Genomic DNA, 57,671 nt, shown 5'->3' with positions numbered 1-57,671 from the left:
GGCACAACCAATATACCAGCAACTTGAAGCCCGCAAAAACTTCACCCATTTGCTTGCTACCATCGACAAAGCAGGCTACAAAGACATTCTTGGCAAAGCCGGTTACTGGACCTTTTTTGCACCTACTGATTCCGCTTTTGAAAACTACTTCAAAGCCAACGGCCTCAGTGGTGACGACGCTATCGACTCTGCCCACGCCAGAAGGATCGTAGCCTACGAGCTGGTATATAATGCGTATAGAAAAGAACAGCTGGTGGATCAACAGACAAGCGCAGGGCCGGATACCAACCAGGCCTTTAAGCGCAAAACCGCTTATTACGACTGGGTATATGCTGAAAATGGCCGGCTACTCATCGCTGCCAATAGAAATGGTACCTACGCTACCAATGATAATAATAACAAGAACATTCCTTACTTCATAGATGGATTCCTGTCGCAAAATGGACTTAGTGCTGCTGACTATAATTACTTCTATCCCGGTGCCTTTTATAGTGGCTTCAATGTAGCAGATGCAAAAGTACTGGAAGCCGATATCCCCGCTGAAAACGGCATTATCCACACCATTGATAAAGTCATCACCCCGCTGGACAACCTGGAAAGGTACCTCGCTTCAAATCCCAACTACAGTGAGTTTCGTAGTCTGTTGGAAAAGCTTGTTACCTATCAGTCCAATGCCGATATCACACATCGTAATATGGTGCTGACCGGCGATGCAGATTCTGTATTTGTAAAAGTATATAGTGCGGCCCTGGCATTCTCACCAAACAATGAGAACTACCTGGCCTCCGGCACCGATGCGCAGAAGTCAGGCTGGACGCTGGTCGTACCTACCAATGATGTGCTCATACCTTACAAAAAAAGGATCCTTGAATTCTACCAGACTTTTGAAGCAGCACCCCCTTCCGTACTCACGAACCTGCTGAATGCACACATGTGGCAGACAGCCGTATGGCCAAATAAAATGAGTCATACCACGAATAGTCAGCAGGAGGTACCCACCTTCACCCAATCGAATATTGTGGACAAAAAGGTATTAAGTAATGGGTTCTTTTATGGTATTAATGCTGTGCAGGATGCCAATGTATTCAGAACGATTTATGCCAAGGCTTTTCTCGATCCGAACTATTCACTCATGACCCGTGCACTGGATGCTGACCTGAAATATTCCATCATCAACCCCAGCATCAGTTATACCATGTTCATGATGCCGGACAATCTGTTGCGTGCCGCCGGATACGATTGGAGCTCTGAAAGAAATGACTGGTCTTACCTCGCACCCGGTAGTAGTATCCAATATGGTTCCGGTGCCATGGACAGGGTATATCGCATATTACAAACCTCCATCCTCACCACCAATAATGGTGAAATGGACGACCTCTCCGGTGAAGGTATCATGGAAGCATGGAATGGTGAATACATCAAATATAAAAACAACACCGTATGGGCCAGCGGTAATGCAGATGCCGGCACCGTATTGCATATCAACAGCATCGGCAAAGCCGCCAATGGACAAGTCTTTTACACAGATGGGCTGCTTACTTTCACTGAGAACACCATCGGTTACCACCTGGAAAAACTCGCTACCAACGATCCTGCTGGCTTCAACAGTTTCTTCCAGTACCTGAAGAATTCTACGCTGTGGACCGCCGCCACCAAGGATATCGTTGGCACAGTACCGGGTACCAGCTACACCATTTTTGTACCTGTGAACAGTGCTATTACACAGGCGGTGCAGGACGGGGTATTACCAGGTGATAAAACCACCGGCACACCTAATTATACCCCCACTACTGATGCGGATAAAGACAAGGTGGTCCAGTTTATCAACTTCCACATCCTGAACCGCAACACTGTAGTACCTGATGGTAAAAAGGAAGGCGCTTTTGAAACATTGATGAAGACCAGCGATGGCGACCTCTCTTTCATATTTATCAACAGTCAGCATCCCAATAGTATGGAGCTCAGAGATTCATACAATGATATTGCCTACCTGGATTACACACGTAGCAACAACCTCTCTGCCCGTACTGTCATCCACGCCATTACCCACTACCTCAGAGGAAAATAAAAAACTGTTATGAACAAACTGCTGTTTATCATCTGTCTTTTATACAGCGCTGCACTGTTCGCCCGCCAGGAACAGTTACCACAAAAGAAAACCATCCGTGGAAAGGTAACAGATGCCACTACCCACCTGCCGGTGATTGGCGCCTCAGTGGTAGAGCTGGACAAGGATAAGCGTACGGTAACAGGTGTAGCCACCGATATAGATGGCAATTTCGCCATTCGTGTCGCTGATTTGCAACACCAGCTCTCCGTATCTTTTATCAGCTATAAAACCATCATACAGGGCATCAATGGGCGTAATACTATCAACGTACAGCTCCAACCCAATACCCGTGATCTGAACGAATTCAATGTCGTTGCACGGCAAACGGTGAACAATGGTACTGGTATGAATATCGAAGCGCGCAACTCTACGCTGGCCACTGCCACCATTCAGGCAAAGGAACTGGAAGAACTCTCCGCTGCCTCTATCGATCAGGCTTTGCAGGGAAGGCTGCCCGGTGTGGATATCGGTACCACCTCCGGTGACCCCGGTGCAGGCATGTCTATCCGTATTCGAGGTACAGCTTCCATCAATGGATCTGCGAATCCACTGATCGTATTGGATGGAATGCCTTATGATACAGAAGTACCTTCTGATTTTAACTTTGGCAGTGCAGATGAACAAGGTTATGCACAATTGCTCAACATTGCTCCCTCTGATATCAAAGAGATCACTGTGTTGAAAGATGCTGCTGCAACGGCTGTATGGGGCTCCCGCGCGGCGAATGGTGTACTGATCATCACGACTAAAAGAGGGATGGTAGGCAGGCCTGCCATCACGTATAATTTCAAAGGTACCTTTGGTAAGCAACCCCGCAATATTCCGCTCCTGAATGGCGATCAGTATTCTACCCTCATACCTGAAGAAATTGCAAACACCAATGGGCTGCCGCTGAACATCAATGTGAATAAAGAATTTCTCTACGATCCATCCGATCCATACTGGTATTACAATTATAGTAACAATACGGATTGGGTAAAGGCCATCACCCGTATCGGCTATTCACAGGATCATAATATTTCTATGACCGGCGGTGGTGAAAAAGCCCGCTACTACGCATCCATCGGCTACTTCGACCAGAAAGGAACGACAAAAGGTACTGCATTGACAAGGATCACATCCAAAATTAACCTGGACTACAACGTATCCAACCGTATTCGTTTCCGTTCAGACATTACCTACACACATGTGGATAACCACCTGAATTATGTTCCTGACAAAGACTACCAGGTACGCGGTATCGCTTATACCAAAATGCCGAATATGGCCATCTATGAATATGATGAATATGGTAATGTGACACCGAATTACCTGTCGCCTGCTTCCAACATACAAGGTTACTATTATACTACCTACAACCCGGTGGCGATGGTAATGGAAAGCCTTTACAGACAACAAGGGGAACGCATCACACCGAAGTTCAACATCCAGTATGATATCGTCCCATCTGTGCTCACATCTACCTTCGATGTACAGTTCGATATTAACAATACAAAAGCGCAGACCTTTCTGCCACAGGTGGCTACCGGCCGCCCGGTTACTGAAACTGTGGTAAACAGGGCAGGGGATAGTGATGGGGATATCTTCGATGTCTATACAAAAACGAACCTCATTTATACTCCAAAAACGAATACGCAGAAACACCAGCTGCAGGCACTGTTATCGCTGCAAACAGAAGACAGAAGTTATGTTACGCACAATGTGCTTACCTCCAACACCGCTTCTTCCAATTTTCAGGATCCATCCAATCCCAGCCGTACGGCAAATTCTGATCTGGATCTTGAATCTACTTCAGGCAGAACAAGAAGCGTAGGATTGCTCTTACAGGGGCAGTACGGATTATTGGACAGGTACATCATCAATGCAGGTGTAAGAGGCGACGGTAACTCCCGTTTCGGTCCTGATTACCGGTATGGTTTATTCCCTTCCGTATCTGTGCGCTGGCGTACCTCTGGTGAGAAATTTATGCGGAAGTATAAGTTCATAGACGACCTCAGTTTCAGGGCATCCTACGGACAGAGTGGCGCCGCCCCTCCTGACAAAGCAGTCTGGAACTACTTTAATACCTATCAGCCTTATTCATACACTTATTTAGGCATGTCGGGAGTATACCCCTCCAATATGGAACTCACCAGCCTGAAATGGCAGACAGTCGTTGGTACAAACCTGGGCTTTAACCTGTGGGTACTGAAAAACAGGATCCGTATTGATGTGGAAGCTTACCGTAACCGTACCAGAGATATGTTCTACGAAAATCTGCAGATCCCTACCTATTCTGGTTTTTCAACGGTTGCGATGAATGTGGGTACCATGGATAACCAGGGTTGGGAAGTACTGTTAAATACCATTCCTTACCGCAGTAAGAACCTGACGATCGGCTTCGATCTGAACATTGCCCGCAATGTGAATGTTGTGCGAAAAATATCTGAGTTCTTCCCAAGAGAAAACAGCGTAGCCATCAACCAGAATGGTGTGTATAAAACGTATCTGCAAATCGGGAATCCATTTGGTTCCTACTATGGGTTCCGCTACAAAGGTGTGTACAAAGACAAAGATGCGACCATCGTAAGAGACGCCAATGGAAAAAAGATCGACGGCGCCAATGGGCAAACACTCTACATGCGTTTTAACTACCCCGGTACTGACTACGTATTCCAACCCGGCGATGCAATGTATGAAGACATCAACCATGATGGTAATATCGACAACAAAGATATCGTATACCTCGGTAATGGTATCCCCAAAATAACCGGAGGTTTTGGTCCGAATATCACCTTCAAAGGTAACCTGAAACTCACCACCTACTTCGTTTACAGGGTAGGCTACCAACTGGTGAACAGGGCGGATATGATCACCAGCAACATGTATGGTTATGACAACCAAAGTACCGTTGTCCTCAAGCGCTGGCGCAATCCGGGCGATGAAACCAACGTACCCAGGGCACTCTACAGATCAGGTTACAACTGGTTAGGTTCTGACAGGTATGTACAGGATGCATCTTTCATCAGGTTGCAATCACTGACCCTCCGGTACAACTTTACCAAAAAAGTGCTGGACAAACTGAATATACGCAACGCGAGTTTCTACTTCACTGTGGAAAACCTCGCTACCTGGACAAAGTACAAAGGCCAGAACCCTGATGTATCCATGAAGGGAGATAACGATCCATTCGCTTACCCGGTGGACAATGCACTCACGCCACCTGCCAGGAATTTCCTGATGGGTATTAGTGCCAGTTTTTAAAAATATAACTATGAAAAAATATATTCTGATAGTCGCCCTGTTGCTCACCTCATCCTGCGGTAAATGGCTGGATGTAAAACCACAGGACGGCATCATCCGCGACAACTACTGGCAAAATAAGGAGCAGCTAAAAGCCGCTGTCATAGGTTGTTATTCCTCTTTGCTCAACAATGGACTGGTGTCAGAACTCTTTGTATGGGGAGAACTACGTGCCGATATGGTCAGCAGTACACTCAATACTGCTGTAGATGAAGTAAACATCATGCAGGCGAATATCCTGGCTACAAACAGCTACACCAGCTGGTCATATGTATACAGCACTATCAATTACTGCAATACCGTGATCGACTATGCGGCCAAAGTAATGGAGACCGACAAGACACTCACACAGGCAGCGCTGGATGGTTATCTTGCCGAAGCTCATGGTCTGCGGGCACTCATGTACTTCTACCTAATGCGCACCTTTGGCGAAGTCCCCTTACAACTCAAAGCTACCGATAGTGACAATAGCCTGGATCAATTGGAAAAAAGCACACAGGACCAGGTGTATGCACAGATCGTCGCAGACCTCACCTTTGCAGAAACCCACGCACTGGAAACTTACGGTAGTACCGCACAGGATAAAGGTCGTCTTACAAAATATGGTATCTACGCACTGGAAGCCGATGTATACCTGTGGAATGAAAAGTACGATGACTGTATCGCTGTCTGTGATAAAGTGATCAACTCCGGCCGCTATGGATTGATGGATGGCAGTGTGCAATCCCAATGGTTCAACAATGTATTTTATATAGGCAACTCTGCCGAGAGCATTTTCGAATTCCAGTTTGACCAGCAGCAGCTGAATCCTTTCTATTCCATGTTTATAGTGGCTACCAATCGTTTCATCGGCTCCTCAAGAGTAATGGATGAAGTTTATGGCATAGACCTTACCGACGCGACTAAAAAAGACATTCGGGGAGATGGCGGTAGCATACGGGCAACTGATCAGATGATCTGGAAGTTTGCCGGCGCCACAGGTGGTACGACTTCCGTTGCCAGAACTGCCGCAGACTCCTGGGCACACTGGTTTGTATATCGCTATTCCGACATCCTGCTGCTCAAAGCAGAAGCACTGGCATGGGTAGAGAGAGGGCAGGAGGCACTGGACCTGGTGACCACTATCCGTACCCGGGCAGGTGCTATAGATGGTACCTCAGAATCACCTGATCCCGGTTCTGCAATAGACGTATCCAATTATATACTGAATGAAAGAGCCCGTGAGTTTGCCTTCGAAGGCAAGCGCTGGTATGACATACTGCGCCATGCAAAACGGAATAACTACGCACATCTGGAAATCATGCTCGATATGGTTGCCATGACAGCTCCCAGCAGTATGCAACAGTCGATTATCAATAAATACAAAGATGTACGAAGCCACTATTTACCCATCAACCAGTATGAGTTACAAGCTGACAAAAAACTGGTACAAAACCCGTACTATCAATGAAAGCGTTCTATATTATCTTAATTCTTTTTATTGCGGGTTGTAAAAAGTCGCCCATCGTTTCGCAAACCTCAGATGAAGTGACCATCATCGGTTACCTGGAAAACTATCCTGACCAGTTCTCCGAATTCCGGAAGATCCTCAACATCACCGGCGATGATGGATTCCTGGGGGTATACGGTACGTACACTGTCTTTGTTCCTAACAACAATGCGGTGGCATCGTTCCTGAAAAGTACAGGACATTCCACCCTGGAATCAATGGATGTGCAAAAGCTAAAGGACATCGTGAAGTTTTGTATCATACAGGATACCATCAATACTACTACTTTCTCTGATGGTAAGTTGTCAAAGCTCACCATGTTTGGGCAATACCTCATCACAGGTGCGGCAAATGTGAGTGGTGAAACCAGGATCACGGTGAACAGACAGGCGAATATTTTAAAAGCAAATATCCGTGTAAGCAATGGCATCGTTCACGTAGTGGATAATGTATTAACTCCTGCCACAGAAACATTGGCAGGCATGCTCGCCAATAATCCAAAGTACAGCATATTCACACAGGCACTCCGTGAAACGGGTTTGTATGATACCCTGAATGTGCCGGCCGGCAGTAATACAGATAGCAGTCGAAGATGGTTGACGGTGTTGGCAGAATCTGACTCTGCCATCAATGCTGCGGGCTTTGGTACTTATGCAGCGCTCAAAGCACGTTATTCACATACCGGTGATCCAACACAATTGGAAGACAGTTTGCATTTATATGTAGACTATCACATCCTGTATGGCGTAAAATACCTCGCTGACATTGTCACTTCCTCTTCGCATACTACCCTGGCGCCACTGGAAGTAGTCACCGCTAAACTCTCCGGCCAGCATGTACTGATCAATGATGATGACTTCAATGGTGTGCATGAAACAGGTGTAGAGCTTGAAAGAAATACTTCTGACAACTCTGCTACCAATGGTGTATTGCACAATTCCCTCGGCCATTTCGCTGTCAAGATCAGGAACCCGGTACCTGTCTACTGGGATGTAGCCGACTTTCCTGAAATCCGCAACCTGCCAGCTTATTTCCGCAAGCAGGCCTATGCGTATTCTCTCACGAATATGCCGGCGGACTTCGTTGTGCCCGGACCTTCTACCATGACTTATTCCGTAGGCAGCACGTATGTAAACGGCGATTTTCTAATGATACCCTTAGGTGGTCCTGGTCGCAGTACTTACATCGATATGAAAACACCGCTGTTGGTAAAAGGGAAATATAAAGTGTGGATCTGCTATCGTGTACAGAAACAATCGAATAGTTCCAACAACCTGAACCAGATCTCTATAGACGGCGAAGTGATGCAGCGTACCATGAACTTCACTACTGCCATGCCGGCTAGTACCGCAGGTGAAATGGAAGCACAGGGCTGGAAATGGTATACTGATCCTACCTCCAACAACTGGGGCGCACGACTGGTGGGGACCATTGAAATCAAAACTACTGAACGCCATACCCTCCGGTTTACAACGCTACAGGGAACACAGAACAATAACAATCTGGACATGATCCACTTTATCCCACAGGATATGGATCAGCTCTATCCACGTTTCAAAGCTGATGGTACACAGGTACCAAGGCCATGACTTTCAAATTTTGAATGATGATACGATACCTGATCATAATAGGTTTATTGCTGGGCATATCCTGCCGCAAGGAGAAATGGAATGACCGGAACAAGCCAGCTACCACCCAAAACCTGTTGCAAACCATACAGGCCAATACTGAACTTAGTCAGTTCTATACATACCTTGCCAAGACGGGCTATGATCAGGTACTGGCTTCTTCTAAAACCTTCACGGTATGGGCCCCGGTCAATAGTGCATGGGCAGCAGTAGATCCTGCCTTGTTGAATGATACGGCGCTACTACGCTTACTCATCGCTAATCATATCAGCACCCTATCTTATACTGGTACTGCCGATGAACAAAGGATCGCTACCCTGAATGGTAAGAAGATCGCATTTACAGCCGGTAGTGTAGAAGGTATCAAAGTGAGCGAAGCCGATCAATATACTGCCAATGGTGTATTGCAGGTAATTGATGCCGCTATCATTCCTAAGCAAAATGCCTGGGAATACCTGAATAGCACCAGCTATCAGCAAAAGACGTTTCTGCAATCCCTGGCATACATCGGCATAGACACAGCGACTGCCGAACAGATCGGCGTTAATCCTACTACCGGTGCACCTATCTATAAGCCCGGCACCGGCGAAGTAGCGCTAAATCATTTCCTTGAAAGCGTAAATATCAATAACGAAGATTCTCTGCTCACCTATGTAATCTTAGCAGATGATGTTTATAAAGACGAGCAACAAAGATTAACCAAATACTTTACAGACAGTACAGAAGCCGTTACGGATACTACTACCCAGTGGAATGTGATCAAAGATCTTGTATTCAATGGTGTGTACGACAAAGAACATTTACCCGCAACCCTCTATAGTATTCGCGATAGTGTACAGTTTCATATTAATGCCAGTGACATCATCAGCTCGCAGAAGGTAAGCAATGGCATCGTGTATATAGTTAATCATATCGACTATGATCTGTCTACTAAGATCAAACCTGTCATCATTGAAGGAGAATACTACAGTGGAGTAAAAGATGCAACAAAGACCATCGCCATTCGTACACGTGTCAATTCCAATACCGGCAATATATTCAGGGATGTGTACATGTACAATTATGGTGTGGCTTCCTACTGGCTGAATTACAGGGCACGATTAAATTCAGTGGCATACCAGGTGTATTGGATATCTGTCAATGATGTGCAGACAGGCACGTATCCTATGCGGGTGGCTTTTGACGATCCGGGTGTCATAACTATACCATATACCACGGTTCCGGTTCTTAATTACAATGAACAATACGTAGGGAACTATACCAATGTTCGCTATGGTGTGCACAATGTATATCTCGTGGGCAATTCGGTCACGACCAATGGTAGCAACACGATTCTGCTGGATTATATCAAACTGGTACCTATTCTGAACTGATCATCTCAATCTATTATGAAGGCATTTATTTACATAACGCTGGCGGTTTTATTGGGGTTTCATGCAAAGGCGCAGGATACAGTAGTGGTAACAGGACTGATCAAAGAAGCAGCTACTGGCACGACAATACCCGGTATCAATATTAGTATACCAGGATTCTCTGCTGCCATCACTAATGAAAAAGGAGAGTTCCGCATCAAAGCACCTGATTACCGCACCGCCCTTACTGTATCCGGACCCGGCTACCAAACGAAGATCATCACCCTGAATGGCAGGCATGCAGTCACCGCGAGTCTGCATGAAGAAACATTCAATTCTATCTACGACCGCAAGCAGACCACAGATCCTGCTACCACTCTCAATACAACCGACAACTGGCAGCAGATCACTACCTCCCCTGAAAACTATTTACAGGGCAAAGTACCGGGGGGACAGGTCATCAGGCGTAGCGGTACACCCGGTATGGGCGCTGATTTATTTATGAGGGGATATACCTCTCTCTATGCGACTAACAGACCATTGGTAGTCGTGGATGGCATGATCTACGATACCAATGAATACGGTGGCTCCTTAATAAACGGCTATGTGAATAACCCACTGGCAGATATCGATATCAAGGATATAGACAACATCACCGTCATGAGAGACGGTACCAGTACATATGGTACCAAAGGCGCTAACGGTGTGATCCTCATCACTACCTCACATGCAAAGGAACTAGCTACCCGCATCGATTTCGGTGTGATGGGCGGATTTAATACACCACCTGCGCAGCTGCCTGTAATGGAATCAGGTGATTACCGTTTATATCTCTCTGACCTGTTACAAAGTAGTGGAAAGACCCCTGCGGAAATAGCTGCATTACCTTACATGAATGACAATCCTAATCCGGATTATTATCGCTATCACAATAATACAAACTGGCAGAAAGAAGTCACGAACCAAAGTTTCAATCAACAGTATTTTCTGAAGGTAGCCGGTGGCGATGATATTGCCACTTATGGGTTATCACTGGGATACCTTAAACAAAGCGGTACCATCCGTCGTACAGATCTGGGCCGCTACCAAACCCGTTTTAATGCGGACCTGAACCTGTCTGCAAAACTCAAGGCGGCTATCAATCTCGCATTTACCAGCAATACGCAGAAAGACAAAGATCAGGGTATTTCGCCTAAGACAAACCCATTATACCTCGCGCTCATCAAAGCACCTTTCCTCCACCGTCAGGCCATTAGTGATGAAGGCATTGCTTCGCCCAGTCTCGCTGATTATGACATCTTTGGCGTTTCCAATCCTGCTTCCATCATCGACAAGATGCAGGATATTAACAAAAACTATCGCTTCTTTGGTAGCATCCGGTTCAACTACCATGTTACAAAAAATATCAGCATCAATACCATCACAGGTGTCACTTTTGATAAAGTAAGAGAGACCTTCTTTATTCCTGAAGCTGGTGTTAAACCTGATACACTGTCAAACGCTGTCGCATACAATCGCTCAGGTAGCAATGTAGAAAGATATTATAGCCTATACAACGATACCCGTATCACCTACGATAAGCAATTCACCAGATACCATCATCTCAATACAGGTTTGGGTGTACGCTATAGCAATAATAACAGTGAATCAGATTACGGCTTAGGTTATAACTCTGCCACTGATGAATTTGTCAGCGTGGGGATGGGACAAAACCAACTGAGAAAAGTAAGTGGTACAATTGGCAAATGGAACTGGCTGAATACTTACTTCAATGCTGATTACTCCTATAGAGATAAATACTTCCTGCGCTTCAACCTGGCCGTAGATGGCTCTTCAAGATATACCTTTACCCGCAATCAATACGCCGTGATGCCCGGTTTATCTGCCGCCTGGCTCATTGTCTCAGATCAGCACAATATCGATGCGCTCAAACTCAGAGCCGGTATCAGCAGAACAGGCAATGATGACATCGGCAATTATACCTCCCGGCAATATTACATTTCTCAGAACCTCTTAGGCTTACAGGGATTAGTACGCGCTAATATCGCCAACCCTTACCTGAAATGGGAAACGGTCACAAAATACAATGCCGCGCTGGATGGTGCCTTCTATAACGAAAGACTAAGTTTCAGTCTTGATATCTTTCAGCATCGTACCTCAGATATGCTGACCATAGAACCTGTGGCCGCTGCCACCGGATTCGATCATGTGATCACCAACAACAGCGAAATGGAAACACATGGTATAGAAGTATCACTATTTGGCCGTGTAATAGATCATATCCTGAAGTGGGATGTAGGTCTCACGCTATCTACCTATAAGAATAAAATTACCAAAATACCCGGCAATCAATTGCTCACAACCTACGGAGATGCCACCATCCTCACAGCTGTAGGTCATGCCGCCAATCTGTTTTACGGCTATAAAACCAACGGCATCTACAAAACTAATGAAGAAGCCAATAAAGCAGGTATGGGTGCTCAGGGAGGAGATATTCGCTTTGTAGATACGAATGGCGATCACAAGATCGATGAGAATGACAGACAGATGATTGGTGATCCCAATCCCGATTTTACCGGTGCTTTCACGAACCATGTAAGCTGGCGGCGCTGGGCGCTGGATGCCATCTTTACCTTCAGTCATGGCAATGATATCTACAACCACACCCGTGCAAACCTGGAATCTATGAGCAATTACAACAACCAAACCTTAGCAGTACGCAACCGCTGGAAACAGGATGGCCAGGAAACGAATGTCCCCCGTGCTGCATGGGGTGATCCTAATGGCAACGCACGTTTCTCCGATCGCTGGATAGAAAAAGGTGAATACATCCGCCTGCAACAACTGAGCCTCTGTTATGAACTTACACTGAAGCATGGCGCCATGAAATATGTACGCATCTCTGCCACTGCCAATAACTTATTTACCCTGACTAATTACCTGGGCTTTGATCCTGAGTTCAGCAGTGGCAATAGCGTGTTCACACATGGTATCGACGACGGCTTATTTCCTCAATACAGAACGGTACAACTAGGTATCAGGATGGGCTTATAAAATTAACAAGAACATGAAACGATTACTATATACTGGACTGCTTTGCTGTAGCATATTGTGCAGCTGTAAAAAACTATTCGACATCAAACCTGAAGAAGCACTTGATCATTCACAGGTCTACGAAAATGTGAATGATGCAGATGCCGCCGTGATCGGGATTTATGGGAAAGTCATGGGATTGGCAGACAGGTACATGATCCTCAATGAACTGAGAGGCGATCTGGTAGATGTTACTACATCCACAACAGATAAGTATCTGCAGGAACTCAATATCCACGAAGTCAGTGCAGATAATACCTACGCTGATCCCCGCCCATTCTATGAAGTGATCATGAACTGCAACGATGCACTGAAGAACTTCGATGCCATGCTACAGGATAAGCGGATCAGCAATGACGATTATATACTACGCTACGCTGCTGTAGGGGCGATGCGTACCTGGTTATATTTACAATTGGGTATTCACTATGGAGAAATACCTTACATCACTGATCCATTAGAAACTATCGATGCCATTAAGGATGTATCCAAATTTCCCCGTGTCACCTTCAATGAATTGCTGAGTAAACTCATCACCTTTACAGAAGGCTTACCTTACAAATATCCCTTCCCGGCCGGCACCTCATTGCTCATTACAACAGATGGTTATTCCACAGAAAAGTTCTTTATCAATATAAAATGCTTACTCGGCGAGTTGTATCTCTGGAATGGCAATTATACACAGGCAGCAACTAACTACCGTGTCATGATGAACTATGCAGATGTGTTGTACCCAGCCATGAACAGTGAACAATGGTACGAAGTATACAGAGTGGGATATACTGCTAACCTGTCCGGTGCCTTATGGAGCAACATTTTCAGCCAGCCATACGGAGAGCGTTATTCCAATTACGAAATCATCTGGAACCTGCCATTCGACAAGAACTTCACACCAGCTAATCCTTTCATAGAACTCTGTGACAATGTAAGTGGTAGCTACCAGATACGCCCTTCCGACCTGGCGATCGCCAACTGGAATAAGCAATTCAGAAGTGATAATACCCCTATAGACCTGCGGGGGCCGAATATCTCTTTCAAGTATTCAGGTACACAACCAGTCATCAAAAAATACACGTACAACTATACTTCTTTACTACCTTTCGAAACCTCCAGTAAGTGGATACTGTTCCGCGCAGCCGCCCTGCACCTGCACTATGCAGAAGCTGCCAACCGCGACAATCGTGATAAGATCGCCTATGCACTCCTGAATACCGGTATCAAAAATACCTACGACCCTGTGTATATGGCCACTGGTGTAACAGGAGGCGAGGGCCGCAATGTCACCGATATAGAGCAGACAAAGGATGTGCCTCCTTATGACTTTGATGCCCGTGATGGCAACTACCCACAGTTCCGCAATGTCTGGTACCGAAATATAGGGGTACGCGGTAGGGTAGGGCTAAAGTCAGTAAAAGTAGACTCCACCGGTGTATTTGACATGAGTGACCCACTGCTTACCGATAAACCTGTCATAGACAGACCTACACTCACAAACAGGATGGAAGATCTGTTAATAGATGAAGATGGATTGGAACTTGCCTTCGAAGGTTATCGCTGGCCTGACCTGTTGCGTGTTGCACTCCGCAGGCAAGCTACTGATCCTGCCTGGCTGGCTAATAAGATCGCAGCTAAATTTGTAGCTGCCAACGATAGCAGGGCAGAAGCTGTGAGATCAAGATTAATGAACAAAGCAAACTGGTACTTACCTTTTAAATGGTAGATGATGATGCACCTCTTATTTCTTTTATTATTCGCACCCGGTGAAAAACTGGATCGTGGCCTCATTGCTATTCCGCAATCACCTACCCAGACTTTCCTCAGCTGGCGCCTGCTTGACACAGATCCATCTGCTATTACTTTCAATATCTACAGGCAAACAGATGGTCAACTGCAAAAGTTATCTTCCCAGTCTGTCACCAACTATGTGGATAACCACGCCGATATTCACCATACCCATACATATCTGGTCAAATCTGTCATTGGTGGAAAAGAAACCAACACGGCTACTTACACCATCCAGGCAGATGCACCCATTCAGCAATACCTCACTATTCCCCTCAAAACACCACCTGGTTACACACCCAACGATGCCTCGGCCGCGGACCTGGATGGTGATGGCCAATACGAGATCATCCTCCATCAAACCGGCCGGGGCAAAGACAATTCCCAATCCGGCATTACCGATCCGCCCATCTTTCAGGCCTACAAACTGGATGGCACCTTCCTTTGGGAAATTAACCTGGGGCGTAACATCCGCGAAGGCGCCCACTATACCCAGTTCATGGTCTACGACTTAGATGGTGATGGCATTGCCGAATTTGCCTGCAAAACCGCCGATGGCACTATAGATGGCAAAGGGAAGGTAATTGGCGACAGCACAAAAGACTACCGCGATCTGGACCCGACATCCAAATCATTCGGCAGGATCCTGACAGGGCCTGAATACTTTACGATCTTCAGTGGCAAGACCGGCGAAGCACTGGCTACTACCGATTACATCCCCGGTCGTGGCGATATCGGTGGCTGGGGCGGTTATGGAGGCAATGGTGGTACAGACCATTACGGCAATAGGGTAGACCGCTTTCTTGCCTGCGTAGCTTACCTCGATGGCAAGCACCCTAGCGTAGTCATGTGCAGAGGTTACTATGGCCGCATCGTACTCGCTGCCTGGGATTTCCAGGACGGCAAACTCACTTCCCGCTGGGTATTCGATACCAAAGACGGTCGTAGCCCTTACTCCGGTATGGGCAACCACAACCTAAGTGTGGCCGATGTGGATAACGATGGCAAAGACGAGATCATCTATGGCTCCATGTGTGTAGACGATGATGGCAAAGGGCTTTACACCACTGGCCTGCGTCATGGCGATGCCCTGCATGTAGGTGACCTGGATCCCGATCACCCGGGTTTGGAAGTGTTTGGAATTCATGAACTGGAAAATGGCGCCAAAGGCACTGGCGCTGCATTGTACGATGCCCGCACCGGCCAGATCCTGTTCAGGGGTTCCATAGATCAGGATGTAGGTCGTGGGGTCGCTGAAAATATCGATAGCACCCGCAAAGGCGCCCAACTCTGGTGGTCAGGCTCCAAAGGACTCTACGATACAAAAGGCAACCGTATTGGCGATGCGCCCCGCTCTACGAACTTTCTCATCTGGTGGGATGGAGACCTGAGCCGCGAGCTCCTCGATGGCAACCATATCGACAAGTATGGCAGAGGAACCATTTTCACGGCTGAAGGTTGTGTAGCAAATAACGGCACTAAAGCTACACCTACCTTAACGGCGGACCTTTTTGGCGATTGGAGAGAGGAATTAGTCATGAGAACGTCAGATAATCAATCTCTGAGAATTTATACCACAACCATCCCTACCACCCACAGGATCATCACTTTAATGCAGGATCACCAGTACAGAATGAGCATCATATGGCAGAATGTGGGCTATAACCAGCCGCCCCATACAGGGTTTTATCCTGGAAAGTTTTAATTTTGCGTTGCAATAGAATGTGCAATGAATTTTTATACTAGAAAATGGGTAAAACCGGAGGATTTAAATGCTCACGGTTCTTTGTTCGGCGGTAGTTTATTATCCTGGATCGATGAAGAGGCCGCCATATACGCCATCATCCAGTTAGGTACCAACCGTTGTGTGACTAAGTACATGTCTGAAATCAATTTCATCAGCTCCGCCAAGCAGGGGGATATCCTGGAATTAGGTATCAAGGCAGTGCACTTTGGTAACACCTCTCTGACCCTTACCTGCGAAGCCCGTAACAAAATTACCAAGAAGAGCATCCTGACCATCGATAAGATGGTATTTGTGAGTGTAGATGAGAATGGTAAACCACTGGCACACGGCAAGACGGAGATTACCTATACCGACGAGCGCCTGCGCGAATAATACCCGCGTATTTTACAATTTCATAATCGTTACTAACTTGTAGAAGATCATCCTTTTACAGGATGAAAAGTCTGCTGACTTTACTATTCAAATAGAAAAGAAGGTGAATCATCCCACTCTGAAGCATCGCATACTGAATGCTGAAAATACTTCTTCATAAGTGTATTGAATATTCTCATGCTTATCTGCCATTGCAATGGCATACAGCATGGGAATATAATGATCTGTGGTAGGAACTGCTTTCAAGGCGATCTTACCCAGATTATTATAGTAAAACAAACTACCGAAATCCCGTTCGTCAATTCGCTTTTTTACCCATTCATCGAACTCAATCGCCCATGAATAAGGTTTCGCTTTGAAAAATCCCTTTTCAAGGTTATGTACAATATTGCCACTCCCAATGATCAGTACACCTTTTTCCCGCAGCGGTTTCAGGTACTGCGCCAGTTTCCAGTGGTAATCCAGTCGTTGTGCCATGGGGATACTTAACTCCATCACCGGTACATCCATCTCAGGCGCCATGTGTCGCAATACTGAAAATGCACCGTGGTCCATATCCGTACTTTCGTCCACGGTCACCTGCGGCACTTTATCTTTAAAGGCGGTGGCACCGTATACGCTGTAGTAAGGGCAATTGAAATGTCCGGGTACTTTCAGGTAAGATTCTTCGGCGGTGAGGTAATGTGCCGAAATCACCATGATGGCTGTGGGCTTGCGGGGGAGTTCTTTCCCCATTTTGGCGAGGGCCTGCGTAAAAGGATTATCCCGGAAAGCATTCTCAGGATCGCCATGTCCTACAAAAAATACAGGCATTTTCTCCGTTGGCTGGAACATACCTGGCAGGTTCAGCGCCTTTTCTATCTGTGAAGAGTAAGGCAAAAATGGCAGCAATGCTGCCATTTTGATAAATGATTTCCGATGCACTGTTCTATTATAATTTCGTCTGTTTGAGCTTTACCGGATGAGCGCTCTTTGCACGCATTTTCAGATTTAATAATTCGATAAATACGGAGAACGCCATCGCAAAGTAAATATACCCCTTTGGAATGTGCTGATCAAATGCTTCTGCCAGTAATGACACACCGATGAGTAGCAGGAAGGACAGTGCCAGCATTTTCACGGTAGGATGTATGTTCACAAATTTACTGATCCCTTCTGATGCCAGCAGCATAATACCGACAGCAATGATCACGGCCGCGATCATAATTTCAATATGATCTGCCATGCCCACAGCGGTGATCACAGAATCCAGGGAGAAGACAATATCCAGGAGTAAGATCTGGATGATCGTCTGTGAAAAACTGGTTACTTTAGGCGTATTGGTAGTATGCTCTCCGCCTTCCAGTTTCTCATGAATTTCTGATGTGCTTTTGTAAATCAAAAAGAGACCACCAATGAGCAGAATGAGATCCCTGCCAGAGATTTCCGCCATTTCCAGCCACTTAGGATTTTGAATGCCAATCCAGTTACCCGGATTGAAAAGCGGGGCTGTCAATGACATGATCCAGCTGATAGACATCAATAAGCCAATGCGGATAAACATGGCCAGGGTCAAACCCAGCCTCCGGGCTTTTTTTTGTTGTTCTTCCGGCAGCTTGCCGGCAAGGATAGAAATAAATACAATGTTGTCTATACCCAAAACAATTTCGAGTACGCTTAAGGTTAACAGGCTGATAAGAGAATCAACTGTAAACAAATTTTCCATGACAGTAGGTTTAATTTAGTTCGCAGGGGCAAGATAGGTCAGAAAAAAATCAGTTTACCGAAGGCGTATTGATTTTTTTTGCAATCTCTTCACTGCACCCGATTCTCCATCAAAAAGAATTATTTTAGTATTGTAACCCGTTGTTAACTTATGAGTATAAAAGTAATCGCATTCGATGCAGACGATACACTCTGGGTCAATGAACCCTATTTTCGTGAAACAGAGAACGAGTTCTGCCAACTAATGGAAGCCTACCTGCCCCAGCACACTGTAGCCAGGGAACTGTTGCACACAGAAATCAAGAACCTCACCCTTTATGGGTATGGTATCAAAGGATTCATGCTTTCCATGATTGAGACAGCTCTTACTGTCAGCAATAATACCATCGACATCACTGCCGTTGACAAGATCATCACCTATGGCAAGGCGTTATTGGCACGCCCTATCGTAGTACTGGATGGTGTGGAAGAAGTATTGCAATCACTAAAAGGTGATTATCGGCTGGTAGTAGCTACCAAGGGAGACCTGCTGGACCAGGAACGGAAACTTAAAAACTCCGGCCTGGATCATTACTTCCACCATGTAGAAGTAATGTCCGAAAAGCAACCGAAGGACTATAAGAAGTTATTGAAACACCTGGACATCCAGCCAGAACAATTCCTGATGATAGGCAATAGTCTGAAGTCGGATGTACTGCCGGTACTGGATTTAGGTGGTCATGCTATCCATATTCCTTTTCACACTACCTGGGCGCATGAACATATAGATGTGCACATAGACAGCCCTAACTTCAGGCAGGTGGAACAGATACTGGATATATTGCCAATGTTTATTTCACCGCCCAGCGAAATTTCCTGATACCGATTCCGGCAAAAACGACCGCATAGATCAGGCAGAACGCCAGCGCCTGGGTACTAATCATATCCCAGTGTCCTGGCTGCATGCCTGTACTGATGATCGCCTTCACTGTTCCATAAGGTGACCAGATGGACACCGTTTTAAATTTATCACCCAGTGTACCCAGTTCACCCAGCATACCTACCATGATAAACACAAAGTAGATCATCCTGGTAGCGCCATTCACTGACTCTGGATTGGTGATAAGCCCCGTGATCAGTTGGCCGAGACTCAGGTAAACAGCACCACCTATCAAAGCGGTAAAGAAGGTGACCACATAACCCTGTGTAGAAATCGTGATGCCATCAAAATAATAACCACTCACGAAAATTAGGATCGTTAACACAAAGATCATCATGAGCTGCACGAGCAACTTGCTGGCCATAATCAATGCAGGGTTAAAAGGGGCGACCCGTAGCCGCTGGAACACGCCTTTGTCCCTGTCGCGGGTTATGGTGGCTGAGTAGCCCATGAGGCCAATGGAGATCAAACCTAAAGTGAGGCAGGTACTTAATACGAAGTAAGGGCCGATTTTGGCAACTGCATTTTTCCAGCAGAAGAGGATAAATACAGGGATCAGCAGGACCATGAAAACCGCTCTGCGGTTACGCCATTGAATAAGAAGGTCTGCTTTGAATAAGGCTTTGAAAACATTAGTAGAAGAAGGTAGCATATAAAAGAATATTTTGTTTCATTTAAAAGCCGGCCGCAGGCCACGCCTCGGGTCTGACCAAAAAGATTATCCCCTCTCGGGTAGGTGATGGAGCCGAAATTGCTTTTACGCAATTCTGAACGCCTTCGTTTTACTTTTTAGTCAGGCCCGAATATTTCTAAAATCTAACCGCCCGTCCGGTCAGGGCAATAAATACATCCTCGAGTGTAATCTTCCCTTTCCTTGATACACTCACCACCTCCGGATCATCCCTATATTTCTCTATCAACCCCTCTGGCGTATCAATCGTCAACACCCTTCCATGATCAATAATTGCCAATCTATCACACACTGCCTCTGCCTCCTCCATACTATGTGTAGTCAACACCACCCCATTCCCGTTTTCCCTGATAGCCTCTATCTTCTCCCACAGGTTTCTCCTCGATTGTGGGTCCAGCCCTGTCGTTGGTTCATCCAGCAACACCAGTTTAGGATTGTGAATAGTAGTAATAAGCAAACTCACCCTTTGTTGCTGTCCTCCTGACAATTCAGACATTTTCTTATGGGGAGGTATTTCTCCCAGCTTTTCCAACCGTGGTTCCACCCCATATAATCCTGCATACAAACTAACGATCTCCGCCACTGTCAGCTCCGGTTGAAAACTGGTGCTTTGCAGTTGTACCCCCATATTAGCTTTTGCAAGCAGCGGCTGCTGTCGTATATCATAACCGGCTATATGGACCTGCCCGGATTGTGGACGAAGTAAACCTTCAATCGCGCTAAGTGTACTGGTTTTCCCGGCCCCATTCGGACCGAGCAACCCAAAGATTTCACCTGCCTTTACATCGAACGAAACATCCTGTACGGCGTGCAGGGAACCATACCTGACATTAAGCCCGGATACGGTGAGGATACTGTTTTCCATGAGAGTGAATTATTAAACAAATATGCTATTGTTCCGGTAAAAGCACAATAGAAGGGAGGTTAATACGACTAATATTGCCGGTGAAAATAGGGTTAACTTCGGTAAACATTATATTTTTACCGCTTATTTTTCTACCTTACCTCCTCACGTTATTATTGTACTCAAGTCTCAACGAATGAAAATCAATTTCCTCGCGGGTTGTACCCTTGCCGTATTATCCATACTCCCGGCAAGGGCCCACATCTCTCCACACGCGGCTTCCTATCATCCCCCCGTGTACACCACCCTACCTCTTGGTAGCATCAAGCCAGCCGGTTGGCTCCGCCACCAGCTCCTCATCATGCGGGACGGCTCCACAGGTCACCTGGACGAATACTATGCTAAATTAAAAAACGACAATGGCTGGCTCGGCGGCAAAGGCGACGGCTGGGAAGAAACGCCCTACTGGCTTGACGGCGCCCTTCCCCTCGCTTATCTCCTTGACGACAAAGCATTAAAAGAAAAAGTTCTCCGCTACGTCAACTGGACCCTCGACCACCAGCGCCCCAGCGGCTACTTCGGCCCCCTTACCGGTGCTGAAAGAGAAAAACACATCAGCGTAGAAGTTGCCAACGCCAACGACGGCGACGACTGGTGGCCCAAAATGGTCATGCTCAAAGTACTGCAACAATACTACTCCGCCACCGGCGATCAGCGTGTCATCACCTTCATGACCAAATACTTCCAGTACCAGCAGAAAGCCCTCGACATTGCCCCCATTGGCAAATGGACTGACTGGGCAGCTTCCAGAGGTGCGGACAATGTAATGATAGCCCAATGGCTCTACAGCATCACCAAAGATCCCTCCCTCTTACAACTGGCAGACAAGATCGAACAGCAATCCTTTCCCTGGACCCGCTGGATGGGTGGCCATGAATGGGTGATCAGCACCACCACCTATGCCCACATGGGAAACTGGATGAACCGCCACGGTGTGAACGTAGCCATGGCCCTGAAATCGCCCGCTATCAACTACCAGCGTACCGGCGATCCGCAGGACTTACAGGCACTCCACACCGGCTGGCATGACCTCATGACCGTTCATGGTCTGCCCATGGGCATCTTCAGCGGCGATGAAGACCTGAATGGTAATGAACCTACTCAGGGCATTGAGCTCTGCGCCATCGTAGAAGCCATGTACTCATTGGAAAACATCATCTCCATCACCGGCGATGTTCACTACATGGATGCATTGGAAAAAATGGCCTTCAACGCCCTGCCTACGCAGACAACGGATGACTATAATAACAAACAATACTTTCAGGTAGCCAACCAGGTACAGATCAGCAAAGGCGTATTCGATTTCTCCCTGCCTTTTAGCAGAGAAATGTGTAACGTACTCGGTCCCAGAAGCGGCTATACCTGCTGCCTTGCAAATATGCATCAGGGCTGGACAAAGTTCACTGCTCAACTCTGGTACAGCACACCAGACAACGGCATTGCCGCCCTGTCTTATGCACCTAATGACCTGACCACCAAAGTTGGCGCAGCGCAAACGGAAGTGACGATACATGAAGCCACTACCTATCCTTTCAATGATGAGATCAGCTTCACGCTCTCATTGAAAAAAGCAGCGAGCTTCCCATTACAGTTACGCATCCCTGCATGGTGTAAAGAAGCTACCATTCTCCTGAATGGACAGCCACTCCGAAAGGACACAGGCAATCAGGTGATCACCATCAACCGTAGCTGGAAAAACAACGACAAACTGGTATTACAATTACCAATGGATATCACCACTACCGTATGGGGCCGACATTCCCGCGCCATAGAAAGAGGCCCACTGGTATACGCCCTGAAACTGAATGAAAGATGGGAGAAAGCGACGGACGAAGTAGAAGGCGAATACTTCAGTGTATATCCTACAGACAAATGGAACTATGCGCTGATCAGGGACAATGTGGATAAACCTGCTGCTCATTTTAAAGCAGCTGTGGTAAAACAGGTAGACGACCAGTTCGTATGGAATCTGGCACATGCTCCTGTCACCATCACCGTACCGGCCAAATCCATCCCTTCCTGGAAAGAACTGAATGGTGTGGCCTTTCAGCCACCTACCGACAGGGAAGGTATTTACAAAGGAAAAGTAGACAATACAGTACAGGATATTACGCTCGTGCCTTATGGTTGTACCAAAGTACGCATTGTAGCTTTCCCTGTAGTGCCATAAATCACAAAAAAAACAGAAACCTTGCAACGTATTTTATTTTGCCTGCTATGTTGCCTGCCCGGTTTCCTGTATGCACAGGTCAACTGGTCAGGTAGCTGGATCACGAATACCACAGATACCACTATCACAAAAGCACCTTTTTTCAGGAAAGTATTTCATACGGGTAAGCCATTGCAAAGTGCAGTCGCTTACGTATCCGGTGTAGGGTATCATGTGTTGTATGTAAACGGAAAACCTGTCACCGATGCCGTGCTGGAACAGGGCTATACCCGCTATGACAAAAGATTGCTGTACAACACCTACGACATTACCGCCCTGTTGGCTAATGGAGACAACGTCGTAGCAGCAGAACTGGGAAATGGTTGGTACAATGTACAATCCCATGCAGTATGGGAATTTCACAAAGCACCGTGGCGCAATACACCCCGCATGCTCATCAACATCCTGCTCACCTACAAAGATGGTAGTAAAGAAACCATCGTTACGGATCGCAGCTGGAAGTGCACCACCGGACCTAGCCAGTACAACAACCTGTACACCGGCGAAATCTACGATGCCCGGGCAGAACTACCGGGCTGGAACAAGCTGGGGTACAATGATGCCAGCTGGCAGACCGCCCTTGAAACCCATTCTCCCGGTGGTGTACTGGTGCCACAGGAAATGCCTTCTATTAAGATCATCAGGCGTATCAAACCTGTAAGTGTAAAACAGGTAGATAAGGATGAATATCTCTTCGATATGGGTCAGAACTTTGCCGGCGTTGTGACCCTAAAAGTAAAAGGTACAGCAGGTACTAAAGTGACCCTTTCCTACAGAGAGGTATTGAAAGATGGTAAAATAGACCTTGCTCATAACACAGAACACATGCGTAGCTGGCCGGGTGAACTGCCTTTCCAGACAGATGTGTATATCTTAAAAGGGAACGGTGGTATCGAAACTTTCACACCACAATTCACCTATCATGGCTTTCAGTATGTATCAGTAAAAACTGATGCAAAACTGGATAAGAACGCCATCGAAGGCTTATTCTACAGTACAGACTTTGAAGAAGCCGGTCATTTCACCAGCTCTGATCCTATGATCAATAAGCTGTACGAAGCAGCCCGTCAATCTTACAGAAGCAATTTCCTCAGTATTCCTACCGACTGTCCGCAGCGTGAAAAGAACGGCTGGACGGCTGATGCGCATATCTCCGCAGAAATCGGTCTGTGGAATTACAAATCTGCACCGGGTTATCGCAAGTGGCTGAATGACATCCGGGATGCGCAGACACCGGATGGATCTATTCCAGGTATCGTTCCTTCCAATGGCTGGGGCTATGACCGCAAGGACTTTACCTTTGGTCCGGCATGGGGTAGTGCACTGCCCATCATCACCTGGTATTTATACCTCTATGAAGGCGACACCGCTGCGATAAGAGAGAACTACGATGCGATCAAAAAATACACTGACCTGCTCACCAGCGAAGCGCAGAACCATATCTTCAAAATGGGCCTGGGCGACTGGATGTCATTGGTAGAAACCCCCGTGCCATTTACATCTACAGCTTGTTATTACACCGACGCGGTGCTGGTGTCTAAAATGGCACGTGTATTAGGTAAAGACGAAGATGTGACTGCATATACTGCACTGGCAGAAAAGATCAGTGCTGCTTTCAACAAGGAATATTATAATACGCAGACCATGCAGTACAATGTGACTACTGCCACGGCTCTCAGTACCACTGTATACCACGGGCTGGTGCCTGAGCCTGCGTTGACTAAAACAGTAGAGCAACTGGCAAAGAAGATCACAGACAACCATTATCATGCTGATTTCGGCGTATTAGGTACCAAATATGTGCTGCCTTCACTCAGTGATAACGGACATGTAGAACTGGCTATGAAAATGCTGACAGATACAGGTTATGCAGGTTGGGCACACTGGATTGCAAACGGTGCCACTTCCTTGTTCGAAGACTGGCCGGGGGAATTCTCACACAATCATATCTTCTTTGGAGACTATTGTGCTTGGTTCTACAAAACATTGGCGGGTATCCGTCCGGATGAAACAGCGCCCGGGTTTAAGCATTTCTTTATTCAACCCTCATTTGTGTCTCAGCTCACTTTTGCAAAGGCTGATTATCAATGCCGCTATGGTAAGATCGTCTCTTCCTGGAAGCGGAATGGGAAACAGGTGATGTTGGAAGTGGAAGTACCCGCAAATACAACCGCGACATTAAAATTACCAGGTAAGAAAGATCAACTTTTACAACCGGGAAAACATAAGCTAACTATATAAAAAAAAGGGTGTAGCACCAGCTACACCCTTTTAAAACAAGTGCTATAACCCTATTTAAATGGATGTGAATAGAAAAACAGATCCGGTTTCTTCCCCTCACTGATCGTCAGGTACCCCTTATTATCCACGCTAATCGTTACCGCTTCTCCTTGTTTTTCACGCACATATGGCAATAAGGTTGCCGGCCGGGCCATCGTCATTTCGATAGCTTCATTGCCTTTACGTCGCCAGTAATAAATATGTGATTCGTCTTTGATAACAATGTGTTCTCCATTCTGCGAAATGTCGCCGGCTGTAATCCAGGTGTAGGGTAAGGTCAGTACCTTTTCCAGCGTCACCTGTTGCTGATCTTTAAAATTGAAGTATTGTGCTGGTACCTTATACAGGCTCACCTGTTTTTCTCTTTTGCTTACAACATAAATACATTTTCCAATCGGATCAATCATTAGTGACTCTGCATCTCTGGCGCCATCAGGAAACCTGATAAAGAGCGCATCCGCATGCACAGATGTTTTATCACCCGGTACGGTCAAAAAATCCGGAAAACGGTAGATCTGCATATCTATGTTCAACGCGTGGTTATTGCCGATATCTCCAACATATACATAGTGTTTGCCGCCGGGGCCAATATTCTCTGCAATATCCTCCCAATCCCTGTTCACTGCCCCTTTCAATTTTACACTGCTGACCAGCTTCCCCTTGCTATTCAGCAGGTATACTTCATTCTTTCCACCACTGTCATTGTGTGTCCAGAAGTATCCCGGTAGGGTAGCACTGGCTGCCAGACCTGAGGCCTCGTCTAATTTATCAGATTTTACTTTTCCTAACACCTGCGGTGTTTGTGCCATAACAGGCAGATTAATAAGCAGTAATATCCCTAGCATTCTCATACTACGATACTACGAATATTTTCTGAGGATCAGACAAGCCCCGTTTGTAAGGCTACTTTTACCAATCCGGCAGTATTCTTAACCTCCAGTTTATGCAACAGGCTGATGCGGTGGTTTTCCACAGTATGCAGGCTAATGAACAATTTATCGGCTATTTCCTGGTTGGTATGTTCATCAATAATTAATTGTAGCACCTCTTTTTCTCGCCTTGTCAGCAGGGTGTTTTTCTTTTCTGCCTTTTTATTGCGAAACAGGTCGTCAATCAGCAGTTGGTTAAGTGCCGGGGATAAGTATTGACCGCCTTGTTGAACGGTCTCTATAGCCTGTATAATCGTCATATCATCGGCATCTTTCAGCAGGTATCCCATACACCCCAGCTTCAGCATTTTTTTGACCTGCAGAATGATGTCGGTACTGCTCAAAACAAGGATCCGTTGTTGTGGATCGCGTTTCAGAATACTGGCTGCCAGTTCCGGTCCACTGAGGTCCGGCAGTTGCATATCCAGTAGTAACACATCCGGGCGGCGGGTTTGAATACCTTGCAGCAGTGCCTGTCCGCTGGTATAGGTATCTATTACTTCCATATTGGGTACACCGCGCATAATAGTGCGGATACCGTTAGCCACTACGGGGTGATCATCAGCAATCGCTAGTGTTATAGGCATGTCGGGTAGTGTTTTGTAAGATGGTAAATTCAATATGGATACTGGTACCAACTTGCGGTTTACTGTCTATATGCAAGGCGCCGTTCAGTGATTGTACACGCTCACGAATGGTTTTCAGGCCCATGCCGTCTACCCGTCCGTTGTGCGCAGGCATACCGTTGCCATTATCTTCCACAGTAATACAGAGTTGGTTATTATAGGCGGTGATCTGTACGATTGCTTGTGAGGCACCTGCATGTTTGAGAATATTATTCACAAGCTCCTGGATAATGCGGTAGAGCGTTAATTCAAAATCTGCGGCCAGGGCTGGCAGGTCACCATAGCTTTCGAAACTGATATTCAATTCATGCCCTTTGCGAATGCGTTCACAAAATAGGCTGGTAGCAGTATTCAGTCCTTCCTGTAATAGAATTTCAGGCATCAGGTTATGCGCGGTTTTACGTAGTTCACTACTGGCTTCTTCCAGTAGTAATAATACTTCTGTAAAGTCTTCTGTCACATCCATCACGGTATGTTTGCGAAAGATGGAACTGAGGCGGGTACGGATTGTGCCCAGCAAACCGCCCATACCATCGTGCAGATCGCGGGCTATGCGGCTGCGTTCCTTTTCTTCGCCGGTGATCATGGCTTGCAGGTTATTGATGCGCATCTCCTGTCGCAGATTACGGATCTTTTCCAGTTGTAAGATCTGCTTTTGTCTGTTATTCCTGTAAAAGAGAAAGGTAAGCAGTGAGATGCCGATCAGGCCAATAGAAAATCCACCGATGAGCAAATTTTTCGTCCTGATCCTGTTTTCATTCCTGGTGATGGCCAGTTGCTTTTCCGCAATTTCCTTGTTCTTATCAGCAATACGGTATTTCATTTCCAGGTCATACCCCATCTGTAATTTCTCCACTTTGATCAGGCTATCCCGCATGTTGGCGTACAGCTTCCTGTTCAGGGACGCTTTGCGATACTCGCCGGTGGCATCAAAGGCATCGGCGATCAGGTTATGACCATGTGCTACCATGGCATGCGCTATGTGGTGCTCCGTGGCATCCTGCAAGGCAGGGGTTAAGATGGTAATTGCTTTCTGATATTGGTGCTGTAACATATAGGCTTCTCCCAGTGCCAGCTGCGCCATCAATTGCTGACGGTCAAAATAACCATGCTGCCCGGCATTCGCTTTTTGCAGCCAATAGATGGCTTTCTCCGGATCTTTATTTTCCAGATAAGTGAGTGCGATATTGACCATGAGCCCTTCTTTCATGACCATAGACATTCTGCCGGCATTACCCAATTGCATGCTGGTAAACAGGTAGTAAAGGGCAGAGTCGTTTTGCTGAATATTTGTATAATAACCAGCCTTGTAATAATATAGCAGCATCAGGCTGGTTGTATCCTTTCTTTCTTTCGCCCCGATCTCCAGTTCGCGGATGTGCTGAAACACTTCCTGTACATGTAAACTATGTTGTACATCCTCATTCAGGTTGAGCCAGAAGTCCATCAGGCTACAATAGACACGCAATTGTACTTTAGGATCTGATCCTACCTGGTCGAGTGCAGCATATCTATAGTAAGCAGAAGAATCGTACCTGCCTTTGAAAAAATAACTTTGTGAAAGCAAAAGATAATTGTTCACTTTCAGTTCCTTTCCTTTCGGATTGTTTTCACAAAACTGCAATGCGAGTCTGGCAAAGTAGATGGACTTTTCTTTTTCTCCGCTAATGTTGTAACAGGCGCTTAGTCCACCCAGTGCTTTGGCAATTCCATTGCCATATTGCAACAGTCGGGCGTCGGCCAGTAGCGCATAATAAATACGTATAGATGTAGCCAGATGTGTATCCCTGTCAGCAGATGCAATGCGCATCATACTATCCACATAGGCACGTGTGTGCGCCGGGCCAAAAGATTCCACCATTGGGTAATGGCCGGGTTCTCCGTGGCTAGGGATGATACTATCATTAGCTACTACAGTCACTGAATGGCCAGTGAGTAGCAACAGTACGAACAGCAACACCATACGGGCGTATTTGCCGTGGTGCAAATCAAATAGGTCTGGCATATTTCAGCATTAAATGGTGCGATCAAGGCACAGTTATCCCTGGTCTCGAACAGTGTGATTATTACATGGTGTCAAGAATACAATTAAAAAGCAACAGGTTATCGCATGCTATGTCTTTTGTTGTTCGTTCCTACTTTGGTTGATTCCCGAAGTAAGATAATACATTAATAGTGGTTTTCCGCTATTTTCTAATTAAGATGTTTTCCCGGATAAAAAAAGGCTGCGTCTTGAATAATTTTAAGCATTGAAAGAAAGAGCATTACAACCAAAATTTTTAGGAACCAGGATCTAATTACATCATTTATTTAATACTTGTTTATGCTATTACCTCTACATGGTAATCAGACACCGGCATGCCGGAAGGGGATACTATTTATTATTATATTACTGTCATTGTGTTCGGGTGTGATGGCTGCGCCATTGCAGCGCGATTCTCTGCCTGCCGCCGCCAGAGGGAAGGTGATGGATGCGGAAGAAAAGATTCCTTTACCCAATGTATCTATCGAAAACTTATCTACTCATAAAGGAACTGTAACCACGGTAGCAGGTGAATTCGCTATTGCTGCAAGACCGGGGGACAGTCTTCGCTTTTCCTTTCTGGGCAAGCAACCCAAAGTATTACTCTTTAGCGGACAAGCAATACTGAATGTAGTACTGAGTCATCGGGAAGGCGTGCTCAATGAAGTGGTCGTAACAGGTTTTCAGAATATTAATAAGCAAAAATTCGCCGGTGCTGCGGTAACATTGAAAGCCGATGACGTAAGACTTGAAGGCGTGGCCGATGTGAGCCGTATGCTGGAAGGCCGTGCTGCCGGTGTATCTATCCAAAACGTATCCGGCACTTTTGGTACAGCGCCCAAAGTACGTATTCGTGGTGTGACCTCTATTAATGGAGACAACAAACCACTGTGGGTAATAGATGGAGTAGTACTTGAAGACGTGGTGAATATTTCCAACGATCAGCTATCTTCCGGCGATCCAAATACCCTCATGGGCTCTGCAGTAGCGGGTCTCAATGCCAACGATATCGAGAGTTTCGACATCCTCAAGGATGCAGCGGCTACAGCTTTGTATGGTGCAAGGGCCATGAACGGCGTAGTCGTGATCACCACCAAAAAGGGAAAGGCAGGCAAACCCACTATTGCTTATAGTAGTAGTCTGAGCACCCAGCTGAAACCTACCTATGGCGATTATGATATTATGAACTCTGCCCGCCAGATCTCCGTACTGGCTGAACTGGATAGAAAAGGCATCCTGAAATCAGATATCCTGTCCAAAGCAGACTATGGTGTGTATGGCAAAATGTATGAGTCTGTGCAGGGCGATGAAAATGGAAATGTAGACCTGCTGAATACCCCCGAAGCCCGTAAGGCATACCTGATGCGATATGGCAAAGCCAATACGGACTGGTACGACATCCTGTTCCGTAACAACTTCATGCAGGATCATTCCATCAGCATCTCGTCCGGTACAGATCGTTCTCAATCTTATTTCTCCACCAGTTATTATGGTGATAACGGATGGACGGTTGCAGATAAAGTGCACCGTTACACCCTGAACTTCAGGAACAACTATAAATTATCTGATAGGGTGACGGCTGGTTTCTCTACAGTTGGATCTGTAAGACAACAGCGTGCCCCCGGTGCGCTCACCCGATCCAGCAACCCTGTAGAAGGACAGTACGACCGCGACTTTGATATCAACCCATTCAGTTATGCACTGAATACCAGTCGTACACTTACAGCGTACGATCAGAATGGCCAGCTGGAATACTTCCATCGTAATTATACCGACTTCAATATTATCAACGAACTACGTAATAATTACCTCTCCCTCAATATGATGGACCTGCGCCTGCAGGGAGATATCGGCTGGAAGATCTCCGATCACCTGAAGTATGAATTCGTAGGTGCCCTGCGCTATGTGAAATCATCCAGAGAACACGAAATCACCGAAAATGCAAACATGGCCAATGCCTACAGAGCAGCAGGTAACTCTACGATCAAAGCGGCTAACAAATTTCTCTACACCGATCCAGACAATCCTGATGCAGAACCACAGGTAGTACTGCCGGCAGGTGGTTTTTACAACCGCAACGAAGACCAGCTCATGAATTATGATTTTCGTAACTCACTTCATTATAATACTGCTTTTAACGAAATTCACAACCTCGATGTACTGGTGGGGCAGCAGGTAAAATATGCTGACAGACAAAATGCAAATAGCACTGGTTATGGTTATCAGTATGACAATGGTGGTGTTCCCTATATAGATTATCGTATACTGAAACAAACGATCGAGAGCAACTTTCCTTACTATGGAATGAGCAAAGACTATGACCGCTTTGCCGCATTCTTTGGTACGGCTAACTATGCCTATGGCGATAAGTACAGCTTGACCGGCAATGTGCGTTATGATGGCTCAAATCGCCTGGGATCTTCTTCCAGTGCACGCTGGCTGCCTACCTGGAGCTTTGGTGGTAAATGGAATGTAGACAGGGAATCATTTATGCAACCACTCTCATGGATCGATTACCTCTCGCTCCGTGCAAGCTATGGTTTGACTGCAAGTATGGGACCGGCTACCAATTCTAACATTGTATACCAAACGATCAATACCAACCGCCCTCATCTGAATGAAGTGGAGTCAGTGATCAAACTGGCACACCTGCAAAACAAAGAACTGACCTGGGAAAAACTGTATACCACCAATGTCGGTGTCGATGTGAGCTTCATAGACAGAAGATTAAGCCTGGCACTGGACGCATATAGCCGTAAGAGCTTTGACCTGATCAGTGTGATCAAAACTTCCGGTATCGGTGGCGAAACAATGAAAGCAGCCAACTATGCAGACATGACTTCAAAAGGTATTGAAGCCAGCATCAGTGGTGAAATCGTTCGCCAGAAAGACTTTGGATGGAGAACGACTTTCAACTTCACCTATAGTCCCAACAAAATTACCAATGCAAAGAATCAGCCCATCATCTTCGACCTCGTAAGTGCCGAAGGTGGGAATGTACAGGGGCATCCCGTACGTAGCCTCTTCTCTATCCAGTACAAAGGGCTGGATCCTAAAACCGGGGTGCCTTCTTTCGTAGATGAAAGTGGTGGCACATCTACAGATGTATACCTGCAAAGCGATTCTACCGCTTACCTGAAATATGAAGGTCCCGTAGATCCGCCTACGTATGGTGGCTGGTCTAACAGCTTCAGATATAAAAACCTTTCACTGAACATCTTCTTCTCTTATCAGTGGGGCAATAAGATCCGGTTGTATCCTGCATTTAAAACTTCATATACTGACTTCGATGCAATGCCCAATGAGTTTTATGAACGTTGGTTAATGCCACAGGACGAAAGCAAGACAACAGTGCCTTCTATCGTGGATGCATTTGAGAAGACCCTGATCTCTGGTTCCTATCCTTATAACAACTATAACTATTCAACTGAGCGGGTAGCCAGTGGCGATTTTATCAGGTTGAAATCCATTTCCCTGACCTATAGCCTGCCTGCGGATATGATAAAGCGTACGGGCCTGAAAAGCCTGGTGCTGACTGGTGCTGCTACGAACCTGTGGCTGCTGTATTCCGACAAAAAACTGAGAGGGCAGGATCCTGAATTCTTTAACACAGGTGGTGTGGCCCAACCAATTCAAAGACAGCTGACTCTTTCCATCAAAGCAGGTATTTAAAAAAAGACATTATGCGCAAGTATATATTAATAGCCGTGGTGCCTGTATTGCTGGCCGGTTGTAACAAGTTTCTGGACAAGGCTCCTGATAGCACATGGACATCGCTGGATACACCTGAAAAGGTAAGTCAGCTGCTCGGTACGGCTTATCCACAATCCAACTACATGACCTTCTGTGAATCTATGTCGGACAATGTAGCGGACAAAGGAACCGGTACAGACGAGAAACCGAATCGTGATTCCTATTATTTCCAGGATGTGGCCAGTACGGAAGATGATTCTCCGGAGGCTTACTGGCGCGCTGCTTACACTGCCATTGCCGCTGCTAACAATGCACTGGTAGCCTGTAACAATGCCAAAGACTCCGCAGCCTATAGCCGCCAGAAGGGTGAAGCATTGGTATGCCGTGCATATGCACATTTCATGCTGGTCACCTTTTTCTCCAAAGCATATGATGCCACAACTGCCGCTACCGATGCGGGTATTCCGTACGTAACAGAACCGGAAGATGTGGTGATGAAACAATATGAACGCAAGACAGTTGCATATGTGTACGAACAAATAGAAAAAGATCTGCTGGCAGGGCTACCGTTGATTCGTGATGACAGGTACAATGTACCACGCTATCATTTTAACCAGGCCGCCGCCTATGCATTTGCTACACGCTTTTATCTCTATAAAAAGGATTACCAGAAGGTAATTGAATATGCTGCTAAAGTATTCCCTAATGGCGACCTCGCAGATAACATGCGTCAGTGGAATACAGAATATATATACATGACACCTGCAGAGCTTTTCAATATCTACAGCAACTCCTCCGAAAAAGCTAATCTGCTACTGGTAGAAACGCCTTCACTGTATGGCAGGTATTATTACTCTTACCGTTTCGGCATGAACTATACCAAGTACCAGGAAATGCTGGGCGGGAATGTAACGGGTGGCAGCTGGTGCTTTCCCATCTATACCTCCGGCTCTTACAATTACCTGGTGCCAAAGATGACGGAATACTTCGTGAAGGAATCTGTGAATGCCACAATTGGTCAGCCTTATGTAATGGTGCCATTGTTCACCACTGAAGAAGTATTGTTCAACAGGGCAGAAGCGAATGCTTACCTCGGTAATAACACCGCTGCACTGGCAGACCTGAACCTCTATGCCAGCAAGCGCATCGTGAATTATGATGCAACTACCTACGGCATTGCAGTAGCTGACCTGCGCTCCTATTATGGTGTGACCAGCAATCAGGATGCCCTGATCAATGGTGTGATCGACTTTAAGCGCGTGGAATATATACAGGAAGGTATGCGCTGGTTTGACCTGATGCGATACAATATACCTGTGACCCATACAACCATCACAGGCGAAACAATGACACTGGCCGCCGATGACCTGCGCCGGGTATTACAGATACCGGCATCTGCCAAAACATCCGGTATTGCACTTAATCCTAGATAATACAACGATACATGCAACATAAAACATATTGCTGGTTGCTGGCCATTTTACTACTGGCTGCCTGCTCTAAAAAAGATGACCTGAGTGGTATAGAAGATATATCAGGTCTGGGTGGAGATACCTGGACACAAACACAGCTGGACACATGGTTGTACGATACCCTGGTCGTGCCCTACAACATAGAAGTGCGGTACAAATGGGATCAGTTCGAATTTGAACTGGACAAGACACTGGTACCACCCGATGAGAGTATGGTGATCCCTTCTATGGAAGCCGTGAAGAAAGTGTGGATAGATACCTATGTGGCCGAAGCCGGATCTACCTTCTTTATCCGCTACAGCCCCAAGTTTATCATCCTTTGTGGTAGCGCCAGCTGGAATACGGAGAGTGGTACGGTTACGCTGGGTACAGCCGAAGGAGGAAGGAAGATCGTACTGTACAATATCAACAACTTCCGCACAAAAGAAAGCGATGGCTATCAGCCCAGTGACTCAGAAAATGTGAAGCAGATCTTTCATGTAATAGAACACGAATTCGGACATATCCTGCACCAGAACATTCTCTATCCGGCTACGTGGAAAGATATCTCTACCGGCCATTATACCTCCAACTGGAACAACGTTTCCGATGCGGATGCGAACAGGGAAGGATTTATCTCCGCCTATGCCATGTCTGGCTATGACGATGATTTTGTAGAAACCATTTCCCTGATGCTGGTGAATGGAAAGGCTGGTTTTGATAATCTGGTGAACAGCATTCCTGAAGGTACCACTACATCCGGCATGACACAGGCACAGGCGCAGGCTGCGCTCAGGGCCAAAGAAACCGCTGTAGTGAATTATTTCAAATCAGCATGGAACATGGATTTCTATAGTCTGCAAACAAGGACCCGTACCGCAGTGGAGCAACTACTCTATTAAACCGAACCAACTATGATGCGCAAATCTTTACTCTATATATGTTTAATCATCTCTGCGTTGAGCGCCTGTCATAAAGCAGAAGATGATGTATTTGGGAATTCCCCCGACAACCGTCTCAATGACACGCTGGCCCGCTATCAGAGCATGCTGACCAGTGCTACACATGGTTGGAAAATGATCATTGCACCTGCCGGCATGGATGGTGGTACATATTCATTTTACATGCAGTTCAACGATTCCAACAGGGTGAAAATGTTAGCTGATTTTGATGCTGTTTCTTCCGTAACCCTGAAGGAAAGCAGTTATCGGCTCAAGGCCCTGCAGCAAACCTGTTTGCTGTTTGACACTTATTCCTATCTGCATGAACTGGCTGATCCGGATGGGGCTGTGAATGGTGGTGTATATGGCGAAGGATTGTATTCTGATTTTGAATTTATACTGGATGGCATTCGTGCAGATACTATTCAGCTCACAGGTCGTTATCATGAAAGCAAGGCATTTCTTGTAGCAGCAACAGCCGCAGAGGAAGCCGCATATCTTGGTACACCACAGAAGAATGATATAGACAGCATCTCCAAATTCCTCACGTATTTCAAACGCCTGACCATAGGTGAGCAGGCATTTGATTTTACCATCAACTTTTCTTCCCGCAATGCAATCGTGAACTGGATCGATGCAGCAGGAGCCTCACATTCAGTAAATATAGGTTTTTATCCTACGCCGGGTGGTATCGCTTTTTATCCCGCTATCACAGTAGGAGATATGGTGATCACTGGTTTCGACAATGTGAAATTCAATGCTGCCAATACGACGTTATCCCTTACAGTGAATGGTACAGCTGCTACGATTGCCGAAACGGCCAAACCACTGGTAGTGGACAAAACGCTGCCTAAAAAATGGTACGACGCCATCGTGGCTACCGGTAGTTATTCTTCAAATTATACAGGTTTCCATGTGAATGGGGTGAATGACGGTTTAGACTTTGCGGCATTGCCAAACTATTACTTCCTGATCTTCTATCCTAAATATGGCGGCGGCAGTTATGACCTGCTGGGTTTTGTAACCCTTGAGTCGGATGGTGCGACACTGTCTTATGCCCCTGCATTCAAGGCGCCCACTTTCACAGATGATGGTCGTATTAAGTTTACTTATTACGGTTTTTTCGGTACTGCTCCTGATGGAGAAACAGCTGTAACTGCTGCCCGAACACTATTTGCCGATACCAATGGCTATTACCTCGTACAAACCACTTCAACCTCCTATGATATGGTGAGTGCCAAAGATGGTAAGACATGGATAACCTGGTATTAATTCATTCATTTCCGAAAATTCTCCAAAGATGATGAGAAGGTATACTACTTTAACCTGTTTGATAGTATTGTTGCTGATGGGACTGCACAAGGCAGTTGCCCAGACAAATATTAGTATTGGTACGGGTACCGCCACGAATAGTGAGACGGGGTATCCCTGTCCATTACAGGACTATGGAAACCGTACCAGGGCACAATACCTGTATACAGCTGCCGAGCTGAAAGCGGCAGGTATGGGACCCGGAGCTATCAGTGCATTGAGCTTTAATGTTCTTGACCTGCGCACTGTGGGGGTGCTGGAAGGCTATGCCATCAGTATTGGCAGCACGACCACCGCCACACTGGCCACTAATAGCTGGGAAAGCGGTACAACCAATGTATACGGCCCGGCCAACTATCAACCTGTAGTAGGTACAAACCTCTTCACCTTTTCCTCACCATTCAACTGGAATGGGGTGGATAACATCATTATAGAAATTTGCAGTGGGGAAGCCGGTGCTGCCAAGAGCAGTAAGAATGCGGCCCTGGCTTACTCTGCTGTGAGCTTTAATGGCCAACATACTTATAAAGATAATACCAGTGGAACAGCGTGTGGTATTACGAATACCACCGCTTATGGAACACTGACTTACAGACCGAATATCGTATTTGCATATACAGCGGCACCTGCCTGTACAGGTGCACCAGTAGCAGGTACTGTCACTACCGATGTGACGAATTTATGTTTGGCCAGAACAGTAGGTCTGCGATTGAGTGGCTTTTCAGTCGCTTCCAGCCTTACTTACCAATGGCAATCTTCAACAAACAATAGTACATGGACCAATATCAGCGGTGCTACCAGCCCCGTTGCGACCGTGACCCAGACAGCTGACAGCTGGTATCGTTGTGTAGTGACCTGTAGTAGTTCTGGTCTTGCATCAGCTACTGCAGGCGTACAGGTATTATCGCCTGTACTGCCGCAGGGCAATTTTACCATCAATAGTGCACAGGCTACCGGTGGTACTAACTTCCAGACCTTTGCCGCAGCGATTGACTATTTGAAATGTGGTATTAGCGGACCTGTGGTATTTGATGTGGTGACAGGTTCCGGTCCCTACAATGAACAGGTAACTATCAATCCTATTGCCGGTACCTCTGCTACAAATACAGTCACCATCAATGGGAATGGCAATACCCTTGATTATGTGAGTTCCGATTATGATAAGCTGTATACAATCGGTCTGAACGGAGCGGACTATATTACGATCAATAACCTTCAGATCACCGCCATTAGCGCTTCCAATTCAGGATATGGGTATTGTGTGCAACTGACGAATGATGCGGATTATAATACGATCTCCAACTGTACAATCTCCAATGGTCCACAATCTGAATCTTATTACTTTGCGGGTATTGTGATCAATGGCGGTGGATTTTACGATACAGATAATTCCAGATGTGATTACAATACCATTACCGGCAATACCATTACAGGAGGTATTTACAATATCGCTATTCGTGGCAATGTAACTGATGCAGCCGGGAATAATAAGATCATCAATAACCAGCTGTTAGATGGCTGGTTAGGCGGCATCAGTGCCCAATATACCAATAAGTTGCAGGTAGTGGGTAATCAAATCAGCCGCCCTGCACGTACTAATTCTCAACAGTTTTATTATGCGATCGATCTGGCCAATCTGAATACACAGGCTTCTATCGCCCGCAATATCATCAGCAATCCATTTGGTGCTGACCTCACCAGTCTGAATAATGCGATTGCCATCAATTGTCAGGGGGTAAGCAGCCTCACTGGTTTGGAGAATAGAATTGAGAATAACCTGGTCTATAATATGAATGGCCGTGGCGAGAATACGGGTATGCAGATCCAGAATACAAACAATACCTGGTTCTACAATAATACCATTGTGATGGATGGAAATATGCCTGCGGGTACTGCTGGTACCTATGGCGTGAACATGGATGCGGCTTCCGCAGCAAATATCTTTAAATACAATGTGGTCGTGGTTTCCAGAACTGGTGTGGGCAATAAATATTGTATGTACTCCCTGTCCGATCCGGCCTACCTGGATGCAGACAGGAATAACTATTTTATAGCACCCGGTGTACAGACAGCATTCATAGGGTATAAGGCCGCTACCCTTGCTGCATGGCAGGTGGCATCCGGTCTGGACAAAGCATCTGTATCTACTAACCCCGTATTTGCAGATCCTGCTACCGGCAATTTCCTGCCAAGGAGCAGTGTCATGGATGACCTGGGTGAATATGTATCTATTGATCTGGACATCACAGGCGCCGCACGTAGTCATACTACACCGGACTTAGGTGCATATGAATATACGGCGCCTGTGTGTACAGTACCTCCAACTGCTGGTACTACTATATCAGGGAAAAACCCGGTATGTGTGAATACGAATGTGGTCTTGTCTCTTTCCGGCAACTCTGTGGGTAGTGGACAAACATACCAGTGGCAAACGGCTACGGATATAGCAGGGCCTTTTACCAACCTGGGAGCAGCGCTGCCAGCGCCTGATACCATCATTACTTCATCCACTTCTTTATACTATCGCGTGGCAGTGACCTGTAGTGGCAGTACATCGTATTCCACACCGCTATTGCTGACGGTGAACCCTGCTATGGCGCCAAATACCTATACGATTAATAAAGGTGCACCTGCAAGTGCGACCAACTTCACCAGTTTTGCTACAGCTGCCGATGCGTTGAGTTGCGGTATCACAGGTCCTGTAGTGTTCAATGTCGTAGCTGGATCTGGTCCTTACGAAGAGCAGTTGCACCTGGAAGCTATCAGGGGAACATCTGCTTTGAATACTGTTACTTTCAATGGAAATGGAAATACTATCCATTACTCTTCCGATGTGACGACTGCAAGAGGTGTGATCATGCTTGATGGCACTGACCATGTGATCCTGGATAGCCTGACAGTAGATGCTACAGGAAGTGGTGCATATGGATATGGTGTACAGTTGATACATGATGCTGACAGCAACGTGATTCGCAGATGTAACATTGTAATTGCAGAACCGCTGAATGGTACTGATTTCATCGGTGTGGTGATCAATAACGGGGGAGAAGAATGGGGTGAATATCCCGGCTCATTTGCAGATGGTAACCTGGTAGAGCGTTGTGTTATTGCCGGTGGGGTGAGAGGTATACAGGTAATGGCAGATAAGGGCTTGTCTTTTAATAACAGGATTGTGAATAATGACATCAAAGACTTTTATAGTTATGGTGTAATGACGATGAATACTGACCAGACAACGATTTCCGGCAACCGTTTCTCCCGCCCTAACTCTAATTACCAGATCTACTTTGTGGGTATCAGTGCCGGCGGGCAAAGCCGCATGGTCATCAATGGCAACGTGTTCACCAATCCATTCGGGAATGACCTGACCAGTGGCGCCGGTTTTACAGCCGTAGAACTGAACGATAACAGGGACAATACTACAGGTGGCGTCTCTACAGTGAGCAACAATGTGGTGTATGGTATAAATGGTGAAGGTATTGCGACTGCGTTCAGTAACGCTTTTTCAGACAATGTAAACTACTATCACAATACGGTGGATTTCTCTACTACTAACAATGGCAGCCTGTATGGCTTTAACCATGTAGGAGACGTATCCAATGTACAGATGCTGAACAATAGCATTTCAATAAAAGGAACAGGTACCGGAGAGAAGTATGCAATGTATTTAGGGAATAGTACCAGTCAATTTGTGATCAACAATAATAACTATTTCGTAAGTGGTGCCAATGCCTTCATTGGTTACTATTCCAATAACGGTGTGGCTACATTTGCAGATTGGCAGGCGGTGAGCGGTCAGGATGCAAAATCCATCAATATTGATCCTGTCTATGCTGATCTGGCTGGTGGCAATCTTACACCTATCATCTCTCCGTTTGATAATGCAGGTGCATCAGTAGGTGTCACTACCGATATATCAGGTAAGCCCAGGAATATCAACACCCCTGATATCGGTGCCTATGAAATCACAATACCTGCCTGTACAGCGCCACCATTGGCCGGTACAGCAGTGGTAGATCCTGCTGCCAGCATTTGTTTGGGTGATTCTATCAAACTGAGCCTGACAGGTAATTCCACCGGTGGTACCCAAACCTTCCAATGGCAGATGGCGAAAACAGCTGCCGGCCCATGGACGAATATCGGGAACCCATTGTATGTAGCGGAATTACAAACGAAATTGACATTCGAAAACTACTTCCGTTGTGCAGTAGCATGTGGTGGTGATACCGCTTATTCCACAGTTGCCAATGTAAATATGAATGCCGCATTTGCTGCCGGTGATTATACCATCAATCCTGCCGCACCTGTCAGCGCGACAAACTTCCAGACATTCAGCAGTGCAGTGGCAGCATTGGAATGTGGTATAGATGGTCCTGTCAATTTCCACGCATCACCTGCTACTTATAATGAGCAGATGTATATGCATCCGGTACCGGGTGCAGGGCCTGACAGCCGTATTAGCTTCTATGGAGAAACAGGTACGATACTTACCTATACTGCCGCCAATGACGATGATAACTATGTGGTAAAGCTGGATAGTGCAAGCTATATCACCTTTAATGGTTTGACCATTCAGCCAGGTAATAAGAACTATGGAAATGGTGTTGTCTTCACAGGTACCGCTTCTTATGATAGCATCCTGAATTGTAAGATCACCATGCCGGCTACTACCTCCTCCGGTACCACTACCTCAGGTGTATATGGTAATTCCTTCAGAGGTCATCATAATGTGATCAAAGGCAATACCATTCAGAATGGTACAAATGGTGTATACCTGAATGGTTATGGTGAAAGAGATATGCTGCATGGCTATGTTGTGGATAGCAATAAGATCAGTGGTGTATACAGGTATGGACTGGTATTCTACTATATGGACAGTGTGCAGGCAAAGAAGAATACCATTGACTTTACAGGTACATTGTATAGCAAACCTTATGGCATCTACCTGCGCTATGCAGATACGGGTTGTGTAATATCTCACAATACCGTTACGATCAATAATACCTCCGCAGGTGTGTACGGTATGTATATCTACTATTGCTTTGCAAACAGTGCCAACCCGAATACCATAGAAGCCAATACCATCATCGCCGGTACTGGTAATACAGGTAGTCTGTATGGCATTTATAAAGGCTATGGTGACTTTACTAACCTGCTGAATAACGTGGTCAGCATCAATACCACCAATGCAACCGTATATGGTTTGTATGTAAAAGGTGATGAGAATAGCAGCTACTACAATAATACAATTGCCAACTTCTCAACAGCTACAGGTACCGCCAATGCTGCGGCTTACATGGCGCATGATGATAACAGCAGAACCGTTGGGTATAACAATATCTTCTATCATGGAGGTGGCAATGTAGCCCTGACGGTATCAGATAAAGACAACGAAAACATTGACTACAACCTGCTGTATTCAACAGGTTCTGTACTCGCCACCACAGCAGGTGTAAACTATAATACGCTGCCTGCCTGGATGAGCGCTTCCGGTCTGGATGAACATTCACTTGTGTACAAACCGGCATTCGTCAGCAATACAGACCTGCATCCAAATGTAGCCAATGCAGATGTATGGGCATTGCAGGGCCGTGGTGTACAGGTATTGGGCAATAACCATGACTTCAATGACAGCGCCCGTGCAGAAACTTTTGCAACTGGTGTGCCTGATCTGGGTGCTTTCGAATTCACACCCACCAGTGAACCAGCAGCCCTCACTGCGATTCCTGCTACTCCTGCCGTAGGTGGTACACAGGTATTCATGATGGGGTCTGATACAGTCGCTCATGTAACCTGGAATGCCAGTGCAGCGGCTCCATCTGCTGTGACCATGAGGAGATATACAGGTACCATACCTCCCAATCTGCCAGCAGATGCAGAGTATATGTATTTCTACACCAAAATAGAATCTTCGCAAAGCGCTCTTTATACCTACGACTTAAAGCAACACTACATGGACCCATGGCAGGGAACGGTGAGAAACCAATCCCTGCTCAAACTGGGTCGCACCAATGCAGCAGGTAAGTGGATCAGCAGTGGCGATACCAGTTTCGTACATGATCAGGAGAACTATATCGCAGCACATGACCTGCACTACATTGATAAATTCACTGGCCTTGTAGATAGTACAGATGCTGTCGTACCTGTATTACTCCCTGCTGCAGACAGTTCTAACATGGGTACCCGCTTTTGGGTAGGCTATGGACATAACTGGGATTTTGAAAGTGTGAATAGCCAGGACATGGTGATTTATCTCAGTGCTGACCAGGCTGCGAATGTAACCCTCCGGGTCAATGGAACTTCATTTGTAAAACATTATAGCCTCACCGCTCACGCTGTGGTAGCGACAGATCCTATTCCGAAATCAGGTCTGGACGATGCCCGTTTGTTGACAGAAGGCATTTACGACAGGGGCATCTGCATAGAAAGTGACGTACCGGTGGTAGCTTATGCACATATATACGATGGCAGCAATTCCGGTGCAACCATGTTATTGCCTGTAGGTACCTATGGTTACGAATACCTGTCGCTCAACTATACGCAACACTACGACATGTACAGTCATTCCTGGCTGAATGTAGTAGCTGACCAGCCAAACACTGTCGTAGAGATCACACCTTCTGCGCCTACCTGGTCCGGACATCCGGCAAATGTACCATTCACAGTCACACTGGGCCGTGGTCAGGTATTACAGCTTATGGGTGCAATGATCAACGGACAGAATGGTTTTGACCTGACAGGTACACGTATCCGCTCAGTATCCAATAGCCAGGGTAAGTGTTATCCAATAGCAGTGTTCTCCGGTAGCAGCCGTGCGAGCGTAGGTTGTAGTGCAGATGGTACGGGTGGTAATGGGGATAACTTCATACAACAGTGTTTCCCTTCACAGGCATGGGGCAAGCGTTATCTCACAGCACCAACTTCTACTGATGATGATGCAACAGTGTTGATGCAGAACGTATATCGTGTGCTGGTAAAAGATCCTGCAACAGTCGTAAAGTTAAATGGCAAACAACTGACAGGCCTGATCAATGGTCGTTACTACCAATATACGAGCCTCACAGCAGATTATATCGAAGCAAACCAACCGGTAATGGTAGCAGAATACATGGCATCCAGAAGATACTGCTCTAACACAGCTGGTTATGGTGATCCTGAAATGATTTACCTCAGTCCGATCGAACAGGGTATTAAACAGGTCGGTTTTTACCGCAATACCGAGACTGAAATAATGAGCAACTACCTCACGCTTGTCATTCCTGATAATGGGGTGAAGAGCCTGAAGATAGATGGCACCGGCAACTTTGATTATACTTATAAACATCCTAATCTGAGCGGTTATACCGTTGTGGTAAAAAGATGGGAAGCCGGTAAAGCACAAGCGCTTGCATCCAGCGACTCCGCATTCACAGGTATCACATATGGTTTGGGTGATGATGAAAGCTATGGTTACAATGCAGGTACACTGGTAAAGGTATTGAACACCCGTGCTGGTATTACAAATGTATATGGCGATACTACACAGACCAGTGCCTACACTTGTCCGAATACACCGTTTCTTATATCCTTTACATCAACGACCCGCCCGCAACAGATTACATGGCAGGTGAGCCAGGTGCGCTATATCACACCAGCTGCCGATATCGTACAACAGAACCCTGTACCAGTGGACTCCTTCACTGCCAATGGCCGCAAGTACTACACGTTTGTACCTGATCAGCAGTTTACCATCAGCAAATCAGGTATGTATTATATACCTGTCATTATGAACGATGTAAGCTTTGAAGGTTGTGATAATAATAAGATCGACTATATCCCGGCGACAGTAATAGCCGCACCAAATGTATCCTTCACTTACGACTTCAATGGTTGTGTGAGCGATACGGTTCACTTCACAGGCAATGGTGTTACCAGCAATGGTGTAGCGATCAGAAAGTGGCAATGGAACTTTGGTAACGGTGCAGTTGATAGCATACAAAGCCCGCAATACCAGTACACCGCCGGCGGAGACTATACAGCTACTTTACAGCTCATTGCTGTAGATGGTTGTGTGGCCGATACGGCTGCAACCATCGAAGTAAAAGGCCCTGCAGCAGCGATCCTTGTAAAAGATTCACTGGCCACCTGTATCGGTACAAATGAATCTTTCGCTGTACAAAGTCCTGCAGCAGATGTGGTGTATAACTGGTACGATGCAGCAGGCACCCTGATTTATACAGGTAGCACATTGACAATTTCCAATGCACAGGCATCCGCTGTGTATTATCTCGAAACAATTAAAGATGGTTGTTACAATACCACCCGTACCAAAGCCGTACTGACTGTATTACCACAACTGACAGCACCGATAGCCATGGTGGATTCAGCTGGTGTGAGCGTACTGCGCTTCTCATGGGCGGCAGTACCCAATGCCACCGGCTATGAAGTATCTACCGACGGTCTGAACTGGATCATCCCTACCGGTACATTGTCTCATACCATCACCGGTCTGCAGCCATCGCAGGAAGTTACCCTGCATGTAAGGGCACTGGGTTGTGAAACCGTAGAAGGCAATGCGGTGACAGGTTCCACATTGGTAGACGGTATCTATATACCAAACGCCTTCACACCAAATGGAGATGCAGTTAATGATGTACTGAAAGTATATGGCGCCATCATTCACGATATGCACCTGATGATCTTTGACCAGTGGGGTGAGAAGCTGTTCGAAACCGATGACCAGCAGCGTGGATGGGATGGTAATTACAACGGCAAACCACAGCCATCAGGCGTGTACATGTATGTGTGCAGAATGCACCTGATAGATGGCAGCACGGTGGAAAAGAAAGGAGTTATTAACCTGATCAGATAACCATTATGAGATATATACCTGTTCTACTACTACTGTGTTCGCTGCAGGCGGCTGCCCAGGGCCTTTCCAACAAAGGGAAGGAGTTCTGGGTAGGATATGGTCACCACCAGTTCATGGAGCCTGGCATGTCCAACTCTCAGGATATGGTGATCTACCTGAGTGCGGAAGAAGCGGCTACCGTGACAGTCAGCATCTATGGCACTGCCTGGACGCGTACCTACACTATACCGGCGAATACAGTAGTAGCGACAGAGACCATTCCAAAGGTAGGTACGTACGATGCCAGGCTGGTGTCGTTACCACCATCTTATGGAGGTATGGGCGGGGAGCAGGTATTTAATAACAAGTCCATTCACATTGAAAGTAATGTACCGATTGTCGCATATGCACATATTTATGGTAGTCAGTCCTCAGGCGCTACCATGCTGATGCCGATCGTGACATGGGGGTATTCTTATATCTCACTGAACAGTGAGCAGCAATTTGCAGACAACTGTTTTTCCTGGATGTATGTCGTTGCAAAGGAAAATAATACAGTGGTGGAGATTGTCCCTTCCCGGTCTACCCGGTCTGGTCATGCCGCGAATGTGCCTTTTACGGTGACATTACAGAAAGGAGATATTTACCAGCTGATAGGCGCTTCGTTAGGGAGTGGGAAAGGAGAGGACCTGACTGGTTCTACCGCACGCTCGATCGGTAATTCGGATGGAAAGTGTTTTCCCATTGGCGTATTCTCAGGCAGCAGTCGTACCTATATTGGTTGTTCCGGTTATACACCTGGCAGTGGGGACAACATTATTCAACAGGTATTTCCTTACCAGGCATGGGGTAAAAAATATTTGACAGCGCCACTTTCAGGCAGGTCGGCTACTGCTTACCAGACAAACATTTACAAAGTACTGGTGAAGGATCCTGCTACGGTTGTAAAGCGAAATGGCATGGTGCTTACAGGTATGACTGTCAATAACACCTATCAGTTCGAAAGCAATACAGCCGATTATATTGAAGCAGATAAGCCGGTGATGATGGCACAGTTCATGGCATCTAAAAATGCATGTCCTGCCACCAATGGTCCCGGTGACCCTGAAATGATTTACCTGAGCCCAATAGAGCAGGCAACTAAAAAAGTGGGCTTTTACCGTAACACCGAAGAAGGAATTGAAACCAATCATTTGACGCTGGTAGTGCCCGATAGTGGAATGAATTCGTTGAAGATTGATGGGGGTACTACTTTCAACGCTACTTATGCACATCCTAATAAACCCGGATATACCGTAGTCGTGAAGAGCTGGAATGCTCAAAAAGCACAGTGTAGTGTATCCTGCGATTCAGGATTTACAGCAGTGACCTATGGGGTAGGAGATTTTGAAAGTTATGGTTACAATGCCGGTACTTTTATCAACAACCTGAATGCAATCGGACAAATCAAAAACCAATTTGATACCAGCAAAGGTGTGAGTGAATTTACCTGTGTGAATACACCCGTGAAATTGTCTGTGCTGCTCACCTATCAACCCACTAAACTGGTATGGCAACTAAGTTCGTTTGGAGGTACTGATGTGACAAACAATGCACCGGTGGCAGATTCGATGTTGCTGCTAAAAGGTGTTACTTATTATCATTATTCACTGGGTACTGTTACACAATTTCCGGCAGCGGGTGTGTATGATGTGACAGTGATATCAACTGCACCCCATATTGAGAACTGTAATAACATAGAAGAAGTGAATTTTTCTGTAACAGTAAAAGAGAGACCTTATGCAGTAGCAACTTATAATCGTGTATCTGATTGTGTGTTGGATACCATTCATTTTAGTGGAGAAGATACAGGGAATGGATATGCAATTCAAAAATGGCTGTGGACATTTGGCGATTCTGCTGATTCCGGTAAGACCGTGAATCATATGTTGGGAGCCGGCGATCAGGCTGTACAACTAAAAGTCATTTCACAGGAAGGTTGTGTAGGCGATACCAGTATTACCATCAGGAGTTTTGCTAAACCAGTAGCAGATTATACTTCTAATTTTCCTTTACCCTGCGAAGGCAATAGCGCAACATTCACAGACAATTCTACCTATAGTGGTACATCGGGTATATCATCATTATTTTGGGATTATGGCAATGTGAAAAACACAGCTACTTATGACAGCGCCGGTATTTATACCGTGAAAATGGTAGCGAAGGTAAGTGCTGTGTGTATAAGCGATACAGTAAAGAAGACGATCCAGGTATTTGACAATCCGGCCCCTTCTTTTACATATCCGCTCAATTGTATGCCAGCAGGTGGTCAGGTACAGTTTACCAGTACGGCTACCACTACAGACGCACAGGCGCTGACAGGGTATACCTGGGATTTTGGAGATGGCACTACTGCCACAGACGCTGATCCTGTTCATTCCTATACTTACTATGGTTCCTACAATATCCGGCACAGTGTAACGACCGCAAATGGTTGTACAGCGGATACGTTGGTAAAGGCGACTTTCAATTTGAAGCCAATGCTCACGTACGCTGCTATACCAGCTGTTTGTGAAAGCGCAAAGACCCCAATTTCAATTGCGCTTGCCGGAGTTACAAATGGCGTAACCGGTACTGGTGTCTACCGGGGGCTGGCTACTGATGCCGCTGGCAATTTTCAACCTTCAGTGGCAGGAGCTGGTTCGCACACTATCTGGTATGTGTTTACTTCCGATGGTGGTTGTGTAGATTCCGTTGCAGGTACAGTGACGGTGAATCCAGCTCCGCGTACTTCATTTACAGTAGCGGGCGATGTGTGTATAGGATTGCCGGTAACAGTGTCAGATCAGTCTACAGGCAACATTGTAAGCTGGTCCTGGTTCCTGGGTGATGGTAGTACACAGACAGGGAATACCACCTTTGAACATACTTATGCTACGGCTGGTGCTTATGTAGTGAAGCTGGTAGCAGTGAGTGATCTGGGTTGTGCAGGTGATACGGGGGAAGTAACTACAAATGTATATCCACTACCGGTAGCAGCTTTCAAATTGCCAAAGAGTGTATGTCTGCCAGATGGCGTGATATTGACAAATACATCTTCCAATGCAAAAGATTATCTCTGGTCGTTTGGCGATGGTGCTACCAGTACAGAGACCTCTCCTGCACATGTATATGCTGCAAAGGGATCTTATAAGATCAACCTGGTCGCAACATCTACATATGGGTGTGTAGATGATACGACCCAAACATTCCGGTCGTTCTATGACAAACCTATAGCTGCCTTTACGGTGTCGCCGGATACGCTGTGTCAGGGTACGGACAATGAATTTACAGATGAAAGCTTTGCCGTGAATAGTACGATTTCGGCATGGGCATGGGACTTTGGCGATGGCAGCACCAGCGACTCCCGCCATCCTGTAAAACGATATGCCAGCCCTGGTGATTATAATGTAACGCTCGTAGTCACCAGTAGCGCCGGTTGCGCGGCTGACCCGGCGACAAATTCCGTAAAAGTGTATTTACAGCCAGTTGTAGATGCCGGGCCTTCTTTCACCGTAGCACAGGGTACACCATTGGTACTGGAAGCTACCGCTAATGATGCAGACAATCTCAGTTTTGTGTGGACACCTGCCGATGGCTTATCAGCAGATGATATACTTCGTCCTTCACTGTTTGCCACAGAAGATGTGGTGTATACCCTCACCGCCAAAGGCGAAGGCGGTTGTACAGCCAGTGATGAAACGACAGTGAAAGTGTTGAAGCCAGTCAAAGTACCCAATGCATTTTCTCCCAACGGCGATCATATCAATGATACCTGGGTGATTACAAACCTCAGTGATTATGCGGGTTGTTCAATAGAGGTATTTAACCGCTATGGCCAGCTGGTATATCAATCTACAGGCTACGGCACTGCGTGGGATGGCACTTACAATGGGCAACCATTGCCGCTGGCCACCTATTACTATGTGATCAGATTAAAGAATGGGTTTGCTCCAATAACAGGTTATGTAGCGATCCTGAAATAATAAAAGTATTCAACCAAAATCCTGACATCATGAGAACTTTTACCAAAGCATGGCTGATGCTGATCTTAGTGAGTCTGACAGGTAAAAAGCTGCTGGCGCAGTCAGACCCCCACTTTTCAGGATACTATGTATATCCTGCTTTTCTGAATCCTGCTCTCACAGGCATATTTGATGGTAATTACCGGGTATCTGGTATTTATCGCTCACAGTGGGGTAGTGTGAATAGTCCTTTTAAAACATACGGTGTGGCGGCAGATGCCACGACGACAAAACATATCAACTACGGTGGTAGCTTGCTGACCCAGGCAGCCGGCGATGGTGGATATAAATATACCAGTGGGTATGGCAGTGTTTCTTATACAGGCGTCACATTTGGCGCGGTAGATCAACATCGCGTAGTGTTTGGATTACAGATGGGTTTTATACAGCGTCGTTTTGATCCTGCCAAATTACATTTCGGGGATCAGTGGAATCCGCTCACAGGGTATAGTCCCCTGAATACAACGGTAGATGGCTTCCAGCGTACTTCAGCCATTGCTTTTGATGCGGGTGCGGGTTTCCTCTATTACGATGCTACACCCGGTAAGAAATACAATCTCTTTGCAGGGTTCTCTGCTTCGCATATAAATCGTCCGCAGGATCAGTTTGCAGTAGGTAGCGATGCGCGCATACCTGTGCGGTATATAGCACATGGTGGTATCCGATGTTATGTGTCGGACTTATTCACCATTACACCGAATGTAATGTATATGCAACAAGGTACGGCGAAAGAGAAAATGTTAGGTGCATTTGGCCAATACACTGTGACAGAAGAAACGGATGTCATGCTGGGTGCCAACTACCGTTTTAAAGATGCATTCGCTGTATACGCAGGCTTTAACTACAAAAGCTTTATGCTGGGAATGAGTTATGATGTGAACTCCTCAGACCTTGGAAAACTAACCAGGGGAGCGAACAGCTTTGAGATTTCCTTATCCTTCATTGGCAGGAAAACGGTAAAGACACCTGCCGGCGCATTTGTTTGTCCAAGATTATAATCAACACGACATGAAGCAATTATTGATATTGGTGCTGATGGTTTGTTCCTTACAGGGAATGGCGCAGCATAAAGCAATTTATCTGAAAGCAGCAACCCGCTATTATGCGCAGGAAGATTATTATTCTGCTACACTGTATTATGAAAAATACCTGGCAAGTGGTACGCAGCGGAATGTGAACTATAGCCCTTATGCAGGGAAAGTGGCAGATGTGAAATATGCAGGTAGTGAGCAGCAGGCAGTGTATGAGTTAGCAGATAGTTATAGAAGACTGAATGATCCTGCTAAGGCAGCGCCTTATTTTCAGCAGGCGCTGACGTATGATAACAACCAGTTTCCACTCACGGCTTATTACTATGGAGTAAGCTTGCGGGCACTGGCAAAGTATGATTCGGCGACTGTCATATTTGAACATTTTTTACAGGCGTATGGTGTAAAGGATACTTATCGTGCAGCAGCGGAGAAGGAATTGCGTAATCTGAAATTTATAAAAGAGCAATTGCAACGTAGCGATCCTGGGGATTATCATGTGAACAAATTTTCATCCGTGATTAATAACGATGGGGCTACTTATGCGCCGGTATGGTTTCGTGATAGTTTATTATTCACGGCTACACCCAATGGCATCAACAGAATCTTTCAGGCGCCCGATACCAGTCATGTATCACGATTGAGAATCGCAGGTTCGCCTAAAATGCATCAGGGTGCAGTGAGTATCGACTCCGATGGACAAGGTATGTATCTCACACAATGGAGTGTGAATAACGGTAAGAAATCCGCCGCGATATATTATAGCCGTTTACTGGGTGGAACATGGAGCGAGCCTTTGAAACTGGATACCAGTGTGAATAAACCGGGTTCGAATACACAGCAGCCTTTTGTAGATGGCAATACCTTGTATTTTTCCAGCGATAAGGCAGGAGGGTACGGCGGATATGATTTGTATGTGGCATCATTAAATGCAGCTGGTCGTGTTACTGCTGTACAAAATTTAGGAGCAGTAATTAATACGGCAGATGATGAGCAGGCGCCATATTATTTCTCCAAAGAACAAACCCTTGTATTTGCCAGCAATGGACGAGTGGGAATGGGAGGATATGATTTATATTATGCAAAAGGCAAGCAGGAAAATTCAGCCAATCCGGCCAATCCAGCAGATTGGGAAGCCCCTTTGAATTTCGGCTATCCGGTAAATGATGTAAAAGATGATATTTATTTCCTGAGCAAAGGCCCTTCCTTATTAGATGATGTGATCTTCTGTTCTGATCGTTCCGCCCAGTGCTGTCTGCAGATGTTTAGTCTGCAAAAAGAAAAGAAGATTACTGTTGTGAAAAAAGACAGTATTATTTCATCACCGTCTTTACCTGCTTTATCTTCTTTGTCTGTCAATACGTCAATTCCAATCAACCATATTTACTACGAAAACAACCAATACACGATCACTGCTGAATCTTACGCTGCACTCGATGAACTGGCCGCTGTGCTGACAGCACATCCAACCATGGAAATAGAAATTAGTGCACACACCGATAATGTAGGTACACCTGCTTACAATCAACAATTATCGGAAAAACGTGCGCAGAACCTTGTGGATTATTTGGTGAAAAAAGGCATCGCGTCAACCCGTTTACAATATAAGGGATATGGCGATACAAGGCCGGTATCAACGAATGATACTCCCGAAGGCAGACAACTGAACAGAAGAATTGAGTTGAAGATACTAAAGCAGTAATAATAGGACGATTTTATAGAAGTAAACCTATGATGATTTTATAGAAGTAAAACTCATGAAGATACTAAAGCAGTAATTATATGAAGATATACCTGACCAGCTGTCTCCTGCTACTCTGCTGCTATGCTACTTATGCACAACAGCTGCCGCATTACACACAGTATATGCTAAACACATTTATTGTGAACCCGGCAGTGGCAGGTATTGAAAACTATTGGGACCTGAAAGCAAGCCACCGGCACCAATGGGCAGGTGTGAATGGTAGTCCTGTTACGACCTATTTAACACTGCACGGACCATTGAGAAAGACGGATTACCCACAGGCTTCAGTAACAGGTTTTGATCCTGAAGGTGCGAATCCAAGAGGCAGGGCTTACTGGGAAACCTATACCGTACCACCTACACACGCCGGTGCAGGATTGACAATACTGGATGATCATACAGGTCCGCTGAACCGTTTTTCTGCTACCGCTACTTATGCACACCACATAGGGCTGGCACCGGGTGTAAGCCTGAGTGCAGGTATTTCACTGGGAGCACAACGTGTATCGCTGGATGCCTCCAAACTGGATATGCAGGATCCCTCTGATCCCGTAATTGCAGGGAGTACAGAGCTGGGCAAATGGCGGCCGGATGTAAATGCGGGTCTGTACCTGTATTCCAGTCAATATTTCGCAGGCGTATCTATGCAGAATATAGCATCAACTCCTCATCTGTTTGTCACGGGAGGTTATCGCTTCTGGCTAACAGAAGATATCGGTATGCTGCCTTCGGTGATGATCAAATATATCGCATCACTGCCCGTAGGCGTAGAAGTAAATACAAAATTTCAATACAGGGATAAGGTGTGGTTAGGCGCCAGTTATCGCCATCAGGATGGTATTGCTGCAATGCTGGGTGTAAATGTAAATGCAACTTTCAATGTCAGCTATGCCTACGACTACACCACCTCGTCACTCAACCTTACAAGCAAAGGTTCGCACGAAATACTGGTCGGTATCCTGATAGGGAACCGGTACGCGGACCTCTGCCCAAGAAATATCTGGTAAAAACACTTAATCAATAATTAAACTCAAACCGACTATGAGAAAGTTTACTTTGTATGCATTCGTATTATTAGGAACATTGGCTTTTGCATCCTGTGGAAAGGATGGTGCTACAGGCCCACAGGGTGAAACAGGGGCTACCGGTGCACAAGGTGAAAAGGGAGATTCCGGTACTGCAAATGTTATTTATTCAGAATGGCTGAACTTAGGTTTTACCGGCGATGTAACGTCAGCAGGTGATTCTATATGGTATACAGGATTTGAAGTGCCACAGCTCACGGCTGACTGGCTGGCAAGCGGCACAGTCATGGTATACGCGAATCTGGGTACAGCAGATGATCCGGCTATAGTATCACTGCCATATTTCAGTGTATATAACAGTGTGAATATTATGCCTGTTCTCCTGACCGGTGGTATTGAAATCGATGCGAATACCGATGTAAGCACCGGTTATGATGACGATGGTAATATCATCCTGCAATACAGGTATGTCTTGATCCCAGGTGGTACAGCAGCACGTTCAGCTGTGGACTGGAAAGATTATAACAAGGTGAAGGCGTACCTGCACCTGAAAGACTAAGAATATAGCTTGCCGATTTCCTTTTTCCGGTTGTCCTCATTTAATGAGGGTGACCGGATTTTTTTTATATTTTTAGTCCTCTCAAAAAAAACGAAAGATATGCAACTAAACAGGCTGCTATTGGGTATGGCATTATTTGCCTCCCCATTCGCACGGGGACAGAGTACAACCAGCAATGTCAACTATGTAGATCCCACTATTGGCAGTGTGGGCATCATACTGGAACCCACCCGTCCTACGGTTCACCTGCCTAATAGTATGGTGAGGGTATTTCCCATCCGCAAAGATCAGCTGGATGACCGCATTCATGATTTCCCACTCACCATTGCATCGCACAGGCAGGAAAGCCTTTTTGGTATGATGCCCATATCAGGCGACGATTATTTTGCACCCAGGGTATGGGACAGGGAGCGTACTACGCCTTACTATTACAGTACTTTCCTCGACGATGCGGACCAGGTAGAATTTACGCCTGCAGCACGTAGCGGATATTTCCGTTTTCACTTCCAGGGAAAGGAGAAGCACTATCTCCGTTTTCAGCCTTTGAATGGTAAAGGCACTATCGAAGCAACCGGCAAACAGGTGATCACCGGTACAGAGCAATTCCACGGCATGGCAGCTTACTTTTATGCAGAGCTGAGCACCCCGATCGTAGGTGTACAAACTTTAGATAAAGAAGGTCAAAAGATATTGCTGGCAGAAGTGCCGGCAGCAACAGCAGTAAAATACGGTGTTTCTTTTGTAAGCATCGAACAGGCAAAAATTAACCTGCAAAAGGAGATCCCTGACTGGAACTTCGATGCAGTAAAAGATAAGGCATTTAAAGCCTGGGATAAAGTATTGTGCCAGATCAATGTGAAAGGCGGTACGCCTGCACAGAAACGGGTATTCTATACCTCTCTGTACCGTACTTACGAGCGTATGATCAATATCAACGAGTACGGTAAGTATTACAGCGCATACGATCACCAGGTACATTCCTCAGATAAGCCCTTTTACGCGGATAACTGGCTATGGGATACCTATATCGCATTAGAACCATTACAGACCCTTTTACACCCTTCTACAGAAGCAGATAAGATCAGTTCTTATATCCAGATGTATGAGCAGAGTGGCTGGATGCCTTCGTTCGCAGTCGTAACCGGCGATATGCCTTGTATGACGGGCAATCATGCCGCCGCGTGGATGGCAGATGCGTGGTTCAAAGGCGTACATAATTTTGATGTAGCCAAGGCATATGAAGGACTAAAAAAGAATGCTTTAGAGGCAACCCTGCTGCCGTGGAGAAATGGCCCGGGTACAGAGCTGGATGCTTTTTACAATACACATGGCTATATGCCTGCCCTCAGACCGGGAGAGAAAGAGTGGGTGAGTGAAGTACATGGTTTTGAGCGCAGACAATCTGTGGCCGTGACATTGGAAAATAGCTTTGATGACTGGTGTATCGCTCAACTGGCTATACCGGCAGGTAAAAAAGAAGATGTTCCATTGTTTTTAAAGCGTGCGGCTAACTATAAAAACGTATTCCGGGCAGATAAAGGCTTTATGTGGCCAAAGGACTCCGCCGGCAGCTGGATCGAGCCATTTGACCCTAAATTCTCAGGTGGTCAGGGTGGTCGTGATTATTTCACAGAAAACAATGCATATACCTACAATTGGGATGTAAAGCATGACCTGACAGGATTATTTGGTCTGATGGGCGGCCCTAAGGCAGCAGAGGCGAACCTGGACCAGCTGTTCCGTGAAGGACTGGGCAGAAGCAAATACCAGTTGTGGTATACCTTCCCGGATGCAACGGGGCTGGTTGGGCAGTTTGTAATGGGCAATGAGCCTAGTTTCCACATCCCTTACCTGTACAATTACCTGGGAGCGCCCTGGAAGACACAGAAACGCATCCGCATGCTAATGGATACCTGGTATACAGACAACCTGTTTGGTATTCCCGGAGATGAAGATGGGGGGGGTATGACGGCTTTTGTGGTGTTTTCTATGATGGGATTCTGTCCGGTAACCCCGGGTATTCCTCAGTATAATATTGGTAGCCCGGTATTTACGCAGGTAACGATACAGTTGGAAAATGGTAAGGTATTCACGATCAATGCACCTAAGAGTTCAGGAGAGAACAAGTACATTCAAAGTGCAAAACTGGATGGAAAAGTGCTGAATAAGCCCTGGTTTACGCACCAGGAGGTATTGAAAGGCGGGGTGTTGGAGCTGGATATGGGTGCTGCGCCAAATAAACAGTGGGGAAGTGGGGAGCAGGCATTACCTCCTTCTTCAATTAATTATAAATCAGGAGAATAGGTAACAATACGGCCATCCTTTCAGGATGGCCGTATTGTTTATAGATCTTCCAGAATTATTTTTCCCAATTCTTTAATAGCATCTTCATTTCTTTTGTAATATGTCCACTGTCCCTGCCTGGTCACGGTCAGCAGTCCTGTTCGCTGTAAGAGCGATAAATACTCAGAGGCAGTGGATTGTGTAACCCCCATTTTAAGCTGGATTTGTCCTACACATACGCCATTTTCGCAGCATCCTTCTGCCGGAAAATTATTTGCCGGGTCCTTCAGCCATTGTAATATCTGAAGCCTGGCCTTGTTGGATAATGCTTTGAATACTTCCACGTGTTCCATACTACAAAGGTATCGGAAAAATGCGATTTTATCATACTGTTGTATCAATTCAGCAGATTGGAAGAACTTTACTATAGATCTGTTAAACCTTAACCCATGTATTTTAGATTAGCTGTAAACCCCGTAGAAAATTTCAGAGTTAAAGACGTTCTCTCTCTACCCTATTTCAAGCATGTTAACCGGTTTGCCAAACCCTATTTATACAAATCCAACTATGTAAATGTACTCTTACAGGAGCGGAACATAGATGGATTCGCCATGGTACATCTGGTATACTTTATTAAGCAACCCGTATTGGTAGTGGTATCAGAAGAATCGCCCCGAACTGTTGTTCAGCAGGTAGTAAGCGGACAGATGGAGCTTCTTATCAAAGGTCAGAAACCCATGGTGTTACAACCAGACGGTTATGATATATTACAATTAAATACTGACGAGTATGCTCTCTTGTTGCAGCCTGGCATTTGTGAAGTGCTTCGCTTCGATTTTGAGGAATCGGTTATGAAAACAGTCAGTAAAACAGCCACTGTTAAACAGTGGCTGGATAAACTGAAGGCCGGTAAATCTGCTTTTTATAGTCACCGCCCTATAGATGAGAAATTCCGCTCTCTGCAGGGTGAAATGCAATATTGTCGTGCATTTACAGAAGAAGAGCAGGAATGGTTCAATGGTAAGTTGGACGAAGTATTTGAAATGGTGACAGAACAGGGGGTGCTGCGATAACCCTTGTTAGAATAGAACAGGGAGTGCTGGCAATAACCTTTCTTAGAATTTTACATCTCTTCCTTTAATCTGTGTAATTTTTCTGTGCGCATAAAGTATGACCTTTGTTTTATCAAACACAAAACAAAGGATATATGAAAACGCTCACAGGGAAAATTATTTTAGTAACAGGTGCATCAAGAGGTATTGGCGCGGCCATAGCGCTGAAACTGGCGGCAGAAGGCGCGACAGTAGTGATCAACTACGCTGGCAATAAAGAGGCGGCAGACAAGACCGTGGCGGCTATCCAGGAGCAGGGCGGAGCATCAATGGCCATACAGGCGGATGTAAGTAAATCCGACGAAGTAAAAAGAATGTTCGACACCGTAATAGCACAATATGGAAGAATGGATGTGCTGGTGAATAATGCAGGGATCCTGCTCTATAAATTAATCAAAGATACGACTGACGAAGAATTTGACAGGCAGTTTGCTATCAATGTAAAAGGTACTTTCAATACCATGCGCGAAGCTGCTACAAGGCTCGCTGATTAGTCCTCTTACACAATTGG

33 protein-coding genes (1 of these 33 running past the window's edge) are annotated in these 57,671 nt (G+C 46.0%); 25 read left to right on the top strand and 8 right to left on the bottom strand.

The window, feature by feature from the left end; genetic code table 11:
* The 9 genes in view from BW716_RS16145 to BW716_RS16105 are tightly spaced (at most 24 nt apart) and all read left to right on the top strand, a layout consistent with a single transcriptional unit that may run on beyond the window.
* On the top strand, positions 1 to 2,068 hold the 3' portion of the coding sequence (locus BW716_RS16145) for a fasciclin domain-containing protein (RefSeq protein WP_083723833.1). 113 nt of this gene lie to the left of the window's left edge; only the last 2,068 of its 2,181 coding nucleotides appear in the window; its start codon lies off the left edge, out of view; it ends in the stop codon at positions 2,066 to 2,068.
* A 9-nt stretch (positions 2,069 to 2,077) separates the two neighbouring features.
* Complete coding sequence (locus BW716_RS16140; RefSeq protein ID WP_083723831.1) at positions 2,078 to 5,353, top strand: SusC/RagA family TonB-linked outer membrane protein; 3,276 nt, start codon at positions 2,078 to 2,080, stop codon at positions 5,351 to 5,353.
* Between the two features lie 10 nt (positions 5,354 to 5,363).
* Complete coding sequence (locus tag BW716_RS16135; protein WP_083723829.1) at positions 5,364 to 6,842, top strand: RagB/SusD family nutrient uptake outer membrane protein; 1,479 nt, start codon at positions 5,364 to 5,366, stop codon at positions 6,840 to 6,842.
* Positions 6,839 to 8,470, top strand: coding sequence for a fasciclin domain-containing protein (locus tag BW716_RS16130; RefSeq protein ID WP_083723827.1), 1,632 nt, complete (start codon positions 6,839 to 6,841; stop codon positions 8,468 to 8,470). The genes BW716_RS16135 and BW716_RS16130 overlap by 4 nt, the downstream gene beginning before the upstream one ends.
* 14 nt (positions 8,471 to 8,484) lie before the next feature.
* Positions 8,485 to 9,882, top strand: a complete 1,398-nt coding sequence (locus tag BW716_RS16125; protein ID WP_083723825.1) for a fasciclin domain-containing protein — start codon at positions 8,485 to 8,487, stop codon at positions 9,880 to 9,882.
* A gap of 15 nt (positions 9,883 to 9,897) precedes the next feature.
* Entirely contained in the window at positions 9,898 to 12,915 is a 3,018-nt protein-coding gene (locus BW716_RS16120; RefSeq protein ID WP_083723823.1) for a SusC/RagA family TonB-linked outer membrane protein, read from the top strand.
* A gap of 13 nt (positions 12,916 to 12,928) precedes the next feature.
* A complete protein-coding gene (locus BW716_RS16115) occupies positions 12,929 to 14,674 on the top strand; it encodes a RagB/SusD family nutrient uptake outer membrane protein (protein WP_083723821.1) in 1,746 nt (581 codons plus the stop codon).
* A complete protein-coding gene (locus tag BW716_RS16110) occupies positions 14,675 to 16,441 on the top strand; it encodes a rhamnogalacturonan lyase (RefSeq protein WP_083723819.1) in 1,767 nt (588 codons plus the stop codon).
* A gap of 24 nt (positions 16,442 to 16,465) precedes the next feature.
* Positions 16,466 to 16,855 (top strand): acyl-CoA thioesterase, encoded by a 390-nt coding sequence (locus BW716_RS16105; protein ID WP_083723817.1) that lies wholly within the window; start codon positions 16,466 to 16,468, stop codon positions 16,853 to 16,855.
* A 108-nt stretch (positions 16,856 to 16,963) separates the two neighbouring features.
* Here BW716_RS16105 and BW716_RS16100 read toward each other — a convergent pair whose 3' ends face one another.
* A complete protein-coding gene (locus tag BW716_RS16100; protein ID WP_083723815.1) occupies positions 16,964 to 17,755 on the bottom strand; it encodes a dioxygenase in 792 nt (263 codons plus the stop codon).
* 31 nt (positions 17,756 to 17,786) lie between these two features.
* The gene (locus tag BW716_RS16095) at positions 17,787 to 18,560 is read right to left on the bottom strand and encodes a TerC family protein (protein WP_083723813.1); all 774 of its coding nucleotides are present in this window, start codon (positions 18,558 to 18,560) and stop codon (positions 17,787 to 17,789) included.
* A 150-nt stretch (positions 18,561 to 18,710) separates the two neighbouring features.
* Between BW716_RS16095 and BW716_RS16090 the strand changes: the two genes are divergently transcribed.
* Positions 18,711 to 19,418 (top strand): HAD family hydrolase, encoded by a 708-nt coding sequence (locus tag BW716_RS16090; protein ID WP_083723811.1) that lies wholly within the window; start codon positions 18,711 to 18,713, stop codon positions 19,416 to 19,418.
* Here the strand turns inward: BW716_RS16090 and BW716_RS16085 are convergent.
* Together BW716_RS16085 and BW716_RS16080 are read right to left on the bottom strand one after the other, a co-directional pair.
* The gene (locus BW716_RS16085; RefSeq protein ID WP_083723809.1) at positions 19,390 to 20,130 is read right to left on the bottom strand and encodes an ABC transporter permease; all 741 of its coding nucleotides are present in this window, start codon (positions 20,128 to 20,130) and stop codon (positions 19,390 to 19,392) included. The genes BW716_RS16090 and BW716_RS16085 overlap by 29 nt on opposite strands.
* Positions 20,131 to 20,287: 157 nt before the next feature.
* The gene (locus BW716_RS16080) at positions 20,288 to 21,034 is read right to left on the bottom strand and encodes an ABC transporter ATP-binding protein (protein ID WP_083723807.1); all 747 of its coding nucleotides are present in this window, start codon (positions 21,032 to 21,034) and stop codon (positions 20,288 to 20,290) included.
* A 175-nt stretch (positions 21,035 to 21,209) separates the two neighbouring features.
* Here BW716_RS16080 and BW716_RS16075 point away from each other — a divergent pair, with 175 nt between their 5' ends.
* Together BW716_RS16075 and BW716_RS16070 are read left to right on the top strand one after the other, a co-directional pair.
* Positions 21,210 to 23,243, top strand: coding sequence for a beta-L-arabinofuranosidase domain-containing protein (locus tag BW716_RS16075; protein ID WP_083723805.1), 2,034 nt, complete (start codon positions 21,210 to 21,212; stop codon positions 23,241 to 23,243).
* A gap of 21 nt (positions 23,244 to 23,264) precedes the next feature.
* Complete coding sequence (locus tag BW716_RS16070; protein ID WP_083723803.1) at positions 23,265 to 25,523, top strand: glycoside hydrolase family 78 protein; 2,259 nt, start codon at positions 23,265 to 23,267, stop codon at positions 25,521 to 25,523.
* Between the two features lie 50 nt (positions 25,524 to 25,573).
* Here the strand turns inward: BW716_RS16070 and BW716_RS16065 are convergent, their stop codons facing one another.
* The 3 genes from BW716_RS16065 to BW716_RS16055 all read right to left on the bottom strand — a co-directional run bounded on the left by BW716_RS16065 (position 25,574) and on the right by BW716_RS16055 (position 29,122).
* Positions 25,574 to 26,371, bottom strand: coding sequence for a hypothetical protein (locus BW716_RS16065; protein ID WP_083723801.1), 798 nt, complete (start codon positions 26,369 to 26,371; stop codon positions 25,574 to 25,576).
* 71 nt (positions 26,372 to 26,442) lie between these two features.
* Positions 26,443 to 27,078, bottom strand: coding sequence for a response regulator transcription factor (locus tag BW716_RS16060; RefSeq protein WP_083723799.1), 636 nt, complete (start codon positions 27,076 to 27,078; stop codon positions 26,443 to 26,445).
* Positions 27,053 to 29,122, bottom strand: a complete 2,070-nt coding sequence (locus BW716_RS16055) for a sensor histidine kinase (RefSeq protein WP_083723797.1) — start codon at positions 29,120 to 29,122, stop codon at positions 27,053 to 27,055. The genes BW716_RS16060 and BW716_RS16055 overlap by 26 nt, the downstream gene beginning before the upstream one ends.
* Before the next feature lie 318 nt (positions 29,123 to 29,440).
* Between BW716_RS16055 and BW716_RS16050 the strand changes: the two genes are divergently transcribed.
* The 11 genes from BW716_RS16050 to BW716_RS16000 all read left to right on the top strand — a co-directional run bounded on the left by BW716_RS16050 (position 29,441) and on the right by BW716_RS16000 (position 56,069).
* A complete protein-coding gene (locus BW716_RS16050) occupies positions 29,441 to 32,812 on the top strand; it encodes a SusC/RagA family TonB-linked outer membrane protein (RefSeq protein ID WP_083723795.1) in 3,372 nt (1,123 codons plus the stop codon).
* 11 nt (positions 32,813 to 32,823) lie between these two features.
* On the top strand, positions 32,824 to 34,266 hold the full coding sequence (locus BW716_RS16045; RefSeq protein ID WP_083723794.1) for a RagB/SusD family nutrient uptake outer membrane protein: 1,443 nt from the start codon (positions 32,824 to 32,826) through the stop codon (positions 34,264 to 34,266).
* Between the two features lie 11 nt (positions 34,267 to 34,277).
* On the top strand, positions 34,278 to 35,186 hold the full coding sequence (locus BW716_RS16040; protein WP_083723792.1) for a putative zinc-binding metallopeptidase: 909 nt from the start codon (positions 34,278 to 34,280) through the stop codon (positions 35,184 to 35,186).
* Positions 35,187 to 35,198: 12 nt separating this feature from the next.
* Complete coding sequence (locus tag BW716_RS16035; RefSeq protein ID WP_235643740.1) at positions 35,199 to 36,497, top strand: DUF4302 domain-containing protein; 1,299 nt, start codon at positions 35,199 to 35,201, stop codon at positions 36,495 to 36,497.
* 28 nt (positions 36,498 to 36,525) lie between these two features.
* Complete coding sequence (locus tag BW716_RS16030; RefSeq protein WP_143708874.1) at positions 36,526 to 45,387, top strand: gliding motility-associated C-terminal domain-containing protein; 8,862 nt, start codon at positions 36,526 to 36,528, stop codon at positions 45,385 to 45,387.
* A gap of 5 nt (positions 45,388 to 45,392) precedes the next feature.
* Positions 45,393 to 49,370 (top strand): PKD domain-containing protein, encoded by a 3,978-nt coding sequence (locus BW716_RS16025; RefSeq protein WP_083723788.1) that lies wholly within the window; start codon positions 45,393 to 45,395, stop codon positions 49,368 to 49,370.
* A gap of 29 nt (positions 49,371 to 49,399) precedes the next feature.
* Entirely contained in the window at positions 49,400 to 50,407 is a 1,008-nt protein-coding gene (locus tag BW716_RS16020; RefSeq protein ID WP_083723786.1) for a PorP/SprF family type IX secretion system membrane protein, read from the top strand.
* A gap of 10 nt (positions 50,408 to 50,417) precedes the next feature.
* Positions 50,418 to 52,139 (top strand): OmpA family protein, encoded by a 1,722-nt coding sequence (locus BW716_RS16015; RefSeq protein ID WP_083723784.1) that lies wholly within the window; start codon positions 50,418 to 50,420, stop codon positions 52,137 to 52,139.
* A gap of 80 nt (positions 52,140 to 52,219) precedes the next feature.
* Complete coding sequence (locus BW716_RS16010) at positions 52,220 to 53,188, top strand: type IX secretion system membrane protein PorP/SprF (protein ID WP_083723782.1); 969 nt, start codon at positions 52,220 to 52,222, stop codon at positions 53,186 to 53,188.
* 34 nt (positions 53,189 to 53,222) lie between these two features.
* Positions 53,223 to 53,765 carry a collagen-like protein gene (locus tag BW716_RS16005; protein ID WP_083723780.1) on the top strand — a complete coding sequence of 181 codons (543 nt, stop codon included), beginning with the start codon at positions 53,223 to 53,225 and terminating at the stop codon, positions 53,763 to 53,765.
* A gap of 99 nt (positions 53,766 to 53,864) precedes the next feature.
* Positions 53,865 to 56,069 carry a GH92 family glycosyl hydrolase gene (locus tag BW716_RS16000; protein ID WP_083723778.1) on the top strand — a complete coding sequence of 735 codons (2,205 nt, stop codon included), beginning with the start codon at positions 53,865 to 53,867 and terminating at the stop codon, positions 56,067 to 56,069.
* 38 nt (positions 56,070 to 56,107) lie between these two features.
* Here the strand turns inward: BW716_RS16000 and BW716_RS15995 are convergent, their stop codons facing one another.
* The gene (locus tag BW716_RS15995; protein WP_083723776.1) at positions 56,108 to 56,401 is read right to left on the bottom strand and encodes a helix-turn-helix transcriptional regulator; all 294 of its coding nucleotides are present in this window, start codon (positions 56,399 to 56,401) and stop codon (positions 56,108 to 56,110) included.
* A gap of 96 nt (positions 56,402 to 56,497) precedes the next feature.
* On the opposite strand from BW716_RS15995, the gene BW716_RS15990 reads away from it, so the two are divergent.
* The gene (locus BW716_RS15990) at positions 56,498 to 57,121 is read left to right on the top strand and encodes a hypothetical protein (protein ID WP_083723774.1); all 624 of its coding nucleotides are present in this window, start codon (positions 56,498 to 56,500) and stop codon (positions 57,119 to 57,121) included.
* A 134-nt stretch (positions 57,122 to 57,255) separates the two neighbouring features.
* On the top strand, positions 57,256 to 57,654 hold the full coding sequence (locus BW716_RS15985; RefSeq protein ID WP_083723772.1) for an SDR family NAD(P)-dependent oxidoreductase: 399 nt from the start codon (positions 57,256 to 57,258) through the stop codon (positions 57,652 to 57,654).
* Positions 57,655 to 57,671: the final 17 nt, after the last annotated feature.

This window comes from [Flexibacter] sp. ATCC 35208, assembly GCF_001975825.1.
Classification (GTDB): Bacteria; Bacteroidota; Bacteroidia; order Chitinophagales; family Chitinophagaceae; genus Chitinophaga.
The sequence above is the reverse complement of the archived record's forward strand: the minus strand, read 5'-3'. Positions and strand labels throughout refer to the sequence as shown.

Coding starts and splice junctions, on each gene's coding strand:
- BW716_RS16140 (WP_083723831.1), top strand. CDS start 2,078: ATGAACAAACTGCTGTTTATCATCTGTCTTTTATACAGCGCTGCACTG.
- BW716_RS16135 (WP_083723829.1), top strand. CDS start 5,364: ATGAAAAAATATATTCTGATAGTCGCCCTGTTGCTCACCTCATCCTGC.
- BW716_RS16130 (WP_083723827.1), top strand. CDS start 6,839: ATGAAAGCGTTCTATATTATCTTAATTCTTTTTATTGCGGGTTGTAAA.
- BW716_RS16125 (WP_083723825.1), top strand. CDS start 8,485: ATGATGATACGATACCTGATCATAATAGGTTTATTGCTGGGCATATCC.
- BW716_RS16120 (WP_083723823.1), top strand. CDS start 9,898: ATGAAGGCATTTATTTACATAACGCTGGCGGTTTTATTGGGGTTTCAT.
- BW716_RS16115 (WP_083723821.1), top strand. CDS start 12,929: ATGAAACGATTACTATATACTGGACTGCTTTGCTGTAGCATATTGTGC.
- BW716_RS16110 (WP_083723819.1), top strand. CDS start 14,675: ATGATGATGCACCTCTTATTTCTTTTATTATTCGCACCCGGTGAAAAA.
- BW716_RS16105 (WP_083723817.1), top strand. CDS start 16,466: ATGAATTTTTATACTAGAAAATGGGTAAAACCGGAGGATTTAAATGCT.
- BW716_RS16100 (WP_083723815.1), bottom strand. CDS start 17,755: ATGGCAGCATTGCTGCCATTTTTGCCTTACTCTTCACAGATAGAAAAG.
- BW716_RS16095 (WP_083723813.1), bottom strand. CDS start 18,560: ATGGAAAATTTGTTTACAGTTGATTCTCTTATCAGCCTGTTAACCTTA.
- BW716_RS16090 (WP_083723811.1), top strand. CDS start 18,711: ATGAGTATAAAAGTAATCGCATTCGATGCAGACGATACACTCTGGGTC.
- BW716_RS16085 (WP_083723809.1), bottom strand. CDS start 20,130: ATGCTACCTTCTTCTACTAATGTTTTCAAAGCCTTATTCAAAGCAGAC.
- BW716_RS16080 (WP_083723807.1), bottom strand. CDS start 21,034: ATGGAAAACAGTATCCTCACCGTATCCGGGCTTAATGTCAGGTATGGT.
- BW716_RS16075 (WP_083723805.1), top strand. CDS start 21,210: ATGAAAATCAATTTCCTCGCGGGTTGTACCCTTGCCGTATTATCCATA.
- BW716_RS16065 (WP_083723801.1), bottom strand. CDS start 26,371: ATGGCACAAACACCGCAGGTGTTAGGAAAAGTAAAATCTGATAAATTA.
- BW716_RS16060 (WP_083723799.1), bottom strand. CDS start 27,078: ATGCCTATAACACTAGCGATTGCTGATGATCACCCCGTAGTGGCTAAC.
- BW716_RS16055 (WP_083723797.1), bottom strand. CDS start 29,122: ATGCCAGACCTATTTGATTTGCACCACGGCAAATACGCCCGTATGGTG.
- BW716_RS16050 (WP_083723795.1), top strand. CDS start 29,441: ATGCTATTACCTCTACATGGTAATCAGACACCGGCATGCCGGAAGGGG.
- BW716_RS16045 (WP_083723794.1), top strand. CDS start 32,824: ATGCGCAAGTATATATTAATAGCCGTGGTGCCTGTATTGCTGGCCGGT.
- BW716_RS16040 (WP_083723792.1), top strand. CDS start 34,278: ATGCAACATAAAACATATTGCTGGTTGCTGGCCATTTTACTACTGGCT.
- BW716_RS16035 (WP_235643740.1), top strand. CDS start 35,199: ATGATGCGCAAATCTTTACTCTATATATGTTTAATCATCTCTGCGTTG.
- BW716_RS16030 (WP_143708874.1), top strand. CDS start 36,526: ATGATGAGAAGGTATACTACTTTAACCTGTTTGATAGTATTGTTGCTG.
- BW716_RS16025 (WP_083723788.1), top strand. CDS start 45,393: ATGAGATATATACCTGTTCTACTACTACTGTGTTCGCTGCAGGCGGCT.
- BW716_RS16020 (WP_083723786.1), top strand. CDS start 49,400: ATGAGAACTTTTACCAAAGCATGGCTGATGCTGATCTTAGTGAGTCTG.
- BW716_RS16015 (WP_083723784.1), top strand. CDS start 50,418: ATGAAGCAATTATTGATATTGGTGCTGATGGTTTGTTCCTTACAGGGA.
- BW716_RS16010 (WP_083723782.1), top strand. CDS start 52,220: ATGAAGATATACCTGACCAGCTGTCTCCTGCTACTCTGCTGCTATGCT.
- BW716_RS16005 (WP_083723780.1), top strand. CDS start 53,223: ATGAGAAAGTTTACTTTGTATGCATTCGTATTATTAGGAACATTGGCT.
- BW716_RS16000 (WP_083723778.1), top strand. CDS start 53,865: ATGCAACTAAACAGGCTGCTATTGGGTATGGCATTATTTGCCTCCCCA.
- BW716_RS15995 (WP_083723776.1), bottom strand. CDS start 56,401: ATGGAACACGTGGAAGTATTCAAAGCATTATCCAACAAGGCCAGGCTT.
- BW716_RS15990 (WP_083723774.1), top strand. CDS start 56,498: ATGTATTTTAGATTAGCTGTAAACCCCGTAGAAAATTTCAGAGTTAAA.
- BW716_RS15985 (WP_083723772.1), top strand. CDS start 57,256: ATGAAAACGCTCACAGGGAAAATTATTTTAGTAACAGGTGCATCAAGA.